General features: G+C 67.2%; 53 protein-coding genes and 2 tRNA genes (2 of these 55 only partly in view). 25 read left to right on the plus strand and 30 right to left on the minus strand.

Going from position 1 to position 54,377, the window contains the following annotated elements; all coding sequences use genetic code 11:
• From ACM14_RS12155 to ACM14_RS12175, 5 genes are all read left to right on the plus strand, one after another.
• On the plus strand, nucleotides 1-87 hold the end of the coding sequence (locus ACM14_RS12155) for a LysR family transcriptional regulator (RefSeq protein ID WP_012204721.1). The gene continues 798 nt to the left of window position 1, outside the view; the window shows 87 of its 885 coding nt (coding positions 799-885); its start codon lies off the left edge, out of view; its stop codon occupies nucleotides 85-87.
• Between the two features lie 5 nt (nucleotides 88-92).
• Nucleotides 93-1,226: an elongation factor P maturation arginine rhamnosyltransferase EarP gene (earP, locus tag ACM14_RS12160; protein ID WP_065346278.1), complete on the plus strand. Its 1,134-nt coding sequence runs from the start codon at nucleotides 93-95 to the stop codon at nucleotides 1,224-1,226.
• Nucleotides 1,227-1,388: 162 nt separating this feature from the next.
• Nucleotides 1,389-1,943 carry an elongation factor P gene (gene efp, locus ACM14_RS12165; RefSeq protein WP_012204719.1) on the plus strand — a complete coding sequence of 185 codons (555 nt, stop codon included), beginning with the start codon at nucleotides 1,389-1,391 and terminating at the stop codon, nucleotides 1,941-1,943.
• 137 nt (nucleotides 1,944-2,080) lie between these two features.
• A complete protein-coding gene (locus tag ACM14_RS12170; protein ID WP_065346279.1) occupies nucleotides 2,081-2,701 on the plus strand; it encodes a DUF2239 family protein in 621 nt (206 codons plus the stop codon).
• A 54-nt stretch (nucleotides 2,702-2,755) separates the two neighbouring features.
• The gene (locus ACM14_RS12175) at nucleotides 2,756-4,174 is read left to right on the plus strand and encodes an MATE family efflux transporter (RefSeq protein WP_063326577.1); all 1,419 of its coding nucleotides are present in this window, start codon (nucleotides 2,756-2,758) and stop codon (nucleotides 4,172-4,174) included.
• Nucleotides 4,175-4,238: 64 nt separating this feature from the next.
• Here the strand turns inward: ACM14_RS12175 and adhP are convergent, their stop codons facing one another.
• The 9 genes from adhP to ACM14_RS12220 form a co-directional block, all read right to left on the minus strand.
• Nucleotides 4,239-5,267, minus strand: a complete 1,029-nt coding sequence (gene adhP, locus ACM14_RS12180) for an alcohol dehydrogenase AdhP (protein ID WP_065346280.1) — start codon at nucleotides 5,265-5,267, stop codon at nucleotides 4,239-4,241.
• A gap of 150 nt (nucleotides 5,268-5,417) precedes the next feature.
• Complete coding sequence (rimO, locus tag ACM14_RS12185; protein ID WP_016453016.1) at nucleotides 5,418-6,806, minus strand: 30S ribosomal protein S12 methylthiotransferase RimO; 1,389 nt, start codon at nucleotides 6,804-6,806, stop codon at nucleotides 5,418-5,420.
• A gap of 92 nt (nucleotides 6,807-6,898) precedes the next feature.
• Nucleotides 6,899-7,438 (minus strand): polyhydroxyalkanoate synthesis repressor PhaR, encoded by a 540-nt coding sequence (gene phaR, locus ACM14_RS12190; protein WP_043819348.1) that lies wholly within the window; start codon nucleotides 7,436-7,438, stop codon nucleotides 6,899-6,901.
• A 213-nt stretch (nucleotides 7,439-7,651) separates the two neighbouring features.
• A tRNA-Val gene (locus ACM14_RS12195) sits at nucleotides 7,652-7,728 on the minus strand.
• A 70-nt stretch (nucleotides 7,729-7,798) separates the two neighbouring features.
• A complete protein-coding gene (locus ACM14_RS12200) occupies nucleotides 7,799-9,064 on the minus strand; it encodes a Zn-dependent hydrolase (RefSeq protein WP_012204713.1) in 1,266 nt (421 codons plus the stop codon).
• A gap of 24 nt (nucleotides 9,065-9,088) precedes the next feature.
• Complete coding sequence (gene hydA, locus ACM14_RS12205) at nucleotides 9,089-10,549, minus strand: dihydropyrimidinase (RefSeq protein ID WP_065346281.1); 1,461 nt, start codon at nucleotides 10,547-10,549, stop codon at nucleotides 9,089-9,091.
• A gap of 30 nt (nucleotides 10,550-10,579) precedes the next feature.
• Nucleotides 10,580-12,073: an NCS1 family nucleobase:cation symporter-1 gene (locus ACM14_RS12210; protein ID WP_013803149.1), complete on the minus strand. Its 1,494-nt coding sequence runs from the start codon at nucleotides 12,071-12,073 to the stop codon at nucleotides 10,580-10,582.
• Nucleotides 12,074-12,205: 132 nt separating this feature from the next.
• The gene (gene preA, locus ACM14_RS12215) at nucleotides 12,206-13,525 is read right to left on the minus strand and encodes an NAD-dependent dihydropyrimidine dehydrogenase subunit PreA (RefSeq protein WP_013803150.1); all 1,320 of its coding nucleotides are present in this window, start codon (nucleotides 13,523-13,525) and stop codon (nucleotides 12,206-12,208) included.
• A gap of 34 nt (nucleotides 13,526-13,559) precedes the next feature.
• The gene (locus ACM14_RS12220; RefSeq protein ID WP_065346282.1) at nucleotides 13,560-14,927 is read right to left on the minus strand and encodes an NAD(P)-dependent oxidoreductase; all 1,368 of its coding nucleotides are present in this window, start codon (nucleotides 14,925-14,927) and stop codon (nucleotides 13,560-13,562) included.
• A 324-nt stretch (nucleotides 14,928-15,251) separates the two neighbouring features.
• On the opposite strand from ACM14_RS12220, the gene ACM14_RS12225 reads away from it, so the two are divergent.
• Entirely contained in the window at nucleotides 15,252-15,932 is a 681-nt protein-coding gene (locus tag ACM14_RS12225; RefSeq protein WP_013803152.1) for a TetR/AcrR family transcriptional regulator, read from the plus strand.
• Nucleotides 15,933-15,936: 4 nt separating this feature from the next.
• The gene (gene speG / locus ACM14_RS12230) at nucleotides 15,937-16,467 is read left to right on the plus strand and encodes a spermidine N1-acetyltransferase (RefSeq protein ID WP_012204707.1); all 531 of its coding nucleotides are present in this window, start codon (nucleotides 15,937-15,939) and stop codon (nucleotides 16,465-16,467) included.
• Nucleotides 16,468-16,477: 10 nt separating this feature from the next.
• On the opposite strand, the gene ACM14_RS12235 is transcribed toward speG, so the two are convergent.
• The 4 genes from ACM14_RS12235 to ACM14_RS12250 all read right to left on the minus strand — a co-directional run bounded on the left by ACM14_RS12235 (nucleotide 16,478) and on the right by ACM14_RS12250 (nucleotide 20,311).
• Nucleotides 16,478-16,891, minus strand: a complete 414-nt coding sequence (locus ACM14_RS12235; RefSeq protein WP_065346283.1) for a DUF1801 domain-containing protein — start codon at nucleotides 16,889-16,891, stop codon at nucleotides 16,478-16,480.
• Between the two features lie 130 nt (nucleotides 16,892-17,021).
• Nucleotides 17,022-17,098: transfer RNA gene (locus tag ACM14_RS12240), tRNA-Val, on the minus strand.
• A gap of 67 nt (nucleotides 17,099-17,165) precedes the next feature.
• Entirely contained in the window at nucleotides 17,166-19,415 is a 2,250-nt protein-coding gene (locus ACM14_RS12245; protein ID WP_013803154.1) for a bifunctional (p)ppGpp synthetase/guanosine-3',5'-bis(diphosphate) 3'-pyrophosphohydrolase, read from the minus strand.
• On the minus strand, nucleotides 19,412-20,311 hold the full coding sequence (locus ACM14_RS12250) for an alpha/beta fold hydrolase (RefSeq protein ID WP_063326586.1): 900 nt from the start codon (nucleotides 20,309-20,311) through the stop codon (nucleotides 19,412-19,414). The genes ACM14_RS12245 and ACM14_RS12250 overlap by 4 nt, the downstream gene beginning before the upstream one ends.
• 177 nt (nucleotides 20,312-20,488) lie before the next feature.
• On the opposite strand from ACM14_RS12250, the gene ACM14_RS12255 reads away from it, so the two are divergent.
• Nucleotides 20,489-21,283, plus strand: coding sequence for a 3-hydroxybutyrate dehydrogenase (locus ACM14_RS12255; protein ID WP_012204702.1), 795 nt, complete (start codon nucleotides 20,489-20,491; stop codon nucleotides 21,281-21,283).
• 72 nt (nucleotides 21,284-21,355) lie between these two features.
• Here ACM14_RS12255 and ACM14_RS12260 read toward each other — a convergent pair whose 3' ends face one another.
• Complete coding sequence (locus ACM14_RS12260) at nucleotides 21,356-22,102, minus strand: SIMPL domain-containing protein (protein WP_043819357.1); 747 nt, start codon at nucleotides 22,100-22,102, stop codon at nucleotides 21,356-21,358.
• 305 nt (nucleotides 22,103-22,407) lie between these two features.
• Between ACM14_RS12260 and ompR the strand changes: the two genes are divergently transcribed.
• Both ompR and ACM14_RS12270 read left to right on the plus strand, forming a co-directional pair.
• Nucleotides 22,408-23,145, plus strand: coding sequence for a two-component system response regulator OmpR (ompR, locus tag ACM14_RS12265; protein WP_017404718.1), 738 nt, complete (start codon nucleotides 22,408-22,410; stop codon nucleotides 23,143-23,145).
• Between the two features lie 243 nt (nucleotides 23,146-23,388).
• On the plus strand, nucleotides 23,389-24,891 hold the full coding sequence (locus ACM14_RS12270; protein WP_012204699.1) for an ATP-binding protein: 1,503 nt from the start codon (nucleotides 23,389-23,391) through the stop codon (nucleotides 24,889-24,891).
• A 103-nt stretch (nucleotides 24,892-24,994) separates the two neighbouring features.
• Here ACM14_RS12270 and ispF read toward each other — a convergent pair whose 3' ends face one another.
• Together ispF and ispD are read right to left on the minus strand one after the other, a co-directional pair.
• Entirely contained in the window at nucleotides 24,995-25,474 is a 480-nt protein-coding gene (gene ispF, locus ACM14_RS12275; RefSeq protein WP_013803157.1) for a 2-C-methyl-D-erythritol 2,4-cyclodiphosphate synthase, read from the minus strand.
• Between the two features lie 16 nt (nucleotides 25,475-25,490).
• Entirely contained in the window at nucleotides 25,491-26,321 is an 831-nt protein-coding gene (gene ispD, locus ACM14_RS12280; RefSeq protein WP_013803158.1) for a 2-C-methyl-D-erythritol 4-phosphate cytidylyltransferase, read from the minus strand.
• A 161-nt stretch (nucleotides 26,322-26,482) separates the two neighbouring features.
• Between ispD and mfd the strand changes: the two genes are divergently transcribed.
• The 4 genes from mfd to ACM14_RS12300 all read left to right on the plus strand — a co-directional run bounded on the left by mfd (nucleotide 26,483) and on the right by ACM14_RS12300 (nucleotide 32,324).
• Nucleotides 26,483-29,977 carry a transcription-repair coupling factor gene (gene mfd, locus ACM14_RS12285; RefSeq protein ID WP_034391890.1) on the plus strand — a complete coding sequence of 1,165 codons (3,495 nt, stop codon included), beginning with the start codon at nucleotides 26,483-26,485 and terminating at the stop codon, nucleotides 29,975-29,977.
• A gap of 17 nt (nucleotides 29,978-29,994) precedes the next feature.
• Entirely contained in the window at nucleotides 29,995-30,660 is a 666-nt protein-coding gene (locus ACM14_RS12290) for a hypothetical protein (protein WP_065346284.1), read from the plus strand.
• A gap of 79 nt (nucleotides 30,661-30,739) precedes the next feature.
• Nucleotides 30,740-31,453 (plus strand): phosphoserine phosphatase SerB, encoded by a 714-nt coding sequence (serB, locus tag ACM14_RS12295; RefSeq protein WP_012204694.1) that lies wholly within the window; start codon nucleotides 30,740-30,742, stop codon nucleotides 31,451-31,453.
• A 307-nt stretch (nucleotides 31,454-31,760) separates the two neighbouring features.
• On the plus strand, nucleotides 31,761-32,324 hold the full coding sequence (locus ACM14_RS12300) for an ABC transporter substrate-binding protein (protein ID WP_065346285.1): 564 nt from the start codon (nucleotides 31,761-31,763) through the stop codon (nucleotides 32,322-32,324).
• 66 nt (nucleotides 32,325-32,390) lie between these two features.
• On the opposite strand, the gene ACM14_RS12305 is transcribed toward ACM14_RS12300, so the two are convergent.
• Entirely contained in the window at nucleotides 32,391-32,609 is a 219-nt protein-coding gene (locus ACM14_RS12305) for a DUF3820 family protein (RefSeq protein ID WP_063326593.1), read from the minus strand.
• Nucleotides 32,610-32,805: 196 nt separating this feature from the next.
• Here ACM14_RS12305 and ACM14_RS12310 point away from each other — a divergent pair, with 196 nt between their 5' ends.
• Nucleotides 32,806-33,591: a MetQ/NlpA family ABC transporter substrate-binding protein gene (locus ACM14_RS12310; RefSeq protein ID WP_012204689.1), complete on the plus strand. Its 786-nt coding sequence runs from the start codon at nucleotides 32,806-32,808 to the stop codon at nucleotides 33,589-33,591.
• 97 nt (nucleotides 33,592-33,688) lie between these two features.
• Here ACM14_RS12310 and ACM14_RS12315 read toward each other — a convergent pair whose 3' ends face one another.
• Nucleotides 33,689-34,591 (minus strand): EamA family transporter, encoded by a 903-nt coding sequence (locus tag ACM14_RS12315; RefSeq protein ID WP_034391880.1) that lies wholly within the window; start codon nucleotides 34,589-34,591, stop codon nucleotides 33,689-33,691.
• Between the two features lie 108 nt (nucleotides 34,592-34,699).
• Here ACM14_RS12315 and ACM14_RS12320 point away from each other — a divergent pair, with 108 nt between their 5' ends.
• Both ACM14_RS12320 and ACM14_RS12325 read left to right on the plus strand, forming a co-directional pair.
• The gene (locus ACM14_RS12320) at nucleotides 34,700-35,197 is read left to right on the plus strand and encodes an Lrp/AsnC family transcriptional regulator (RefSeq protein ID WP_013803176.1); all 498 of its coding nucleotides are present in this window, start codon (nucleotides 34,700-34,702) and stop codon (nucleotides 35,195-35,197) included.
• A gap of 30 nt (nucleotides 35,198-35,227) precedes the next feature.
• On the plus strand, nucleotides 35,228-35,539 hold the full coding sequence (locus ACM14_RS12325) for a hypothetical protein (RefSeq protein ID WP_047473683.1): 312 nt from the start codon (nucleotides 35,228-35,230) through the stop codon (nucleotides 35,537-35,539).
• 9 nt (nucleotides 35,540-35,548) lie between these two features.
• Here the strand turns inward: ACM14_RS12325 and ACM14_RS12330 are convergent, their stop codons facing one another.
• Nucleotides 35,549-36,199: a LysE/ArgO family amino acid transporter gene (locus ACM14_RS12330; protein ID WP_065346286.1), complete on the minus strand. Its 651-nt coding sequence runs from the start codon at nucleotides 36,197-36,199 to the stop codon at nucleotides 35,549-35,551.
• Between the two features lie 70 nt (nucleotides 36,200-36,269).
• On the opposite strand from ACM14_RS12330, the gene ACM14_RS12335 reads away from it, so the two are divergent.
• A complete protein-coding gene (locus ACM14_RS12335; RefSeq protein WP_012204684.1) occupies nucleotides 36,270-37,175 on the plus strand; it encodes an HTH-type transcriptional regulator ArgP in 906 nt (301 codons plus the stop codon).
• Between the two features lie 49 nt (nucleotides 37,176-37,224).
• On the opposite strand, the gene ACM14_RS12340 is transcribed toward ACM14_RS12335, so the two are convergent.
• Together ACM14_RS12340 and ACM14_RS12345 are read right to left on the minus strand one after the other, a co-directional pair.
• Nucleotides 37,225-37,773: a DUF2721 domain-containing protein gene (locus tag ACM14_RS12340; protein WP_065346287.1), complete on the minus strand. Its 549-nt coding sequence runs from the start codon at nucleotides 37,771-37,773 to the stop codon at nucleotides 37,225-37,227.
• A gap of 116 nt (nucleotides 37,774-37,889) precedes the next feature.
• Nucleotides 37,890-38,879 carry a LysR family transcriptional regulator gene (locus ACM14_RS12345; RefSeq protein ID WP_063326597.1) on the minus strand — a complete coding sequence of 330 codons (990 nt, stop codon included), beginning with the start codon at nucleotides 38,877-38,879 and terminating at the stop codon, nucleotides 37,890-37,892.
• Nucleotides 38,880-39,069: 190 nt separating this feature from the next.
• Here ACM14_RS12345 and ACM14_RS12350 point away from each other — a divergent pair, with 190 nt between their 5' ends.
• The 3 genes from ACM14_RS12350 to ACM14_RS30605 all read left to right on the plus strand — a co-directional run bounded on the left by ACM14_RS12350 (nucleotide 39,070) and on the right by ACM14_RS30605 (nucleotide 41,865).
• Nucleotides 39,070-40,098 (plus strand): tripartite tricarboxylate transporter substrate binding protein BugE, encoded by a 1,029-nt coding sequence (locus ACM14_RS12350; protein WP_043819370.1) that lies wholly within the window; start codon nucleotides 39,070-39,072, stop codon nucleotides 40,096-40,098.
• Nucleotides 40,095-41,522 carry a M20 family metallopeptidase gene (locus ACM14_RS12355; RefSeq protein ID WP_065346288.1) on the plus strand — a complete coding sequence of 476 codons (1,428 nt, stop codon included), beginning with the start codon at nucleotides 40,095-40,097 and terminating at the stop codon, nucleotides 41,520-41,522. Before ACM14_RS12350 ends, ACM14_RS12355 begins: the two co-directional genes overlap by 4 nt.
• A gap of 208 nt (nucleotides 41,523-41,730) precedes the next feature.
• Nucleotides 41,731-41,865: a DUF3149 domain-containing protein gene (locus ACM14_RS30605; protein WP_012204679.1), complete on the plus strand. Its 135-nt coding sequence runs from the start codon at nucleotides 41,731-41,733 to the stop codon at nucleotides 41,863-41,865.
• A 55-nt stretch (nucleotides 41,866-41,920) separates the two neighbouring features.
• Here the strand turns inward: ACM14_RS30605 and ACM14_RS12360 are convergent, their stop codons facing one another.
• The 4 genes from ACM14_RS12360 to ACM14_RS12375 all read right to left on the minus strand — a co-directional run bounded on the left by ACM14_RS12360 (nucleotide 41,921) and on the right by ACM14_RS12375 (nucleotide 46,043).
• Nucleotides 41,921-42,178: a SlyX family protein gene (locus ACM14_RS12360; protein WP_065346289.1), complete on the minus strand. Its 258-nt coding sequence runs from the start codon at nucleotides 42,176-42,178 to the stop codon at nucleotides 41,921-41,923.
• On the minus strand, nucleotides 42,175-43,371 hold the full coding sequence (locus tag ACM14_RS12365) for a PLP-dependent aminotransferase family protein (protein ID WP_065346290.1): 1,197 nt from the start codon (nucleotides 43,369-43,371) through the stop codon (nucleotides 42,175-42,177). The genes ACM14_RS12360 and ACM14_RS12365 overlap by 4 nt, the downstream gene beginning before the upstream one ends.
• 138 nt (nucleotides 43,372-43,509) lie before the next feature.
• Nucleotides 43,510-44,496, minus strand: coding sequence for a tripartite tricarboxylate transporter substrate binding protein (locus ACM14_RS12370; protein WP_065346291.1), 987 nt, complete (start codon nucleotides 44,494-44,496; stop codon nucleotides 43,510-43,512).
• Between the two features lie 59 nt (nucleotides 44,497-44,555).
• Nucleotides 44,556-46,043 carry an amidase gene (locus ACM14_RS12375; RefSeq protein WP_065346292.1) on the minus strand — a complete coding sequence of 496 codons (1,488 nt, stop codon included), beginning with the start codon at nucleotides 46,041-46,043 and terminating at the stop codon, nucleotides 44,556-44,558.
• A 115-nt stretch (nucleotides 46,044-46,158) separates the two neighbouring features.
• Here ACM14_RS12375 and ACM14_RS12380 point away from each other — a divergent pair, with 115 nt between their 5' ends.
• Nucleotides 46,159-47,067, plus strand: coding sequence for a LysR family transcriptional regulator (locus ACM14_RS12380; RefSeq protein WP_013803186.1), 909 nt, complete (start codon nucleotides 46,159-46,161; stop codon nucleotides 47,065-47,067).
• Nucleotides 47,068-47,128: 61 nt separating this feature from the next.
• Here the strand turns inward: ACM14_RS12380 and ACM14_RS12385 are convergent, their stop codons facing one another.
• The gene (locus ACM14_RS12385) at nucleotides 47,129-48,202 is read right to left on the minus strand and encodes a YhcG family protein (RefSeq protein ID WP_065346293.1); all 1,074 of its coding nucleotides are present in this window, start codon (nucleotides 48,200-48,202) and stop codon (nucleotides 47,129-47,131) included.
• Between the two features lie 223 nt (nucleotides 48,203-48,425).
• Here ACM14_RS12385 and nth point away from each other — a divergent pair, with 223 nt between their 5' ends.
• Nucleotides 48,426-49,079: an endonuclease III gene (gene nth / locus ACM14_RS12390; protein ID WP_065346294.1), complete on the plus strand. Its 654-nt coding sequence runs from the start codon at nucleotides 48,426-48,428 to the stop codon at nucleotides 49,077-49,079.
• Nucleotides 49,080-49,082: 3 nt separating this feature from the next.
• On the opposite strand, the gene ACM14_RS12395 is transcribed toward nth, so the two are convergent.
• Together ACM14_RS12395 and ACM14_RS12400 are read right to left on the minus strand one after the other, a co-directional pair.
• Nucleotides 49,083-50,090, minus strand: coding sequence for a tripartite tricarboxylate transporter substrate binding protein (locus tag ACM14_RS12395; protein WP_013803189.1), 1,008 nt, complete (start codon nucleotides 50,088-50,090; stop codon nucleotides 49,083-49,085).
• 47 nt (nucleotides 50,091-50,137) lie between these two features.
• The gene (locus ACM14_RS12400; protein ID WP_065346295.1) at nucleotides 50,138-50,626 is read right to left on the minus strand and encodes a DUF3237 domain-containing protein; all 489 of its coding nucleotides are present in this window, start codon (nucleotides 50,624-50,626) and stop codon (nucleotides 50,138-50,140) included.
• Nucleotides 50,627-50,837: 211 nt separating this feature from the next.
• Between ACM14_RS12400 and ACM14_RS12405 the strand changes: the two genes are divergently transcribed.
• Nucleotides 50,838-51,626, plus strand: coding sequence for a helix-turn-helix transcriptional regulator (locus tag ACM14_RS12405; RefSeq protein WP_065346298.1), 789 nt, complete (start codon nucleotides 50,838-50,840; stop codon nucleotides 51,624-51,626).
• Between the two features lie 9 nt (nucleotides 51,627-51,635).
• Here ACM14_RS12405 and ACM14_RS12410 read toward each other — a convergent pair whose 3' ends face one another.
• Entirely contained in the window at nucleotides 51,636-52,643 is a 1,008-nt protein-coding gene (locus ACM14_RS12410; protein WP_065346299.1) for a tripartite tricarboxylate transporter substrate binding protein, read from the minus strand.
• Nucleotides 52,644-52,786: 143 nt separating this feature from the next.
• Here ACM14_RS12410 and ACM14_RS12415 point away from each other — a divergent pair, with 143 nt between their 5' ends.
• Complete coding sequence (locus ACM14_RS12415) at nucleotides 52,787-53,692, plus strand: LysR family transcriptional regulator (RefSeq protein WP_026062687.1); 906 nt, start codon at nucleotides 52,787-52,789, stop codon at nucleotides 53,690-53,692.
• On the opposite strand, the gene ACM14_RS12420 is transcribed toward ACM14_RS12415, so the two are convergent.
• Nucleotides 53,668-54,377 carry the 3' portion of a GNAT family N-acetyltransferase gene (locus ACM14_RS12420; RefSeq protein WP_065346296.1) on the minus strand. It continues 37 nt past the right edge of the window, so 710 of the gene's 747 nt are visible here — the last part of the coding sequence; the start codon falls outside the window, past its right edge; its stop codon occupies nucleotides 53,668-53,670. The genes ACM14_RS12415 and ACM14_RS12420 overlap by 25 nt on opposite strands.

The raw sequence follows: 54,377 nt of genomic DNA on the forward strand, positions 1-54,377 counted from the left end.
GAGCGCCAGCTGATGCTGTGCGTGCGCTCGCAAGAGGCACTGCCGCCAGTGGCGCAGTTGCTGGTCGAACACCTGTGCGAACCCTGATCCCCATGCTTGCCTTCAAACCCATCCCCCCGGCCCCTCTGCCAGAGCAGGCCGCTGCGCTGACCTGGGACATCTTCTGCCAGGTCATAGACAACTTTGGCGACATCGGCGTGTGCTGGCGCGCGGCGGCCGACCTGGCTTCACGCGGCCAGCGCGTGCGGCTGTGGATGGACGACGCCAGCGCCCTGGCCTGGATGGCTCCGCGGCTCCACCCGGCCGGCCTCAGCGTGCACGGCTGGCCCACGCAGGCACAGGACGTCCCGCAGGCCGTGGGCGATGTGGTCATCGAGGCCTTCGGCTGCGAGATCCCGCCGCCCTTTCTGGCGGCCATCGCCCGCCGGGCACCGCTGTGGATCAACCTCGAGTACCTGTCGGCAGAGGACTATGTGGAGCGCTGCCACCGCCTGCCCTCGCCGCTGATGTCGGGGCCGGCTGCGGGGTTGACGCGCTGGTTCTTCTACCCGGGCTTCACGGCCGCCACGGGCGGCCTGCTGCGCGAGCCGGACCTGGCCGCGCGCCAGGCAGCTTTTGCTTCCGAGGGCCAGCAGGCCTGGCGCACACGCCACGGCATAGGCACCGGCGATTGCGCCATCTCTCTGTTCTGCTACGAGCCCCCTGCCCTGCCGCAATGGCTGGCCGAGCTGCATTCAGCCCCCCCGGTCCCGCAGGCCACGCATTTGCTGGTGACCCCGGGGCGCGCAGCAGCCGCCGCGCAACAGGCCATGGCCAGCGTGCTCGCCACGGAACAAGGCGCGGTGACCCGGCATGCGCTGCAGCCCTGCCCCCAACCTCAGTTCGATGAAATGCTCTGGGCCTGCGACCTGAACCTGGTGCGTGGCGAGGATTCGCTGGTACGCGCGCTGTGGGCGGGCCAGCCGCTGGTCTGGCACATCTATCCCCAGCACGACGACGCCCATCACGACAAGCTCGACGCCTTTCTTGACTGGCTGCAGGCACCAGCCAGCCTGCGCGCCTTCCACCATGCCTGGAACGGTCTGGCACCGGCAAGCACCCTGCCCGCAATCACGCCCGTGCTGCTGCAGCAATGGCAGGAATGCGTGCAGGCGGCACGCTTGCGGCTGCTGCAACAGACCCCATTGATTGAGCAGCTACAAGCTTTCGTGACCGAAAAAAGCTAGAATGCACGTTTTGCCTCCCTGGAGGCGCCGCTGCGGGCGACCGCCAGCCGGCCGCCATCGACCAACCAGGGTTGCACCCGCCGCGGAACTGCGGCAGGCGCACCGTCCCAGCGACTTCGCTTGCCTGCCCTGTTGAGCGGCTCAACCTCAGCCAAGCAAGCTATGAAAATCGCTCAAGAAATCCGCGCCGGCAACGTGATCATGCACGGCAAGGACCCGATGATCGTCCTGAAGACCGAATACGCTCGCGGTGGCCGCGGCGCCGCCACCGTCCGCATGAAGCTCAAGTCCCTGCTGGGCAACATGGGCACCGAAGTCGTCTTCAAAGCCGACGACAAGATCGACAACGTGATCCTGGACAAGAAGGAGTGCACCTACTCCTACTTCGCCGATCCGATGTACGTGTGGATGGATGCCGACTTCAACCAGTACGAAGTGGAAGCCACCAACATGGGTGACGCCATCAACTACCTGGAAGACGGCATGGAAGCCGAAGTCGTGTTCTACGACGGCAAGGCCATCTCCTGCGAACTGCCCACTTCCGTGGAACGCGAAATCACCTGGACCGAACCCGCCGTCAAGGGCGACACATCGGGCAAGGTGCTCAAGCCTGCCAAGATTGCCACCGGCTTCGAAGTGCCCGTGCCCCTGTTCGTGAGCCAGGGCGACAAGATCGAAATCGACACCCGCACGGGCGAGTACCGCAAGCGCGTCTAAACAACGCTTGCAGTTCCCTCTGCGAAGCCCCTGGCAGTCTCTGCCAGGGGCTTTTTCTTTGGCGGGATGCCGCACGATCAACAAATTTAACCCGGGTTTAATTGACTTGATATTTTTACCCGGCTAATATCTGCGCCATGACTACCAAATCCAGCGCAGCGGCCGCCGAGCCCGCCCCCAGCTACACCATCTTCCAGGGCCACAGCCGGCTGCTGCAGGCCGGCAGGCCGGCCATCCTGCAATTCCTGCAAAGCCATGAACAACAGGCGCAGGGCAGTGGATCGGCACCGCCGTTGTGGGTTTTCGACGACCACAGCGGCATGCGGCTGGACCTGGACTGGCGCAGCGAGCTGGCCTCAGCGCCTGCCCCTGCCGAAGCCGCCGCGCCCCGCAGCGTGGGCCGCCCCAAGCTGGGCGTGGTGGCGCGCGAGGTGACCTTGCTGCCGCGCCACTGGGAATGGCTGAACCGCCAGCCCGGCGGCGCCTCCGGCGCACTGCGCAGGCTGATCGAGGAGGCGCGCGGCAAGCACGCCGCACAGGATGCCGTGCGCGCCGCCACCGAAGCCGTCTACCGCTTCATGAGCGAGATGGCGGGCGACCTGCCCCATTTCGAGGACGCCAGCCGCGCCCTGTTTGCACGCCAGGCCGAAGCCTTTGCACAGCACACCGCCGCCTGGCCCGAGGATGTGCGAAGCTATCTGCAGCAACTGGGCGGCCCCGTGTGGGCGGGCTCACCTGCGGCGCCAGCCCAGGACTGAAGACCTGACCCGGCCCGACCTCACTGCTTTTCTCGTCGCATTACCAGACACAACATGACGAAACCAACCGAACCCCTGCCCCAGGCCGCCGCGCCTGCCGCATCCAGCCACGGCGGGCCGCCCATTGCCGGCAGCCAGCCGTTGTGGCGCACCTTTCTGGTGTTCCTGGGCCCCATGGTGCTGGCCAACATCCTGCAATCGCTGTCGGGCACCATCAACAGCGTCTTCATCGGCCAGATGCTGGGCGTGCAGGCGCTGGCCGCCGTCGCGGCCTTTTTTCCGGTGATGTTCCTCTTCATCGCCTTCGTGATCGGCCTGGGCGCGGGCTCCTCAGTGCTGATCGGCCAGGCCTACGGCGCGCGCATGCATGACAAGCTGCGCGCGATTGCGGGCACGGCCATGTGCATAGGACTGCTGTTCGGCGCCATCGTGGCCCTGTTCGGCGGGCTGTTCACCGAGCCGCTGATGCGGTTGCTGGGCACGCCGCCCGACATCATGGAGCAGGCCACGCTGTACTCGCGCATCGTGCTGCTGGGCATGCCGGGGCTGTTCGTGTTCCTGCTGGCCACCTCGCTGCTGCGCGGCGTGGGCGACACGGTCTCGCCCATGCTGGCCCTGCTGATCTCCACGGGCACGGGCCTGGCCTGCACCCCGGCGCTGATCGCGGGCTGGGCCGGCCTGCCGCGCCTGGGCGTGGCCAGCGCGGGCGTGTCCATGATCCTGGGCTTCACCCTGGCGCTGGCCTGGCTGGGCTGGCGGCTGCGCCGCATCGGCAGCCCGCTGGCGCCCAATGCCGCGCTGTGGAAGGCCATGCGCATTGACCGTACCCTGCTCAAGAGCATCCTGCGCGTGGGCATTCCCACGGGCGTGCAGATGATTGCCTCGTCCATGGCCGGGCTGGTCGTCGTGTCGCTGGTCAACGGCTTCGGCTCCAGCGCCACGGCCGCCTATGGCGCGGTCAACCAGATCAACTCGTTTGCGCAGTTTCCCGTGATCTCGGTCGCCATCACGGCCTCCATCCTCGGAGCCCAGGCCATCGGCGCGGGCCGCAGCGAGCGCCTGGGAGCCATCACGGCCACGGCCATCCGCATGAACCTGGCATTGGGCGCCGCCCTGGCCCTGATCGGCAGCCTGTTCGCACGGCCGCTGCTGGGCATGTTCATCACCGACGAGCAGGTGCTGGTGCTGGCCATCGAGCTGCTGTACATCGTGCTGTGGAGCGGCCTGCTGCTGGGCTGCTTCATTGCCCTGTCGTCCATCATGCGTGCCAGCGGCGATGTGGTCATTCCCACGGCCATCACCATCACGGTGCTCGCCGTGCTGGAGCTGCCCATGGCCTGGTGGCTGAGCCGCGGCTTCGGGCTGATGGGGATCTGGATGGCGCTTCCGCTGTCCTACACCCTGACGCTGTGCCTGCAGACCGCCTACTACAAGCTGGTCTGGAAGAAGCGCCCGATCCGCCGCATGGTGTAAGGCGTGCGCCATGCAAAACAGGCTTCCCGAGGGAAGCCTGTTTTTTTGGGGGGTGGGCAAAGCGTCAGGCGTTCAGGTCCAGCACCACGCGCCCTTCGATCTTGCCTTCATGCATGCGCGCGAAGATGTCGTTGATGTTCTCCAGCCGGTCGGTGGACACGGTGGCCTTGACCTTGCCCATGGCTGCGAAGTCCAGCGACTCCTGCAGGTCCAGCCGCGTGCCCACGATGGAGCCGCGCACCGTCACGCCGCTGAGCACCATGTTGAAGATGGGCAGCGGAAAGCTGCCGGGCGGCAGGCCGTTGAGCGATACCGTGCCGCCGCGCCGCACCATGCCCAGCGCCTGCTCGAAGGCCTTGGGCGATACCGCCGTCACCAGGGCGCCGTGTGCGCCGCCAATCTCCTTTTTCAGGTAGGCCACAGGGTCCGTGGTCATGGCGTTGACCGTGACCTGTGCGCCCAGGCGCCTGGCCAGCGCCAGCTTGTCGTCATCCACATCCACCGCCGCCACGTTCAGGCCCATGGCCTTGGCGTACTGCACGGCCATGTGGCCCAGGCCGCCGATGCCCGAGATCACCACCCAGTTGCCGGGCTTGGTGTCCGTGACCTTCAGGCCCTTGTAGACGGTGACGCCCGCGCACAGCACGGGTGCGATCTCGATCAGGTCCACGCTGCCGGGCAGCAGGCCCACGAAATTGGCATCGGCGAGCGCGTACTGCGCAAAGCCGCCGTTGACGGAGTAGCCGGTGTTCTTTTGCTGCTCGCACAGCGTCTCCCAGCCGCCCAGGCAATGCTCGCAATGGCCGCAGGCCGTGTACAGCCAGGGAATGCCCACGCGGTCGCCCTCCTTCACGTGGGTGACGCCCGCGCCCACGGCGGCCACGTAGCCCACGCCTTCGTGGCCGGGAATGAAGGGCGGATTGGGCTTGACGGGCCAGTCGCCCTGCGCCGCGTGCAGGTCGGTATGGCAGACGCCGCAGGCCTCGATCTTCACCAGCACATGGCCGGGATCGGGCCTGGGCACCGGGACTTCCTCGATGGTGAGCGGCTTGCCAAACTCCCGCACCACGGCGGCCTTCATGGTCCTGTTCATTCGCGCCATCCTTTCTTTGCGTCAAAGTAGGTACAGCATTTCAGCGAAGCGACCTGAACGCCTTGATCAAAATCAGGCCTTGGACCATCAAGGACAAAAAAAGCGGGCAAGGAAAACCTTGCCCGCTTTTCAGGGATGCGAATGCAGGCCTTACACGGGCTGGCCCACCAGATCATGGCCCTGCGTGCCCACGATGCGCGCCTTCACGAAGTCGCCCACCTTGTAGGTCTTGCTGGCCTTCTCGGGCGGCAGCAGGTGCACCAGGCCATCGATCTCGGGCGCATCGGCATAGCTGCGGCCCACGCCACCCTTCTTGCCCAGGCCCACGGACTTGTCCACCAGCACCTGCATGGTCTGGCCCACGCGCTTTTGCAGGCGCGCAGTGGAAACCTCTTCGGCCACGGCCATGAAGCGCGCGCGGCGCTCCTCACGCACTTCCAGGGGCAGCATGCCGGGAATCTCGTTGGCGGCAGCGCCTTCGACCGGGCTGTAGGCAAAGCAGCCCGCGCGGTCGATCTGCGCCTCGCGCAGGAACTGCAGCAGGTGCTCGAACTCCTGCTCGGTCTCGCCGGGGAAGCCCGCGATGAAGGTGGAGCGGATCACCAGATCCGGGCAGATTTCGCGCCAGCGCTGCAGGCGCTCCAGGTTCCTCTCGCCGTTGGCGGGGCGCTTCATGCGCTTCAAGACATCGGGATGGCTGTGCTGGAAGGGCACGTCCAGATAGGGCAGCACGCGGCCCGTGGCCATGAACGGAATGATCTCGTCCACGCTGGGGTACGGATAGACATAGTGCAGGCGCACCCAGGCGCCATAGGGCTCGGCGATCTCGGCCAGCGTCTGCACCAGTTCGAGCATGCGCGTCTTGACCGGCTTGCCGTCCCAGAAGCCCGTGCGGTACTTCACATCCACGCCATAGGCCGAGGTGTCCTGGCTGATCACCAGCAGCTCCTTGACGCCGCCCTCGAACAGCGCACGCGCCTCCTTGAGCACATCGCCCACCGGACGCGAGACCAGATCGCCGCGCATGGAAGGGATGATGCAGAAGGTGCAGCGGTGGTTGCAGCCCTCGGAAATCTTCAGGTAGGCGTAGTGCCTGGGCGTGAGCTTGATGCCCGCCTCGCCAAAGGCGCCCGGCACCAGGTCGATGAAGGGATCGTGCGGCTTGGGCAGATGGGTGTGGACGGCGTTCATCACCTCCTGCGTGGCGTGCGGCCCGGTCACGGCCAGCACGCTGGGGTGCACTTCCTGGATCAGGTTGCCGCCATCCTTGCCCGCCTTGGCACCCAGGCAGCCCGTGACGATGACCTTGCCGTTCTCGGCCAGCGCCTCGCCAATGGTGTCCAGGCTCTCGCGCACGGCGTCATCGATGAAACCGCAGGTGTTGACGATCACCAGATCAGCGCCCTCGAAGGTCTTGGAGGTCTGGTAACCCTCGGCGCTGAGCTGGGTAAGGATGAGTTCGGAGTCCGTGAGTGCCTTGGGGCACCCAAGAGACACGAAGCCCACGCGCGGAGCGGCCGCGCCGGCAGGGGTTGTCATGGTTGTTGCGTCGCTCGTGGGGGTCATAGGGGCGATATTGTCCCAGTTCTGCGAGAACTTGGTAAACCGCCCCTGAACTTATCCCTGCAAGCTCAGCTATTGCGCTTGATCCCGAGCGCACCCAGCATCTGCTCGGTCTGCTTTTGCATCTGGTCCTGCATCTGGGTGAACATGTTCTGCGACTGCTCCATGTAGCTGCTCATCATGTTCTGCATGGCGGGCGGCTGCATGCGCATGAACTGGCTCCAGGCCTCGGGCGAGGTGCCCTGGGCCTGCTCGGCCAGCTTGTTCTGGAAGTCGGTGAACATCTGCACGTTCTTTTCCAGATAGGAGCCCATGTAGCCCTGCATGGCATGACCGTAGAAACGGATGATGTTGGCCAGCACGGTCTCGGAGAACATGGGCGCGCCGCCAGCCTCTTCTTCCAGAATGATCTGCAGCAGGATGCTGCGCGTGAGGTCTTCCCCGCTCTTGGCGTCCTTGACCACCACGGGCTCGTTGCTCATTACCAGCTGCTTGACTTCCGTCAGCGTGATGTAGGAGGACGTGTTGGTGTCGTAGAGACGGCGGTTGGGGTATTTCTTGATCACGCGCTGGGCGCTGGGGGCGGCGGCTGTTGTCGTCTCTTGCATTGCAATGCTTCTCCTCTTGTACGTGCTTGTACGGGCAATTGATCTATTGCACTGCAACAGATTCTAGGCAGCGCACACAGCACCTGGCGCAGCAGTAACCCTGATGGTGATCAACGCATGCGACAGAGCGAATGGCTGCCTTGCCGCCGTCCGGGCAAAAAAAATCCCGCTTGAAGCGGGATTTTTTGCAGCCCCTGGTGAGACTGCTTTGTTTGGTAGGCGCGATTGGACTCGAACCAACGACCCCCACCATGTCAAGGTGGTGCTCTAACCAGCTGAGCTACGCGCCTGTCGTTTGTTGAAGCCGCAAGTATAGCAGTGCAAAACAGGGCTTCCGGGCAAGTTGCGCAGTTTTTCCGATCACAGCACCCTGGCGCGTTCCAGCATGGCGTGCATCAGCACATTGCAGCCTGCGGTGATGTCGGCCGGCGTGGCATCCTCGATCTCGTTGTGGCTGATGCCGTCCTTGCAGGGGATGAATACCATGCCGGCCGGTGCCAGCCGCGCCATGTAGACCGCATCATGCCCAGCGCCCGAGACGACGGGCATGTGCGAGTAGCCCAGGGCCTTGGCGGCGCGCGCCACCGCATCCACGCAGTCGGCATGGAAGGGTTGGGCGGGGTAGCTGGACACCAGGTTGATCGCTATGGGCAGGCCCGTCTCCCGGCTGATGCGGTCGGCCACGGCGCGGATGTCGGCGTCCATGGCTTCGCAGTCGGCATCGGTGGCGTTGCGCAGGTCGATGCTGAATTTGACCTGCCCCGGGATCACGTTGCGGCTGTTGGGATGGACCTGCACCATGCCCACGGTGCCGCGCCCGTGGGGCGGATGGCGGTGGGCGCAGGCCACCACTTCCTGCATGAGCTGCGCGGCGGCCTGCAGCGCGTCCTTGCGCAGGGCCATGGGCGTGGGGCCGGCATGGGCTTCCATGCCCGTGACCACGCAGTCGTACCAGCGGATGCCCAGCACGCCGGTGACCACGCCAATGGTCCTGGCGTTGTCCTCCAGCACCGGGCCCTGCTCGATGTGGGATTCGAAGTAGGCGCCGATCGGGTGGTCGCCAGGCTCCTGGCTGCCCACATAGCCGATGCGCTCGAGCTCGCCCTTGACGGTCTTGCCTTCGGAGTCGGTGGCTGCATAGGCATGCTCCAGCGTGAAGGCCTTGGCGAACACGCCCGAGCCCATCATCACCGGCACGAAGCGCGAGCCTTCCTCGTTCGTCCAGAAGGCCACCTCGATGGGCGCTTCGGTCTCGATGCCGTGGTCGTTGAGCGTGCGCACCACCTCCAGCCCCGCCAGCACGCCGTAGTTGCCGTCGAACTTGCCGCCCGTGGGCTGGGTGTCGATGTGGCTGCCCGTCATGATGGGCGGCAGGCTGTTGTCGCGCCCGGGCCGGCGCATGAAGCCGTTGCCGATCTTGTCGATGGTCACCGTCATGCCCGCTTCGCGCGCCCAGCGGGTCACCAGATCACGGCCCTGGCGGTCCAGGTCGGTCAGCGTCAGGCGGCAGACGCCGCCCTTGGGTGTGGCGCCGATCTGCGCCAGCTCCATGAGTGAATCCCACAGCCGGCTTCCGTTGACGCGCAGCTGCGCGATGTCCTGCTTCACTTGGGTATCTGTATCCATTGCGGTCTCCTTGTCATGCGGGCTTCAGCGCGCCACGGCCGTGGGCTGCAGCGTGGCGGCGCGGCGCTGCACCGCGTCGAAGTTGGGGCCGAAGGCCGGGCGCTTGATGTAGCGCCCCTTGCCCATCTCGGCGCGCAGATCGCCCTTCGCATAGGCCACCACGCCCTGGCTGATGGTGTGGCTGGGCATGCCCTGCACGGTGCGGCCCTCGAAGATGTTGTAGTCGCCCTTGGAATGCTGGGTCTTGACCGACAGGGTGTGGGTGGCGGCAGGGTCCCATACGACCAGATCGGCATCGGCGCCCACGCCGACCAGGCCCTTGCGCGGATAGATGTTGAACAGCCGGGCGGTGTTGGCCGAGGTGATGGCCACGAATTCGCTGGGCGTCAGCCGGCCGGTGTTCACGCCCGCATCCCAGATCACGGCCAGGCGCTCTTCCACGCCGCCGGTGCCGTTGGGGATCTTGGCGAAGTTGTCCCGGCCCATGGCTTTCTGCGCGGCGCAGAAGGTGCAATGGTCGGTGGCCGTGGTGTGCAGCTGGCCCGATTGCAGGCCCTGCCACAAGGACTCCTGGTGGCCCTTGGCGCGGAAGGGCGGGCTCATCACGTGGGCTGCAGCCTTGGCGAAGTCGGGGTCGCGGTACACGCTTTCGTCGATCACCAGATGGCCGGCCAGCACCTCGCCATACACACGCTGGCCGCGCGCACGGGCAGCGGCAATGGCCTGCGCCGCCTCGGTGCAGCTGACGTGCACCACGTAGATGGGCACGCCCAGCACGCCGGCGATGGCGATGGCGCGGTTGGCCGCCTCGGCCTCCACCATGGGCGGGCGGGCCAGAGGGTGGCCTTCGGGCCCGGTGATGCCCATCTTGGCCACTTCCTGCTGCAGCAGGTAGACCAGCTCGCCGTTTTCGGCATGCACCGTGGGCATGGCGCCCAGCTCCAGCGCGCGCTTGAAGCTGTTCACCAGCGTTTCGTCGTCGCACATGATGGCGTTCTTGTAGGCCATGAAGTGCTTGAAGCTGTTGATGCCCTCCTCGAGCACCAGCGTGCCCATATCGGCATGGACGCTGTCGCTCCACCAGGTGACGGCCACGTGGAAGGAGTAGTCGGCCGCAGCCTTCTCGGCCCAGCCGCGCCATTTGCGGTAGGCGTCCAGCAGCGGCTCCTGCGGATCGGGAATGACGAAGTCGATGATGCTGGTGGTGCCACCGGCCAGCGCCGCCGCCGTGCCGGTGTAGAAGTCATCGGCCGTGACCGTGCCCATGAAGGGCAGTTGCATGTGGGTGTGCGGATCGATGCCGCCAGGCATGACGAACTGCCCCGAGGCATCGATCACCTGCGCCCCGGCCGGCACCAGGGCCGCCACATCCGGCCCCACGGCCGCGATCGCCCCATCGACACACAGCACATCGGCCTTCTCCTGCCGGTCTGCATTCACCACCGTGCCGCCACGCACCCATACCGAACCCTGTGATTGACCCATAGCGTCATGCCTCCTGTTGGTTGGTCCGGCCTATGCCTTGCTCAGCGCGGGTGCGCCCTTGGTCACCTGGCCTGCCATGCCGATGCGGTAGACCACGCCAGCAATGAACAGGCCGATGAACCATGCGTAGTCATAGGCATGCTTGAAGAAATCACCCACGTTCGGGAATGCAGCGGGGAACGCTGCGTGCAGGAAGCCGGGCAGGTTGGGCGCCACGCCCAGGGCGAAGGCCGCCACGGCCACCCAGTTCCAGCCGTTGGAGTAGCGGTAGACGCCCTCTTCCCTGTACAGGTCTTCCACCACCAGCTGCTTTTTGCGCACCAGGAAGTAGTCCACCATCAGAATGCCCGCGATCGGCCCCAGCAGGGCCGAGTAGCCGATCAGCCAGGTGAAGATGTAGCCCTCGGTCGATTCCAGGATCTTCCAGGGCATCATCACGATGGCAATGGCCACCGTCATGTAACCACCCACGCGGTAGCTGATCTTCTTGGGCGCCAGGGCGGAGAAGTCATAGGCCGGCCCGACCAGGTTAGCCGCCAGGTTCACGCTCACGGTGTCGATCAGCAGCACGATCAGCGCGATCAGCACGGCCGCCCCCGTCATGCGGCTGGCGACATCCACGGGGTCCCACAGGGCCTTGCCGTAGATCACCACGGTGCCCGAGGTCACCACCACCGCCAGCATGGCCAGCAGCCCCATGGGCACCGGCAGGCCGATGGCCTGGCCCACGACCTGGTCCTTCTGCGACTTGGCAAAGCGCGTGAAGTCCGGAATGTTCAGCGCCAGCGTGGCCCAGAAGCCCACCATGGCCGTCAGCGACGGCCAGAACACCGACATGAACTGGCCCGCCTTGGGGCCGCCCGGCGCGTACTGCGAAGGCTGCTCCATGATGGGGCCGAAGCCGCCGGCCTTCTGGTAGACCCAGCCCAGCAGCACGAAGCAGATCAGGATCTTGAGCGGCGCAGTCCAGGTCTCCAGCTTGCGGATGGACTCTATGCCATGCACCACGAAGTAGAACTGGATCGCCCAGAACACCAGAAAGCACACCAGCTGCCCCACATTGATGCCCAGGCCCGCGATCTTCTCGCCTTCCAGCGGATGGCCCAGCAGCACGCCCAGCAGGGTGTAGATCATCATGCCGCCGAACCAGGTCTGGATGCCGTACCAGCCACAGGCCACCAGGGCGCGCAGCAGGGCGGGCAGCTTGGCCCCGTGGGTGCCGAACGAGGCTCGGGCCAGCACAGCGAAAGGAATGCCGTACCTGGCCCCGGCATGGCCGATGAGCAGCATGGGAATCAGCACGATGAGATTGCCCAGGAACACCGTCATCACCGCCTGCGACCACGACATGCCGTTCGTGATCATGCTGGCGGCCAAGGTGTACGCCGGAATGCACATCACCATGCCTATCCACAGGGCGGCGAAGTGGTACCAGGTCCAGGTTCGCTGACTCGGCAGCGTGGGTGCGAGGTCGTGGTTCCACAGGCTGCCTGTGGACTCACCGGAATGCGGGGCATGCGACATTGCGAAGCTCCTTCTCGAAGAGAGAAATCACCAATCCATTGCTGATCCAGGGTCTGACCTTTTCCATCAAGCGCATTTCGTGCCAGGTCGGCCCGGATGCGGGCCGTGCGCCGACCTGCCGCAATGCCCCCTCTAGCCCTGAGCCGTCACGGCCTGGCGCATGGGGTTGTTCGGATGCGTGGTCCAGTTCGCATACTCCCCGGTGACCGTCTGGCCGGTGCGGGGGTCCACCTCGCCCGGCTGCAGGCTGCGCATGGTGATGCACTCGGGCACGGGGCAGATGGACACGCACAGGTTGCAGCCCACGCATTCGGTGTCATCCACCTCGAACCGGCGCACACCGCCCTCCTTGCTGAAGGTGATGGCCTGGTGGGAGGTGTCCTCGCAGGCCACGTGGCAGCGCCCGCACTGGATGCAGCTGTCCTGGTTGATGACGGCCTTGTCGATGTGGTTGAGGTTGAGGTCCTTCCAGTCCCTGACCGTGGGCACGGCCCGGCCCTGAAAATCCTCGATGCGCGCAAAGCCGTGCGCGTCCATGTAGTTGGACAGCCCGTCGCACATGTCCTGCACGATGCGAAAGCCGTAGACCATGGCCGCCGTGCACACCTGGACATTGCCGCATCCCAGCGCAATGTATTCGGCCGCGTCCTTCCAGGTGGTGATGCCGCCAATCCCCGAGATGGGCAGGCCCGCCGTCTGCGGGTCGCGCGCGATCTCGGCCACCATGTTCTGGGCGATGGGTTTCACGGCCGGGCCGCAGTAGCCGCCGTGCGAGCCCTGGCCGTCGGTGCTGGGGTGCATGACCAGGGTGTCCAGGTTCACGCCCATCAGCGAGTTGATGGTGTTGATCAGGGACACCGCATCCGCGCCGCCGGCCTTGGCCGCCCGCGCCGGAAAGCGCACGTCGGTGATGTTGGGCGTGAGCTTCACGATCACCGGCAGCCGGCTGTACTGCTTGCACCACTGCGTGACCATCTGGATGTACTCGGGCACCTGGCCCACGGCCGCCCCCATGCCGCGCTCGCTCATGCCGTGCGGGCAGCCGAAGTTCAGCTCCAGCCCGTCGGCGCCGGTGTCCTCCACCATGGGCAGGATGCGCTTCCAGCTTTCCTCCACGCAGGGCACCATCAGCGAGGCGATCAGCGCGCGGTCAGGCCAGGCCTTTTTCACGCGGGTCATCTCCTCCAGGTTGGTGCGCAGCGGCCGGTCGGTGATCAGCTCGATGTTGTTCAGGCCCATCACGCGCCGGTCCTGCGCCATGAGGGTGGAGTAGCGCGGCCCGTTCACGTTGACCACATGCGGGTCCTCGCCCAGCGTCTTCCACACCACGCCGCCCCAGCCGGCCTCGAATGCGCGGGTGACGTTGATCTCCTTGTCCGTGGGCGGTGCCGAGGCCAGCCAGAACGGATTGGGGCTGGAAATGCCCAGAAAGCGGCTGCTGATGTCTGCCATGTCAATGCTCCTTGAAAAGCGCGGGCACAGCCGCTCAAACCCCGGCCGCCACGGCGCTGGTCAGCGCCTGGTGCATGGCTCGCGCGGCGACCTTGCCGTGCTCCACCGCCTGCACGGTCAGGTCCTGGCCACCGGCGCGGCAGTCGCCGCCGGCCCACACGCGCGGCACGCTGGTGCGGCCTTCGTCGTCGGTGTCGATGCGGCCGTCACGCAGGGCAATGGCCGCGCCCGCCGGCGTGCCGACATAGGTCTGGCCAATGGCCTTGAGCACCATGTCGGCCGGCACGTCGAACACCTCCTGCGTCACCTGCAGCCTGTCGCCCTCCATGCGGGTGCAGGCCATGCGCACGCCGCAGACCTTGCCGTCCTGCACCAGGATCTCCTGGGGCGCAGCCCACAGCCGCAGGTTGACGCCATGGGTCTGCGCCCATTCCTGCTCCACCCAGGAGGCGGACAGCGCATCCTTGCCCCGGCGGTAGAACATGGTGACCTCGTCGGCGCCCAGCAGCCGGGCCTGCACGGATGCATCCACCGCCGTCATGCCACCGCCGATCACCACCACGCGCCGGCCCACCGGCACCGTGGATTTGTCGGCCGCCTGGCGGATGTCGGCAATGAAGTCCACCGCATTGCGCAAGCCCTCGGCTTGCGGCTCGGCCGCGCCCAGCGCATTGACGCCCGCCAGGCCCAGGCCGAGAAATACGGCGTCATGCGCCGCCAGCAGCGAATCCAGCGTGAAATCTCGCCCCAGCCGCTGGTTGTTGCGCGGCGTGATCCCGCCCACGGACAGCAGCCAGTCGATCTCCTTCTGCGCAAAATCGCCCGGGGTCTTGTAGCTGGCCAGGCCGTATTCATTGAGCCCGCCCAGCTTGGGCCGGGCATCGAACAGCACCACCTCGTGGCCCTGCAGCGCCAGCTGATGGGCGCAGGTCAGGCCGGCAGGCCCTGCCCCGACCACGGCCACCTTCCTGCCCGTGGCGGCGGCACGCTGGAACAGCGGTGCACCATCGGAGGCCATGAAGGCATCGGTCGCATAGCGTTGCAGTGCACCAATTTCGACCGGCTTGTCTTCCTGGGTGTTGCGCACGCAGGCCTGCTCGCACAGCTGCTCCGTGGGACAGACGCGGGAGCACATGCCGCCCAGCGGATTGGCAGTGAGGATTTCGCGCGCCGCGCCACGGACGTTGTCCTGGGCAATGCGGGCGATGAAGGCCGGCACATCGATGCTGGTGGGGCAGGCCGTGGTGCACGGCGCGTCATAGCAGTAGTAGCAGCGCTCGGCCTCGATCAAGGCCTGGGAACGGTTCAGCGCGGGATGGGCGTCGGAGAAATTGGCCGCGTAGTCGGCCAGGTTCAGGCGGCCGGCGGCAATGCCGCAGGCGCGTTGCGCGGGGCTATCCATGGTGCATCCTCCAGAGTCAGGATTGAGGGCGTGAAAGGGGCCGCGGCATGCAGGTGCACGCCGGGCCATCTCGGACAACGCAAGGCGGGCCGCAGGAAGAACTCCTGAACGGCCCCGGATCCAACAACACAGTCTTCGGAGGTTTCATCGTGGTCCTCGCATGTGTAAGTGACGCCTCTTGTCGGGCGCACTGGGGGTGGAACGGAATTTACGCGGGTGAAAAAATTTACCAATCAGTAAAATCACCCAGAAAGTCGTCAGCAAGAAAGATGCCAGACAATCGCACCAAAATGGCGCCACTTATCCCGACTTACCATCTGCGCAATGGCAACCCTTTCTGACAATGCGCCCCCTTCCCTGGCGCGATCGGCCACGCGCAAACCCACGGCTGCACGGCTGCGCAAGGAACTGAACATCCTGCAGACGGCCGAACTGCACTTTGCGCAATACGGCTTCGAAGGCGCATCGCTGGAACTGATCGCGCACGACGCCGGCCTGAGCCGCCACAACCTGCTGTACTACTTCGCCAGCAAGGAGGAGCTGTACCTGCGCGTACTGGGCGACGTGCTGACGCAGTGGCTGGCCGGCATGTCCGACCTGCTGCGCGGCGACGATCCTGCGGAGGCCCTGCGCATCTACATCCGGGCCAAGCTGCAGTCCTCGCGCGAGCGGCCCCATGGCTCCCGTGTCTTCACGCGCGAGGTGATGGCCGGCGCGCCCCGCTTCGGACAGGCCATAGCGAGCCAGGTGGGCCCGGCGCTGGCGGCAGACGTGCAGGCCTTCGAGCGCTGGGTGGCGCAGGGCAAGATTGCCCGCGTGGATTTCACCCACCTGATGTTCATCCTCTGGTCCGTGACCCAGGCCTATGCCGATCAGCAGGCCCAGTTCGCGCTGCTGCTGGGCCGGCCGGAACTGACCGCCGACGACTACGACACGGCGGCCGACCTGATCTACCGGCTGGTAATCCGTGGCCTGCAGCCGGATACCGCGGCTCTCGCACAATGAGCGCATGAATCACAGCATCCGCCTGAGACCCCTGGAGCGCGAAGATCTGCGCTCCGTGCATCTGCTCAACAACAATGCCGCCATCATGCGCTACTGGTTCGAGGAGCCTTACGAGACCTTCGACGAGCTTTCCGCGCTCTACGACGCCCACGTGCACGACCAGACCGAGCGCCGCTTCATCGTCGAGCACCAGGGCGATCGCGCCGGTCTCGTCGAGCTGGTGGAGATCGACCTGATCCACCGGCGCGCCGAATTCCAGATCATCATCGCCCCCGAGCAGCAAGGCCAGGGCATCGCAGCCCAGGCAACGCGGCTGGCGCTGGACTATGGCTTCAAGACGCTCAACCTGCACAAGATCTTTCTCCATGTGGACCAGGAGAACGAGAAGGCCATCCACATCTACGCGCGCATAGGCTTCGTGCAGGAAGGCGTGCTGATCGACGAGTTCTTCGCCAACGGCCAGTACCGCAACGCCATCCGCATGTACCTGCTGCAAAACGACTACCTGCAGGCACAGGCCGGCATCGGCACCTGAGCGCGGACCTTCATCCTTTCAGCGACCTCTTCCTGGCAGCCGCCTCGTTGAGGGCGGCTGCCTCGCGCACCAAGTCCTTGAACGCTTGCGCATCGATCTCCTCGCCCTCGCGGATATCGATGGCACGGCGCACCTTGCCTTCAAGGCTGGCGTTGAACAGGTGCTGCGGGTCGGCCAGCGATGCGCCTTTGGGAAAGGTGAGCTTCACGGCCGATTGGTAGGCCTCGCCCGTGCACAGAATGCCGCTGCACGACCAGACCGGCACCGACCATTTCCACTCTTCCATCGCGTCCGGAAGCGCTTGCACGATGAGCCGGCGCACATGCGCCAGCACCTCGCCGCGCCAGTCGCCCAGCTCGGCAATGCGCTGGTTGATCAATACGCTGGCCGACGCGGCCGCCTCGGGCGAAACTGTCTTGATCATCCATGTCTCCCAAAGTGATGCATGTTCGATCACAAGACAGGCCAAGGCAAGACCACAGGGAGAACGCACAAACAAAAAAGCCTTCTGAGTGATCAGAAGGCTTTTTGCATTCCATCTGGCAATGGAAAATTGGTAGGCGCGATTGGACTCGAACCAACGACCCCCACCATGTCAAGGTGGTGCTCTAACCAGCTGAGCTACGCGCCTGTGTTTGTTCGAGAAAGCGATTCTAGCACGGCTTTTTCAGCGTCCAGGCAAAAATGCCTGAACATGCTCAACGCCGCCGCGCCGAACGCACGCCCGCCACGGCGGCCACGATGCCCAGCACCTTGCTCAGGCGGCCCGAATCGGCCACCTCCACGGTGAAGGTCATCCAGGCCGTTCCCTTGACGGACTGGGTCTGCACGCCAATGACATTGGTCTTTTCGCGCGCAAATACTTCCGAGATATCGCGCAGCAGGCCCTGCCGGTCGGCGGCCTCCACGGACACATCGACCGGGTAGACGGCCGAGGCCACGGTGGCCGCCTTGGGCTGGCCCCAGGCCACGTCGATCACGCGCTCGGAATTGCGCGCCGCCATCTCGCGGAAGTTGGAGCAGTCGGAGCGGTGCACGCTCACGCCCTTGCCGCGTGTGACGAAGCCCCGGATGTCGTCCGGCGGCGCAGGCTTGCAGCACTTTGCCAGCTGGGTCATCAGCGAGTCAACGCCAACGACCAGCACGCCGCCCTTGGGCGAGTCCGTGCCGCGCGCCTTGCGCACGAGGGTGAATTCCTCGGGTTCCTCCTCCACCTCGGCCGGCCGCAGCACGGTCTCGATATTGCGCAGCGAGTACTCATCCTTGCCGACGACCTCGAACAGCGCATCTGCCGACTTGAAGCCCAGCTGCACCGCCAGCTCCTCCAGCTTGACGGCGGTCTTGCCCTCGCGCTGCAGCAGCTTCTCGACGGCCTCCCGGCCGCGCGCGACGGTCTCGTGCGTGGCCTGGGCATTGAACCAGGCGCGCACCTTGGCCTTGGCACGGTTGCTGGTCAGGTAGCCGAGGTCGGCGTTGAGCCAGTCGCGCGAGGGGCGCCCCTCCTTGACCGTGGTGATTTCCACGGTCTGGCCGTTTTGCAGCGGCGTGTTCAGCGGCACCATGGCGCCGTCCACGCGCGCGCCGCGGCAGCGGTGGCCCAGGCTGGTGTGCACCGAGTAGGCAAAGTCCACGGGCGTTGCGCCCTGCGGCAGCTCGATGACGGCCGCGTCGGGCGTGAGCACGTAGATGCGGTCCTCGAACAGGCCGCGATGGTGCGCGCCCGCCAGATCGCTGCCCCAGGCCAGCAGCTGGCGCAGCACGGCGATCTTGGCGTCGTACTCGCTGCTGGCGGTGACGCCCGCATAGCCCTTGGTGCCCGCCTCTTTGTAGGCCCAGTGGGCCGCCACGCCGTGCTCGGCATGGTCGTGCATGGCCTGGGTGCGGATCTGGATCTCGATGGCACGGCCCGTTTCGTCGCGCACCACGGTGTGCAGCGACTGGTAGCCGTTGGGCTTGGGCTTGGCGATGTAGTCGTCGAATTCCGCCTCGATGGGCGTGAACTGCTCATGCACCCAGGACAGGGTGGCGTAGCAGTCCTTGATCGTGGGCACGACGACACGCATGGCGCGGATGTCGAAGACCTGGTCGAAGTTCAGCGACTTGCCGCGCATCTTCTTGACGATGCTGTAGATGTGCTTGGGCCGGCCCTGCACCGTGGCGCTGATGCTGTGCGCACGCAGATCGGCCTCCAGCCGCGCCCGCATCTGCTCCATGTAGGCCTCGCGCTCCACGCGCTTTTCGTCGAGCAGGCGGGCCACTTCGCGGTAGGTCTCGGGCTCCAGGAAGCGCAGGGACAGATCTTCCAGTTCCCACTTGATCTGCCAGATGCCCAGGCGGTTGGCCAGCGGCGCGAACACCGTCAGCGCCTCGCGCGCAATACCGGGAGAGACCGGGCGCTTGCTGGCCGCGTAGTAGCGCAGCGTCTGCAGGCGCGAGGCCAGCCGCAGCAGCACGACACGCAGATCGCGCGAGAAGCCCAGCAGCATCTTGCGCACGTTCTCGGTCTGCGTGGCCTCATCGTCCAGATACTGGCCGCCCAGCTCGGCGCCGCGCGCCTGCTGCTGCACGCGCATGAGCTTGTTGGTTTCCACGGCCAGGGTGGCGAAGTTCTCGCCAAAGGCCTTGGCGATCACTTCCTGCGGGCGATTCAGGTGCACGCTGGCATGCACCAGATAGATCGCCGCCTGCATCGTTTCGGAGCCACCGATGGTCTTGAGGATGGCGGCCACCGCATCGGCATGGGCCATCGTGTTCTCGCCGGACTCCATGGTCTCGGTGGCGATCAGCGGCTCGGCAAAGCTGCGCGCGCGGGCCAGCGCGTTGACCTGTTCGGGCAGGGTCTGCGACGTGGCCGTGATCAGGTGCGGCAGAACCGCCGGCACCTGGCCCGGCGCGGCTGCGGCGGGCGAAGGCGCCTGCACGGCGGCCTCGCTGCTGGCGGTCTTCATTCGTCACTCTCCCTGGCCTGCTCGGCAAGATTCATGGTGCTTGGCAAGCGCTCTTCTCCCCATAAGAACCGGCACAGCAAGGCCACCTGCCCTGCTGCGACGAAGGTGGGCGCATGCCCCACCCCTTCAAATTCCACGCAATGCGCCTTCGGGCCGCGCTGCGCCATGGCCTGCGCCGTGGCCGCAGTCAGCAGATCGGACTGCGCACCACGAACTAGCAAGACGCGTGCCTTGATCTGGTCATACAGCTGCCACAGCAGCGCTTCGCCGGCCTGGGCCATCTCGGGCGTCATCTGCTGCAGGGACACTGCAATCTGAGGGTCATAGTGCAAGACAAGGCCGCCATCGGCGGCCGGCCGCATCATAGGTCGCGTCAATCGCAACCATTGCCCTTCGCTATGTGGGCCGAAGCCTTCGGAAATCAAGAGCAGCGCATGGGCTGCCTGTTCAAGATTTTCAAAATGCAGGCCCTTGCCCAGATACTGACCTATGCGCTCCAGGGCAGACCACTCGATGACAGGCCCCACATCGTTGAGCACCAGCCTGCGGATGGGCGCCGGCAGCGGCAGCCCCGGCTGGCCTGCAAGCGCCATGCCGATCAGCCCGCCCATGCTGGTGCCCACCCAATCCAATTGTTCGACGGGCGCCTGCGCATGCACCTGGGCCAGCAAGGCCAGCATGTCGGCTGCGTAAAGAGGCACCTGGTAGGCGGCCGGATCCTGCAGCCAGTCGCTTTCACCACGCCCGACCACGTCGGGGCAGATCACGCGGGCGCGTTCGCTGAGCCGCTCGGCCAGCACGTCGAAGTCACGCCCCTGGCGCGACAGGCCGTGCACGCAGACCACGACATGGGGATGGTTCGGATCGCCGGTGCGATTCCATTCCCAATAGGCCATGCGGTGCGACGCATTCTCTTGAGCAGCCGGGCTGGCAGTACGGCTCCAGGGTGAGGCACGCCCGGCAACTGCCGGGCAGGATACGTAGTTCAGCGTAGGATGATTCATGGAAACGCATTCGCGGAGCCGGCGCCGATAATGGCTGTGTTGCATCGTACATTCATTCGGAGACTCTCTATGTTGAAAGGCAAGACCGCCCTCGTGACCGGTTCGACCAGCGGAATCGGCCTCGGGATCGCGAAGGCGCTGGCCCGCCAGGGCGCCAATATCGTGCTCAATGGTTTCGGCGATGTGGACGGCCCCCGTGCCGAAGTGCTGGCCGCAGGCCAGGCCGCCGGCGCCCAGGTCGCCTACCACGGTGCCGACATGAGCCGCGTGGCAGACATCGAGGACATGGTCCAGTACAGCGTGCGCAACTTCGGCCAGATCGACATCCTCGTGAACAATGCCGGCATCCAGCACGTGGCACGGGTGGAAGACTTCCCGCCCGAGCGCTGGGATTCCATCATCGCCATCAACCTGTCCAGCGCCTTCCACACCTCGCGCCTGGTCCTGCCCATGATGCAGGCGGCCGATGGCGGCAAGGGCTGGGGCCGCATCATCAACGTGGCTTCGGTGCACGGCCTCGTGGGCTCGGCGCAGAAGTCCGCGTATGTGGCGGCCAAGCACGGCATTGTCGGGCTGACCAAGGTCACGGCCCTGGAGAACGCCACCTCCGGCATCACCTGCAACGCCATCTGCCCCGGCTGGGTGCTGACGCCGCTGGTGCAAAAGCAGGTGGACGCCAAGGCCGAGCAGCACGGCATCAGCAATGAAGAAGCCAAGAAGCTGCTGCTGGGCGAAAAGGAACCCTCGATGCAGTTCACTACGCCCGAGGAGCTTGGCGAGCTGGCCGTGTTCTTCTGCTCGCCCGCTGCCGCCAACGTGCGCGGCGTGGCCTGGAACATGGATGGCGGCTGGGCTGCGCAGTAATCGCGGCCAGACAGGACCACTGCCAAAAAAGGAGCGCCACGGCGCTCCTTTTTTCATGGATGGGTCACCCGGTCAGTACATCTGCACCGAACCCGACACGTGGACCATCACCTGCGCCTTGCCCGCTTCCACGGACACGGCATCCATTTCCGCGCCGGCGGCCTTGGCGGACATGGCCATCATGCGCGGACGCGGCATGGGCACCGAGGTATCGCTGCTGCTCACGTTGACCTCGCGCAGGCTGTAGTTGGCAAAGCCGAAGCTCTTGGACAGCGTGGTGGCACGCTGCTTGAACTGTTCGATGGCCTTGGCCTGGGCCTCGCCCTCGACCTTTTCACGGGCCTCGCGCGACAGGCCGAAGCCCACTTGCGACAGCGTCATGTCCTGCACCTGGGCCGCCGTCTGCGTGATGCGCGCGAAGTCGCGGCCCTGCAGAAGAATCTCGGCGCGGCCCTGCCAGCCTTCCACCTTGTTGTCCTTGCCATAGCGCGGATAGATGCCGAAGCTGCCGGTGCTCACATCCATCTGGCCCGACTGGGCGCTGCGCTTGGTCACTGCCATGGCGGCCTCGACCACTTTCTGCAGCTGGGACTGGACCGTGGCCGCATCGCGCCCTTCGCGCGTGGCCGACAAGGTGGCGGTCAGCAGGTCCTGCACCACATCCACCGAGCCTTCTGCAGACAACTGCACCACATTGGCCGGCTGTGCCTGCGCCGAGGCGGCGTTCTGCGCCCAGGCACCGCTGGCACAGGCCAGCGCAGTGGCCGCGACCACGGACTTGACCCAGGGGCGGGACAGCTGTTTGGAAAGCTTGCTCATGCGTTCACCCTTTGAAATGAAAGGTAGTTCAGGGATACAACTGCATGCCGCCCTTTCGCTACGGCATGCCGCCAGATGGTGACAGGTGTGGAGCCGTTCAGGCCTATTCGCCCCGTCATTCACAACATTATTGCAACGATAAATGCATCAACGCGGAAAACCCATAGTTAAATATTCTAAAGACACATTTTTCGTTCTAAATTTAAACGCAACATCTGTAACACACGGCAAAAGTTCGGGGTTTTGACCAGACTTTTCAGCGCAAGCTGGTAACAATGGCGGCTGTTACAAATGACCGACCGAGGATGAACATGGCCACTACGACCAACCGCACCGACAAGATCCTGGTGGTGGATGACGATGCGCGCATCCGCGACCTGCTGCGCCGCTACCTGACGCAGGAAGGCTTCGAGATCATGATTGCCGAAGATGGCAAGGCGCTGAACCGCATCCTGCTGCGCGAAACAGTGGACCTGATCGTGCTTGACCTGATGATGCCCGGCGAGGATGGCCTGTCCATCTGCCGCCGCCTGCGCTCGGCCAATGACCGCACGCCCATCATCATGCTGACCGCCAAGGGCGAGGACGTGGACCGCATCGTGGGCCTGGAAGTGGGCGCCGACGACTACCTGGGCAAGCCCTTCAACCCCCGCGAACTGCTGGCCCGCATCCATGCCGTGCTGCGCCGCCGCCCGCCGCAGGAAGCGCCGGGCGCGCCCTCCGGCGACAACGAGGTGGTGAGCTTCGGCCCCTTCACCTTCGACCTGGGCACGCGCGTGCTGCAAAAGAACGGCGAGGAACTGCCGCTGACCACGGGCGAATTCGCCATGCTCAAGGCCCTGGTGCGCCACCCGCGCCAGCCGCTGTCGCGCGAGAAGCTGGCCCTGCTGGCGCGCGGCCGCGAGTTCGAGCCCTTCGACCGCAGCCTGGACGTGCAGGTCTCGCGCCTGCGCAAGCTGATCGAGGAAGATGCCGCCGCACCGCGCTATATCCAGACGGTCTGGGGTGTCGGCTATGTGTTCGTACCCGATGGCGCGAACTGAAATGCATCACCCCCTGAGGCGCTGCGCGCCTTCCCCCTCTCTCGCTCCGCGGGAGGGGGACGACGCCCTCGCCGCGAGGCGGCTCTTGCTCGGCGTCGCTGGGTTGGGGCCGTAACGTTTTATGTGCCGTTGACAATGCGCAGCGCCAAAACCTCACCCTGTCGACCGAGACAACCGGTAACGCAGGCTGGCCGGCACAGGCGTAATCTCGCAGCCGGCCCCTAGAATGACGAACCGCATTCCATGAGTTCCTTCACCGTCCCGCCCCACGACGCCACCAGCCCTGCGCCGCTCGACTACGAGCGGCGCATGACTGCGCGCTCTCCGCTGGGACTCAATCTTTTCTGGCGCACCTTCTGCCTGCTGGCCCTGCTGCTGGTGGGCAGCATCCTGGCGTGGCTGCAGACGCTGCGCGCCTTCGAGTTCGAGCCACGCACGCTGCACACCGCCCAGCAGATCGCCTCGCTGGTCAACCTCAGCCGCGCGGCCCTGGTGCATTCGGATGCCATCAACCGTGTCTCGCTGATCAAGACCATGGCCGACCAGGAAGGCGTGCGCATTCTGCCGCGCGAGCCTGGCGACAGCTTCGAGCTGCTGGACCAGAGCACGCTGGGCAAGCGCCTGACCGAAGAACTCACGCGCCGCCTGGGCTACGGCACCATCGTGGCGCGCAGCGTCAATGGCGAACCGGGGCTATGGGTGGGCTTCACCATCAATGGCGACCGCACCTGGCTGCTGATGGACCGCTCGCGCTTCACGCCGGCCAGCGGGCGCACCTGGCTGATCTGGCTGATCACGGCCGGCCTGCTGTCCCTGGCGGGGGCGGCAGCCATCGCGCGCCTGATCAACCGGCCGCTCAAGCAGTTGAGCTATGCGGCCAACCGCGTGCGAGATGGCGACTTCGACGCCAGCCAGCTCGATGAGGAAGCCGTCACCAGCGAGATCCGCGAGGTCAACATCGGCTTCAACCGCATGGCGCAGAAACTGGCCCAGCTGGAGCAGGACCGCGCGGTGATGCTGGCTGGCATCTCCCACGACCTGCGCACGCCGCTTGCCCGCCTGCGGCTGGAGACCGAGATGAGCGTGGTGGACGACGTGGCGCGCGAGCACATGGTGGCCGACATCGTGCAGCTCGACGCCACCATCGACAAATTCCTGGACTACGCCCGCCCTGACCATGTGACCCTCAATCCGGTGAACCTGCATGCCGTGGTCTCTTCCTGCGTCTATGCGGTGCAGGACCACCGCGAGCTGCAGATCAGCATGGCCGTGCCCGAAGGCGTCTATGTACTGGCCGACGAGGTGGAACTGGCGCGCGTGATCTCCAACCTGTTCGAGAACGCTCGCCGCTACGGCAAGACGCCCGAGACCGAAACCACCCACGTGGACGTGACGGCATCGGAGCGCGAAAGCTGGGTCGTGATCCGCATCCGCGACCATGGCCGTGGCGTGCCGCCCGAGCAGCTGGCCAGCCTGACCCAGCCCTTCTTCCGCGGCGACTCCGCGCGCACGGCCGCGGCGGGCGCGGGCCTGGGCCTGTCCATCGTGGACAAGACGGTGCAGCGCATGGGCGGCGTGTTTGCGCTGTCCAACTCCTCCACGGGCGGGCTGGTTGCCCATGTGCAGTTGCAGCGTGCCTCGGGCGTGGCCAAGGGTGCCGAGCCCGAGCAGCGTCTGCAGCGCCCGCAGATCAAGCGCCAGCTGCCTCCGCGTGCGCAGGACGGCGCGCTGGACGGAGAGGACTGAGCCCGCAGCGCGCGTTCGTCAGATACGTTCGGCAGATACAAAGGCCCCGGCGATCATTGACCGATCGCCGGGGCCTTTTGCCATGGGGACGGTACCCCGCTGGTCAGGCGCGGAACAGCAAGGCGGCGGCGCGCGCCTCCATGGCCTGCTGCTGGCCCACGGGCCCGAGCTTCTCGGCCGTCTTGGCCTTGACGTTGACCTGGTCCAGCGCCAGCCCCAGCGCCGTGGCGATGCGCTCGCGCATGGCAGGAATGTGCGGCGCCAGCTTGGGGGCCTGGGCAATGATGGTGCTGTCGATGTTGCCAATCTCCAGGCCCGTGGCGCGCACGCGGCGCGCCGCCTCCACCAGCAGCACCAGCGAATCGGCGCCACGGAATTCGGGGTCGGTGTCGGGGAAATGGCGGCCGATGTCGCCCAGCGCCGCGCCGCCCAGCAGCGCGTCGGTGATGGCGTGCAGCAGCACGTCGGCATCGGAATGGCCCAGTAGGCCCAGTTCATGCGGCACCTCGATGCCGCCCAGGATCAGCTTGCGCCCGGGCACCAGGGCATGCACGTCCCAGCCCTCGCCAATACGAAAATTCATGTGAAACATTCCAGGTTCAGAAAAACGGATTGCCCGACGCCTGCGGCTGGTCGCGCTTGCCCCGGTAGCGTTCCAGCGTCGCGCCATGCGCGCGCTGCGACAGCACGGCGGCAGCCAGCGCAAAGTCGTCGGGATAGGTGACCTTGAAGTTCTGCGCGCCGCCGGGCACCAGGCGCGGGCGCTGGCCCACGGCCTCCATGGCGCTGGCCTCGTCGGTCACGGCCGATCCCGCGTGCTCCAGGGCGTCGAGCAGCGGCGCGATGCGAAACATCTGCGGCGTCTGCGCCAGCCATTTGTCGCTGCGGTCCACCGTGCCCGCCACGCGCACGCCGCCAGGCCCGGTCACGGCCGTCTTGAGCGTGTCGGGCAGCTTGTGCGCCAGCAGGCCGCCCACGGCATCGTGCTCGCAGGCGTCGATCAGGGCATCGATCAGTTCGGGCGTCACCAGGCAGCGCGCGGCGTCGTGCACCAGCACCCAGTCGTGCGCACTCGCACCGCGCGCCAGCAGCTCCTTCAGGCCGTTGGTCACGGATTCGGCCCGCGTGGCGCCGCCGCAGGCCGCCGTGGAGTAGCGCGTGGGCGACGGGCCCGGCAGGCCCTGGCGCCAGAAATCATCGCCAGGCGCGATCACCACCAGGGTGTGGTGCACGCGCGCTGCACCGGCAAAGGCGGCCAGCGTGTGCGCCACCATGGGCGCACCGGCCACCAGGTGGTATTGCTTGGGCAGTTCAGGCGCAGGCGCATCGGGTGCGATGGCGCGCGAGCCCGTGCCCGCGCAGGGGATCAAGGCCCACAGGCGGGCCGGCTCCAGGGATGCGGGCGCAGCCGCCGCAAGCAGATCTGTCATGGTGGCGCATTGTAGTGACGGCCATGCGCCACCATGGACATGCGGGCATGCCTGCATGGCCGCCATGCGTGCTGGCTAAAATGGTTCGATACCCCTCTGCGCGTGCCGAGGGGTTTTGTCGTTACTTCGCCCAGGCGCTGCGGCGCCCACGTCCAAGCACCATGGAACTGCCCAAGCTCACTCCCGGAAAACGCTTCACCCTGCCCCGCCCCGTGGGCAGCGCCGACGCCCTGCTGCTGGCCCGCCTGGGCGAGCGCGAGAAGGCTGCTGGCCGGGTGACCGCCATCGTCACGGCCGACGCCTCGGATGCCCAGCGGCTGATCGACGAGATGGCCTTCTTCGCCCCGGGCCTGCGCTGCGCGCTGTTCCCCGACTGGGAGACCCTGCCCTACGACAGCTTCTCCCCCCACCAGGACCTGATCAGCGAGCGCCTGGCCACGCTGTGGCGCATCAACCAGCGCGACAAGGAGCATGGTGCCGACGTGGTGCTGGTGCCCGCCACCACGGCGCTGTACCGGCTGGCGCCGCCCTCCTTCCTGGCCGGCTACACCTTCGAGTTCAAGAGCGGCCAGAAGCTGGACGAGGCCAAACTCAAGGCCCAGCTGACCCTGGCCGGCTACCAGCATGTCTCCCAGGTGGTCAGCCACGGCGAGTACGCGGTGCGCGGCGGCCTGATCGACCTGTTTCCCATGGGCTCGCTGCAGCCCTACCGCGTGGATCTGTTCGACGACGAGATCGACTCCATCCGCACCTTCGATCCCGACACCCAGCGCAGCCTCTACCCGGTGCCCGAGGTGCGCCTGCTGCCCGGCCGCGAGTTCCCCATGGACGAGGACGCGCGCGCCAAGTTCCGCCAACGCTGGCGCGAGCTGCTGGAGGGCGATCCCACGCGCAGCCGCATCTACAAGGACATGGGCCAAGGCATTGCCACGGCCGGCATCGAGTACTACCTGCCGCTGTTCTTCGACGAAACGGCCACCGTGTTCGACTACCTGGGCGCCGATGCCACCGTGGTGATGCATGGTGACCTGGAGCCGGCCTTCCAGCGCTTTTGGCAGGACACCAAGGAGCGCTTCCGCCTGGTGCAGGGCGACCCCGAGCGCCCGGCCCTGCCGCCCGAGGTGCTGTTCCTGTCCGCCGACCAGTTCTACACGCGCGCCAAGGAGCACGCCCAGCTCGCGCTGCGCCCCGGCACCGAGGACGTGGCAGACAGCGCCATCTTCCAGAAGCTGGAGGACCTGTCCGTGGTGCGCGGCGCGGAAGACCCGCTGGCGCGCCTGCAAAGGCACATTGCCAGCAGCGCCCACCGCATCCTGCTGCTGGCCGAGTCCGATGGCCGCCGAGAAAGCCTGCTGGACTTCTTCCGCGCCTCGGGCGTGAACCCGCCGGTCTTCGACTCGCTGGCCGAGTTCCAGGGCGATGCGGGCGAGAAGGTGGGCATTGCCACGGCCGGCCTGATGAACGGCTTTGCCTGGGTGGAGGAAGGCCTGGACTTCGTCACCGAGACGGAGCTGTTCGCCACCAGCCCCACGGGCCGCAGGCGCCGCCGCCAGGAGCAGGTCAGCGATGTGGAGGCGCTGATCAAGGACCTGTCCGAACTCAAGGTGGGCGACCCCGTGGTGCATTCGGACCATGGCATCGGCCGCTACCAGGGCCTGGTCAACATGGACATGGGCCAGAAGAACCCTGACGGCACGCCGGCCGTGCAGGAGTTCCTGCACCTGGAGTACGCGGGCAACGCCGTGCTCTACGTGCCCGTCAGCCAGTTGCAGCTGATCAGCCGCTACACGGGCGTCTCGCCCGAGGACGCGCCGCTGCACAAGCTCGGCGGCACGCAGTGGGAAAAGGCCAAGCGCAAGGCGGCCGAGCAGGTGCGCGACTCGGCAGCCGAGCTGCTGAACATCTATGCGCGCCGCGCCGCACGCCAGGGCCATGCCTTCCGCTACTCGCCCCAGGACTACGAGCAGTTCGCCAACGACTTCGGCTTCGAGGAAACGGCGGACCAGCGCGCTGCCATCCACGCCGTGATCCAGGACATGATCAGCCCCCAGCCCATGGACCGCCTGGTCTGCGGCGACGTGGGCTTCGGCAAGACCGAGGTGGCGCTGCGCGCGGCCTTCGTGGCCATCACGGGCGGCAAGCAGGTGGCCTTCCTCGCGCCCACCACGCTGCTGGCCGAGCAGCATTACCAGACCCTGGTGGACCGCTTCTCCAAGTGGCCGATCAAGGTGGCCGAAGTCTCGCGCTTTCGCTCGGGCAAGGAGATCACGGCGGCCGTCAAGGGCATTGCCGACGGCTCGGTGGACATCGTCGTGGGCACGCACAAGCTGCTGTCCGAGTCCACGCAGTTCAAGAACCTGGGCCTGCTGATCATCGACGAGGAGCACCGCTTCGGCGTGCGCCACAAGGAAGCCATGAAGGCCATGCGCGCCGAGGTGGACGTGCTCACGCTGACGGCCACGCCCATCCCGCGCACCATGGGCATGGCGCTGGAAGGCCTGCGCGACCTGTCCGTCATCGCCACCGCGCCCCAGCGGCGCCTGGCCATCAAGACCTTTGTGCGCAACGAGGGCACGGGCGTGATCCGCGAGGCCGTGCTGCGCGAGCTCAAGCGCGGCGGCCAGTGCTACTTCCTGCACAACGAGGTCGAGACCATCGAGAACCGCAAGCAAAAGCTCGAGGAAATCCTGCCCGAGGCACGCATTGCCGTGGCCCACGGCCAGATGCCCGAGCGCGAGCTCGAACGCGTGATGCGCGACTTCGTGGCCCAGCGCTACAACATATTGCTGTGCTCGACCATCATCGAGACCGGCATCGACGTGCCCAGCTCCAACACCATCCTCATCAGCCGCGCCGACAAGTTCGGCCTGGCCCAGCTGCACCAGCTGCGCGGCCGCGTGGGCCGCAGCCACCACCAGGCCTATGCCTACCTGATGGTGCCCGACCTGGACAGCCTGACCAAGCAGGCGCAGCAGCGGCTGGAGGCCATCCAGCAGATGGAGGAACTGGGCTCGGGCTTCTACCTGGCCATGCACGACCTGGAGATCCGCGGCGCCGGCGAGGTGCTGGGCGAGAACCAGAGCGGCAACATGATGGAGGTGGGCTTCCAGCTCTACAACGAGATGCTGTCCGAGGCCGTGCGCAGCCTCAAGGCCGGCAAGGAACCCGACCTGCTCAGCCCGCTGTCGGCCTCCACCGACATCAACCTGCACGCGCCGGCCCTGCTGCCCAACGACTACTGCGGCGACGTGCACCTGCGCCTGTCCTTCTACAAGAAACTGGCCACGGCCCGCACCAGCGACCAGATCGACACCCTGCTCGAAGAAATCGTGGACCGCTTCGGCAAGCTGCCGCCCCAGGCGCAGACGCTGATCGACGTGCACCGCCTGCGCGTGCTGTCCCAGCCCTACGGCGTGGTCAAGGTGGATGCGGCGCCCGGCGTGATCAACATCACCTTCAAGCCCCAGCCGCCCGTGGACCCGATGGCCATCATCCACCTCATCCAGAAGAACAAGCACATCAAGCTGGCCGGCAACGAGAAGCTGCGCATCGAGCGTGCCCTGGACAACCCCAAGGACCGCGCCCAGATGGTGCGCGACGTGCTGCGCAGCCTGGGCCAGCCGCTGGTGGAGGCGAAGGCGGCCCAGCCCGCATAGAACGCGTCGTTCCAGCCATGTTCCTCGAAGCGAGCATCGCCCTGCTGGCCCTGGCCACCGCGCTGTGGCTGCGCCCCTGGCGCATGCTGGCCGGCCGCACTGGTCCGGGCGGCCCGCAGGACCGCGTTGCCTCGCCCCTGGTCACGCCGCTGCTGGGCGTGCTCGTGCTGCTGCCCTGGATCTGGGCCCTGCCCACGCTGCACCGCATGCCGCTGCAACTGCAGTGGTCCTCGGCGCCGCTGGTGGTGCTCATGCTGGGCTGGCCGCTGTCCGTGCCGCTGCTGCTCATCGTGGGCGGGCTGGCCGCCCTGCTGTCGCCGGCCCTGGGCTGGGGCGACGCGCTGGGCATCGCGGTCTGGCAGGGTATCGTGCCTGCCACGCTGGCCATGCTCTGGGGTGCGGCGCTGCGGCGCTGGCTGCCGCATCAGATCTTTGTCTACATCCTCGCGCGCGGCTTTGCGGGCACGGTGCTGTGCGTCTTCATCGCCGCGCTGCTGGCCCAGGCGGCGGGCCACGCCCTGCCCGGCGTCAACGAGGATCTGTCACGCATCGCGCGCTGGCTCATGGCCTGGGGCGATGCCGTGGTCACCGGCATGGTCACCGCCATCTTCGTGGTGTTTCGCCCCCAATGGCTGGCCACCTGGTCGGACGCCATCTACCTGCGCCAGCCGCCCGCAGCCTGACGGCAGGCCCGCCACTGGATATGATCTGCGCCTGTTTCCCGCCAGCCCGGCGGCCCGTCCCCTTTTTGCTGCCCCACCCATGACCGATGTCACCGAATTCGCGCCCGGACTGCTGATCCGCGGCATCCAGCCTCCGCTGAAGCTGGCCGACTACAAGCTCATCGCGTTCGACATGGACTCGACGCTGATCACCATCGAGTGCATCGACGAGATCGCCGACGCCACCGGCAAGAAGGCCGAGGTCTCGGCCATCACCGAAGCCACCATGCGCGGCGAGATCACCGACTTCAAGGACAGCCTGCGCCAGCGCGTGGGCAAGCTCGTCGGCGTGACCGAGGCCGACATGGCCCGCGTGCTGGCCGAGCGCCTGAAGCTCTCCCCGGGCGCCGAAACCCTGGTGCGCGCAGCCCAGGCTGCGGGCCTGAAGGTGCTGCTGGTCTCGGGCGGCTTCACCTACTTTGCCGAACATGTGCGCGGCATGCTGGGCATCGACTTCGTGCGTGCCAACGTGCTGGAGATGCGTGACGGCGCGCTGACCGGCGGCCTGATCGAGCAGCCCTGGGGCGACATCTGCGACGGCGCCGAAAAGCGCCGCACCCTGCTGGAAGTCGCCTCGCTGCTGGGCATTCGCCCCGACCAGTGCATCGCCGTGGGCGACGGCAGCAACGACATTCCCATGATGCAGGTCGCAGGCCTGTCCGTGGCCTACCACGCCAAGCCGCGCGTGCGCAACGAAGCCAAGGTCTCCATCACCGAAGGCGGCCTGGACCGCCTGCTGGAAGTCCTGCGCTGAAAACGGGCGGCAGCGGCGGGCGCAGGCCGCTGCGCCGCTCCGCAATCAATAGCTGAGAATGTTCTGTGGGCTTGCTTTTCCGGCAAGCCCCAGTCTTTTCTACAATGCTTCACGCAGCCCCATAGGCCACCGCCCCAGCGCCGGGTGGCCCACCTACAACAGCAGGCTGCACGCCGGCGCATCCGCGCGCCGGTGCTTGGAATCTCCTCCCCCATCCCCATGTGACACACAAGGCCGCAGGCCTGCCCGCATACGGGCAGCCTGTGGCGCGCCGACCGGCGCGGGCCCGCCTGCGCCGACCGTGTACATGACCACCATGATTGGAAAAAACTCCGTGAAGACTTCGTTCCGCGCCACTGCCTCCGTGATCGCCCTGGCCATTGCATCGCTGACCGTGCCCACGCTGGCCCAGGCCAAGCGCATGGGCAGCGGCGGCAAGTCCGTGCGCCCGGCGTCGATCGGCAAGGCCCCCGCTCAGCCCGCAGCGCCTGCGGCACCCACCGCCAGCAAGGCAGCGACTCCGTCCACCCCCACCGCACCGGCCGCGCCTGCAGCCCCGACCGCTGGGGCAGCCCCCGCTGCGGCACCTGCGGCTGGGGCCGCCCCCGCTGCTGCTGCACCTGGCGCGGCTGCCGCTCCCGCAGCACGCGGCTCCGGCATGATGGGCACGCTGGGCGCCGCTGCCGTGGGCGCCGTTGCAGGCTCCATGGCCGGCAATGCGCTGGCTGGCGCCATGACCCCTGAAAAGGATGCGGCCGCCAAGGAAGCCGAAGCCAAGGCCAAGGCCGCTGAAACCGAGGCAGCCGAGCTGCAGCGCAAGGCCGACGAAGCCAAGGCCAAGGCGGAAGCCGCACGCGCTGCCGCCAAGTAAACCGCCTGCGTTTTCCCCCGAAAAGGCCGCGCCCGTCGCGGCCTTTTGCTTTTTAGGGCAGTTGCTTCAGCGCGGCCCGGCGCGCAGCGGCTGCAGCAGGTGCGACAGGCCGTTGTGGTCCAGTTCCTGCATCAGCGCCAGCAACTGGCCCAGCTCTCCCTTGGGGAAGCCTTCGCGTGCAAACCAGTTCAGATAGTTGCCGGGCAGGTCGGCGATCAGCCGGCCCTTGTACTTGCCATAGGGCATGTGCACCTGCACCAGCTTTTGCAGCATTTCGGAGTCCATGGCGGCGATGGTACGCGCTGCGGCATCGCAAGAATCTGCATAAAAAGCCACAGCCTTATAACCAAATAGCAAAATTGTTCATTGCGGCTGCTGGCGCCGCACTAGACTATGCGCCTGCCTGCCGTACCGCCCGATACAGAACCACTCCACCGGGCCTGCGGCGTTTTTGCAACCCGTTGAAGAAAGTCCTCCGGTCATGTTGAAGAAAGCCCTCTCCGCAATCGCGATTGCCACGCTGGCCCTGACGGCCCAGGCCGCCGACGTGCTCAAGGTCGGCGCCACCGCCGTGCCCCATGCAGAAATCCTCAACCATGTGAAGCCGGCCCTCAAGGCCCAGGGCATCGACCTGCAGATCAAGGAATTCAGCGACTACGTGCAGCCCAATGCGGCCGTCGAGGACAAGCAGCTGGACGTGAACTTCTTCCAGCACCAGCCCTATCTGGACAGCTACAACAAGGACCGCAAGACCTCGCTGGTGGCAGTGCCCAATGGCAAGGTCCACGTGGAGCCCTTCGGCGGTTACTCGCAGAAGATCAAGAACGTGAAGGATCTGAAGGACGGCGCCACCATCGCCATCCCCAACGACCCCTCCAACGGCGGCCGTGCCCTGATCCTGCTGGCCAAGCAGGGCCTGATCGAGCTCAAGGACCCCAAGAGCCTGACCCCCACGCCGCTGGACGTGGCCAAGAACCCCAAGAAGCTCAAGTTCAAGGAACTCGAAGCCCCGCTGCTGCCACGCGCGCTGGCTGACGTGGACCTGGCCCTGATCAACACCAACTACGCCATCGAGGCCAAGCTCAATCCCACCAAGGATGCGCTGTTCATCGAAGGCGCCGATTCGCCCTACACCAACATCGTGGTCTCGCGCCAGGACCGTGCCAACGATCCCAACATCGCCAAGCTGATGAACGCGCTGCACACGCCCGACGTGAAGAAGTTCATCCTCGAGAAGTACAAGGGCGCTGTCGTTCCTGCGTTCTGAGGCGCAGGGAATGCAGCCGGTCGGCTGCGTCCTGTCCCCGCAAAAAAAGCGCTGCCTCGGCAGCGCTTTTTTCATTCCCGTTCCCTGGTATCGCCACTCAACCCGCAGGCGTCACCTCGGCCGGCGCCTTGGCCGCCGCAGCGGGCCGCGTGATGGCGCTGCCCATGGCCGCGCCCATGATGCAGGCGATGGCCAGCCACTGGGTCCCCACCAGGTGCTCATGCAGCAGCAGCATGCCCATGAGGGCGGCAATCGCAGGCTCCGTGGCCAGGGCGATGCCGAAGGTGGCCGGTGGCAGGCGGCGCAGGGCCATCATCTCCAGCGTATAGGGCAAGGCGCTGGAGATGGCCGCCACCACCAGGCCGAAGGCCAGGATGGACGGCTGCAGCAGCTTGGCCCCCGCCTCGGCCACGCCGAAGGGCACCACCACCATGGCGGCGAACACCAGGCCCAGCGACACGGCCTGGCCGCTGGGAATGCTGCCCAGGCGCTGACCCAGCAGGATGTACAGCGCCCAGCAGATGGCAGCGCCCACGGCGCAGGCAATGCCCACGGGCTCCAGCACCAATCCGCCCGCGCCGGCGCCCCCTATCGGCAAAATCAGGGCCAGCCCCGCCACGGCCAGCGCCAGCCAGACAAAGTCCACTGGCCGGCGCGAGTGGTAGATGGCCACGGCCAGCGGACCGGAGAATTCGATGGCCACGGCCAGTCCAAAGGGAATGGTGCGCAGCGCCATGTAGAACAGCAGGTTCATGGCGCCCAGCGCCACGCCGAAACGCAGCAGCGCCCAGGCCTGGGGGCGGGCCAGCGTCCAGCGCCAGGGCCGCCAGATGGCCACCAGGATCAGCGCGGCAAAGCCCACGCGCAATGCCGAAGTGCCCTGGGCGCCCAGCACCGGAAAAAGCTGCTTGGCCAGTGAAGTGCCCACGCCCAATGCCGTGACCGAGCCCAGCACGGCCAGCAGGGGCCAGGCGCGGTTCCATGTGGTGTTTGTTGTCATGGCACGTACGATATTGCAGGCCAGCGATGCAAAAGGCTCGTTTTGCGGCCTCTTCGCGCAATATTCGCTCTTTCCGACCGCCTCGCCCCCGTTTTCCGCCCCTCCCCCATGCCCGCCATCGCACTCGATACTTTTGACCGCGCCATCCTCGACGTGCTCCAGCGCGACAACCTCACGCCACAGCGCCTCATTGCCGAGCAGGTCCACCTTTCGGCACCGGCCGTGCAGCGGCGCATACGGCGCCTGCAGGAGCTGGGCGTGATCACGGCCAACGTGGCCGTGGTCGATCCCGTGCGCACGGGGCGCCCGCTCACCGTGCTCATCAACGTGCAGCTGGCCAACGAGCGCCCGGACCTGTCCCTGGCCTTTCGCGCGCGCGTGGCGCGCGAGCCCGCCGTGCAGCAGTGCTACTACGTGACCGGGGAAGCCGACTATTCATTGATCGTCACGGCTGCCGATATGCAGGAGTACCAGGCGCTGGCGGCGCGGCTGTTCTCCGGAGACGACAACATCCGGCGCTACACCACCTCGATCGCTCTGGAACGCATCAAGACCGGGCTGCAGTTGCCGATGGCAGAACACAAGCCCGACAATGAAACAAGTTGACACAACCTACACATACACCAGGAGACTGCTTTGAGCGCACCTTCACCGGACAGCATGGCCCGCCTCGTCGCCACACGCACCCTCGACAAGTACGAGCGTGACTACTATCCCAAGCGCGAGCGCATCACCATTTCCTTCCGGGGCGACCTGGCCGAACAATACAACTACGACAAGATCCAGCCCTTGTCCGAGGCCCAGCGCCATGGCCACAAGGTCGTCATCGAGGCGACCAGCCAGAAGACCGGCGCCACGGGCCACTACTGCATCGAATGCAACAGCTGGAACCTCATCGAGGCCGTGGGCACCTGGGCGCCCGGCGAACAAGCCCCGGCCGCAGACTGATCTGCGCCGTCAGCCGCCTGCCGGTGCCAACGCGCTGCCAGCCACCCACCAGGCCAGCGCCAGCATCATCACGCCCGTGAGGCCATCGAGAACGCGCCAGGCCTGCGGCTTCTCGAACAGGCGCTTCATGCGGCGGCCCGCAAAGGCCAGCGCCACGAACCACGACAGGCTGGCCGATGCGGCGCCCACCACATAGACCCACTTGAGCACGCCTTCCTGGCGCGCGCCGATGGAGCCCATGAGCAGCACCGTGTCCAGATAGACATGGGGGTTGAACAGGGTGATCACGGCCAGCGTGGAGACCACGCCCAGCAGGCCACGCGGGGCCAGTTGCCCGCCCGATGCCGCCAGTTGCGCATCGGGCGCCATGGCCATGCGCCACAGCGCGATCAGTCCATAGGCCAGCAGGAACAGGGCGCCGCCCAGCGTCAGGTAGCGGGCCAGGTCGGGGTTGTCGCCCAGCAGCCGGGCCATGCCCGCCACGCCCAGGCCGATGAGCACCACGTCGCTCACCACGCACCAGGCCACGCAGGCGCGCACATGCTGACCGTGCACGGCCTGGCGCAGCACATAGAGGTTCTGGGCGCCGATGGAGACGATGAGAGACAGGCAGACCGTGAAGCCCGCCAGCCAGGAAGAAGAAACATTTGCAGTCCACATGGCCGGGATTGTCTGGCCGGCAAATGGTTAAGTAAAATTACATTTACTCAACCAAATGAAGAATATCTAAATGCTCGACTACGCCGGACTCGAAGCCCTGGCGGCCGTGGTGCGCGAAGGCAGCTTCGAGCGCGCGGCGCGCAAGCTGCATGTCACGCCCTCGGCCGTTTCCCAGCGCATCAAGCTGCTGGAGGAGCGTGTGGGCCAGGTGCTGGTACTGCGCGGCCAGCCCTGCTCGGGCACCGATGCGGGCCGCAGGCTGTGCCTGCACCTGGAGCAGGTGGCCCTGCTCGAAAACGATCTGCGCCGCAAGAACCCGGAGCTGGTCCCCGAGGGCCAGACCGCCCTGCCCACGCTCAAGCTGGCCGTCAATGCCGACTCGCTGTCCACCTGGTTCATGGATGCCATGTCCGCCTTCACGCGCGACGGCAACGAGCTGCTGGACATCAGCATCGACGACCAGGACCACACGGCCAAGCGCATCCGCGAGGGCGAGGTGCTGGCCGCCGTCACGGCCACTTCCTCGGCCATTCCCGGCTGCAATACCTGGCCGCTGGGCCGCATGCGCTACGTGGCGGCGGCCAGCCCCGACTTCATCCGCCGCTACCTGAAGGACGGCATCACGCCCGAGGCCATGGCGCGCACGCCCATGATGAGCTACGGCCGCAAGGACAGCCTGCAGGACCAGTGGCTGCAGCGCCTGGGCGCGGAGGGGCGGCGCAACACGCCGCGCCACTTTCTGCCCTCCAACCAGGGCTATACGCGGGCGTGCGAGCTGGGGATGGGCTGGGGCATGCACCCGCCGCTGATGATCGGCGCGCAACTGGCCGAAGGCAGCCTGGTGGAGCTGCTGCCCGGCAACGACCTGGACATTCCCATGTACTGGGCCCATGCGCGCAATGCGCAGGCCAGCCTGCAGCGGCTGACGGACTGCGTGATCCAGGCCGCGGCGGCCTGCCTGGACCCGATGGAGTGAATGGGCTGCGGCGATGGCGACAGCGACGGCGGCGCCGTCCGCGCCCGGCTCAGGACTGGCGGCCGGTGTCGTCTGCCGGGGTGGACGGCTCAGCCTGGGCCTGGTCGTTGCGTTCCGGCCGCTGTATGGTGCGCACGGCCGCGCGCACGCGGGTCAGGGTGTGGAAGTCCAGCAGGCTGGTGGCCATGATGGTTTCCCAGAGAAAGCAGGCCAGGGCCGAGAGAAACATCAGCACGCCGAACAGAAAGCCCAGCACCGCATAGCCATGGCCGTTGATGCCGTAGGCCTCGCCCAGGAACAGCAGGGCAATGGTCAGGCCGATGCAAAAGCCGCAGACGGTCAGCAGCCCTATGCAGACATTGGCCAGCCGGCCGCGCTTGCGCAGAAAGTGCAGTTCCGTGAGGCTGCGCGCGATGAAGTCCTCTTCCTGCGGGTTGCGCAGCAGTTCTTCCAGCTTGCGCGCGCGGTCGATGATGCGGGCCAGCCGCCCGGCCACGGCGCCGATCATGCCGGCCACGGCCGTCAGGAAGAACACCGGCGCCAGCGCCAGCTGGATACTGTGGGTGACGGTATCGGCGTCTAGCGACCAATTGATCATGCGGTCCTCTGCGTGCTTTCTGTTGTCTGGTGCGGCCATGCTGCCGTGTTTTCGCGCGGACAGTATTGTGGCCGCAAGCGGGGCCGGCAAGAGGCCATGTCGCCAGCTTTTGGCATTCAGCGGGCCGGTGGCGCTGGCAGCATCTGCCGGCACAGCGACAGCATCTCGGTCAGCAGGGCGGGCGCCTGGTCGCGCCGGCAGACCACGCCCAGGGGCGCCAACCTGCCCGTCAGCCGCACATCGAGCCGGCACACGCGCGCATGGGTCTGCAGGCCCGGCGCAATGCTCAGCGGCACCAGGGCCACGGCGCCGGGCTGGCTCAACAGGCCTTCCAGTATCGGCAGGGAAACGGTGGAGACGGGAAACCAGGGCGCATCGGGCAGCGCCTGGAGCACCTCGGCCTCGAAAATCCCGCGCACGGCGATGTTGGCCGTGGGCAGCACCCAGCGCGCGCCGGTCAAGGCCTGCAGCGGCACGTCACGGCGCCCGGCCAGTGCATGCGAGCGTGCGGCCACCACCACGGCCGTGTCGGCCAGCAGCGGCTCGAAGACGAAGGGGCCGGGCAGCAGCGCCGGCTCGCGGCAGAACACCGCGTCCAGCCCGCCGCCCAGCAGCTGGGACAGCAGCCGGGTGCTGGCGTCTTCGTGCACATCGACATGCACCTCGGGATGCTCGGCATAGAACCGCGCCAGCAGGGGCGAAAGAATGGCCAGGGCTGCCGCCGGAATGGCGCCCAGGCGCAGCGCGGCCGCGGCGCCCCGGCGAATGGCGGCCAGCGATTCCGCCACCTCCTCCAGCGCGGCCAGCACGCCGCGCACCGTGTCCACGAGGGTCTGGCCGGCCAGCGTGGGACGTATGCCGCGCGCATGGCGCTCGAACAGTCGGATGTCGAGCACGCGCTCCATCTCGGCCAGCGCCTGGGTGGCGGCCGACTGGCTCATGTGCAGCGTGGCGGCGGCCTGCACCACCGAGCCGCATTGCTGCAGCGCCACCAGCAGCTGCAGCTGGCGCAGGCGCACATGCTTGGTCAGGCGCGAATACAGCAGCCGCCCCTGGGGCGTGGCCGCATCGTCCAGGCCGTCGCGGTCATCGAAGTCATTGCTCATGGGAGTCTCAGTGTTTTCCCCAGGCAGGCCCTGGCGCGCCACAGGCGGCGCGGGGCAAGCTATCGGAATGGCTTATAGCTTGGCACAAATACCGTGGCCCACGCGGGCGGCAGGATTTCTATAGTCGCCTGCATCGGGAGCCGGCGCGGCCCAGGCCTGCGGCTCCTTCACCGTTGATGGAACCCATGCCATGCAAGCCAAACCCCTCTTTCAACTGCCGCGGCGCACCGTGCTTTCGCTGGGCACGTCCGGTCTTGCCGCCGTGTTGTGCGGCCTCACTCTGGCCCACACGGCCTCCACGGCCCATGCGGCCGACGCCTATCCGAACAAGCCGGTCAAGCTCATCGTGCCCTTTGCAGCAGGCGGCTCCACCGACATCGTTGCGCGCGTGATCGCAGAGGGCCTGCGCAGCACGCTGGGCCAGCCCGTGGTGGTGGACAACAAGGCCGGCGCTGGCGGCCTGATCGGCACCGAAAGCATTGCCCAGGCCGCGCCTGACGGCTACACCATCGGCATGGCCACGGTGAGCACGGCCACCATCAATCCCTCGCTGTACACGCGCGCCGCCAAGCTGGAAGGCAGGCTTTTGCCCGTGGCCAATCTGGTGACCATGCCGTCGGTCTACATGGTCCACCCCAAGATGGGCGTCAAGGATTTCCCGGGCTTTCTGGCCAAGCTGCGCGCCCAGCCCGGCGCCTACAGCGCGGGCGTTCCGGGCCTGGGCACGCTGGGCCATCTGATGGTGGCGTCCTTCAACGAGACCATGAAGACCCAGGTGCAGATCGTGCCCTACCGCGGCAACGGGCCGGCGCTCAACGATGCGCTGGCCGGCATGGTGCAGGTGATGACCGACCAGCTGCCTTCGGCCATGCCCCAGATCAAGGGCGGCAAGCTCATCCCCGTGGCGCTGTCGGGCGACAGCCGCTCGCCCGACCTGCCCGATGTGCCCACCTTCAAGGAGCTGGGCTACGCGCAGCTCAACGAACTGGGCATCAGCTGGTTCGGGCTGGTCGTGCCGGCCGGCACGCCACCGGCCATCGTCCGGCAGTTGCAGGATGCGTCGGTGAAGGCCGTGCGCCTGCCCGAGGTGCAAAAGCACCTGAAGCTGCTGGGCGCCTCGGTCACCGAGATGGACCAGAGCCGCTTCCCGGCCCAGATCGCCAGCGAACTGCAGCGCAACAAGGCGCTGCTGGACAAGGCAGGAGTGAAGCCGGAATGAGCGCAGTCGAGCATCTCCAGGACTTCTTCCAGCAGCAGTCCCCGCGCATGGCGGCCCTGGCCGACAGCATCTGGTCCCTGGCCGAGCTGCGCTATGCCGAAACGGCTTCGGCCCGGCTGCACATCGATGCGCTGGAGCAGGCGGGCTTTCGCATCACGCGCGGCGTGGCCGGCATTCCCACGGCCTTCCTGGCCGAATGGGGCGACGAGGGCCCGGTGCTGGCCTTCCTGGGCGAGTACGACGCGCTGTCGGGCCTGAACCAGCAAAGCGGCGCCCTGGTCTGCACGCCTTCCACCGACAGCCCGGGCCTGGCAGGCCACGGCTGCGGCCACCATCTGCTGGGCACCTCGGCGCATTTCGCGGCCGTTGCGCTGCAGGAGCACCTGCGCCGCAGCGGTGCCAAGGCACGCGTGCGCTACTACGGCTGCCCGGCCGAGGAAGGCGGATCGGGCAAGACCTTCATGGCGCGCGCCGGGGTGTTCGACGATGTGGACGCGGCGCTGACCTGGCACCCGGCCAGCTTCACCGGCGTGTTCAGCCAGAGCACGCTGGCCAACATCCAGGCGAAATTCATCTTCCACGGCAAGGCCGCGCATGCCGCGCATTCCCCGCACCTGGGCCGCAGCGCGCTCGACGCCGTGGAGCTGATGAACGTGGGCGTGAACTACCTGCGCGAGCACATGCCCACCGATGCGCGGGTGCACTACGCCATCACCGACTCGGGCGGCCTGTCGCCCAACGTGGTGCAGGCGCGCGCCGAGGTGCTGTACCTGGTGCGGGCCGCACGCAACCACGAGGCAGCAGCGCTGTATGAGCGCGTGCAGAACGTGGCACGCGGCGCCGCGCTAATGACGGACTGCCGGCTGGAGATCGTCTTTGACAAGGCCTGCTCCAACCTGCTGCAGAACCGCACGCTGAACCAGGTGATGTATGCGCAGATGCAGGCCCTGGGCCCGCTGCACGTGGACCCCGGCCTGCATCGCCTGGCCGGAGACTTCCAGGCCACGCTGGACAGCAACGACGTGGACCAGGTCAGCCGCCCGCTGGCCAGCGTGCTGCGCGGCAAGGTGCCGGCCGTGTTCGAAGGCCTGGCGCCCTACGATCCTGCCGTGGAGGACACCCTGTTCGGTTCCACCGATGTGGCCGATGTGAGCTGGATCACGCCCACCGTCCAGGCCTGGGTGGCCTGCTACGCCTTCGGCACGCCGCTGCACTCCTGGCAGATGGTCTCGCAAGGCCAGTCCGGCCTGGCCCACGCAGGCATGGTGCGCGCCGCCCAGGTGCTGGCGGCCACGGCCATCGCCTTGCTGGAGCAGCCCGAACGCATTGCCCAGGCCAAGGCGGAGCTGCTTGAGCGCCGCGGCGGCCGACCCTATGCGTGCCCGATTCCTGCGGAGGTGCCCTTGCCGTTCATGCGGGGGTGATGGGCTTGGCTCGCCCTGGATGATCGACTCCTACCCCATGCCCAGTTCCCGGGCTTGTCCGGGCTTGCCGGGGCTTGCCCCTTTGCGTTGCCGCAAACCCACCCCGCCGCCGCGTTGACCCATCACAAGCCCTCCGCGCCAGGCCACGGCGATAGTTGGATCGGGACCCCACCGATACCAACAAACCACAGGAGGACTTGTGAAGCTGATGATTGATCTTTTTTCCACCGACTACGGCCTGATGAGCCTGGGCGCCATCGTCTTCATGCTGATCATGGCGGGCTTTTTCCTGCGCCTGTTCCTGGGCAAGATGAAGCACGTGGCCAACAAGCCGCTTGAATGAAGAAATGCCCAGGCAGGGGCTGGCCTGGGCATTCGCACGCAGCAGCCCTGCGCACTCAATAGTGCGGGGGCAGCTCGTCGCGCAGATGGGTCGCGCCGCCGGCGGGTCCGCCTTCGGGCACCCGGCGGCGCAGGTCGCGCAGCTCGTCAAGCAACCGGTCGATCTGCTGCTGCTGGCGGTAGATGGTCAGGTTCAGCTGCTCCAGCAGGTCATCGGTGTAGCTGGCCTTGATCTCCAGCTCCATCACGCGCGCCTGCAGGGCATCGGCGTCTGCGTGCCCGCCGCCATGTTCTGCGTCGTCAGCCACGCTCATGCCTTGAGCGCCTGGGCCAGGCGGGCGATGCCTTCGCGGATCTTGTCCTCGTCAGCCGTGGCGAACGAGAGGCGGAAGCTGGTGGCATCGGGGTTTTGCGCAAAGAACGGCGCACCCGGCACAAAGGCCACGCCCTGGGCAATGGCCCGCTTGGCCAGCTCACCGGCATCGGCCAGCGCGCCGCCCTTGCCGGTCAGGCGCACCCACAGGAACAGGCCGCCCTGGGGCTGCAGGAATTCCACGGCATCGCCGAGGTGCTCGCGCAGCGCATCGCCCATGGCCTTGGCGCGGCGCGCGTAGACCTCGCGCACATGGGCCAGCGTGGCGGGCATCGCGCCGGACTTCAGGTACTGCGCGGCCGTGGCCTGGGCAAAGGTGCTGGTGTGGGCATCGCTGAACTGCTTGCACATCACGGCGCGGCCCAGCAGCTCGGCCGGGGCCACCAGCCAGCCAATGCGCAGGCCGGGGCTGAGCACCTTGCTCAGCGAGCCGCAGTGCGCCAGCCAGTCGCGGCTGCCGGGCACCTCGCTGGACAGCGCCAGCAGGCTGGGCGGAGGCGCTTCGCCAAAATACAGGTCGCCGTAGGGATCGTCTTCCACCACCAGAGTCTGGTACTTGACGGCCAGCTCCAGCACCTTCTTGCGGCGCTCCAGGCTCAGCATGGCGCCGCTGGGGTTGCCGAAGGTGGGGATCAGGTAGACCAGCTTGGGGCGGTGCTCGGCAATGAGTTGCTCCAGCGCATCGACCTGGGCGCCTTCGGCATCGATGGGCGCGCTGATGACTTCGGCGCCGTACAGGCGGAAGCACTGGATGGTGGCCAGGAAGGTCGGGCCTTCCACGATGACCTTGTCGCCGGGGTTGATCATGGTCTTGCCCAGCAGGTCCAGCGCCTGCTGGCTGCCCGTGGTCACCACCAGTTGCTCGGGAGCCAGCTCGCGCACGCCCTTGCCGGCCATGAAGGCGGCGATCTGCTCGCGCAGCGGCTGGTAGCCTTCGGTCGCACCGTACTGCAGCGCGGCGCCCGGCTCCTGCTGCAGCGCAGCCTGGGAGGCGGCGCTGATGCCGGCCACGTCGAACATGGCGCTGTCCGGGAAACCACCCGCAAAGCTGATGATGCCGGGCTTGCCCAGCAGCTTGAACAGCTCGCGGATGGCGGAGGTTTCTACGTTGTTCAGACGGTCGGCGAATTGCATGGGCAGGAGTCTCTTTGTCGGTGCAATGAAAAGGCGAAGCCTGCATTGTCGCCAATCCTGCCGCAGCTTTCCTGCACGATTAGAAGCCCCCTGAGTCGATTCGCGCCCTGCCCCCTCTCTCCCGGAAGGCAGCTGCGTTCAATCCACCTTGATGTCGGCTCTGGCGGCCACGGCGCGCATTTGCGGCAGTTCGCGCTCTATGCGCTCCTGCAGCGCGCTGGCCGGACCCCATGCGGGCGACAGGCCGATGTCCACCAGCTTCTTCTTCATGGCCGGCTCGGCCATGGCGTCGGCCAGCGCCTTTTCCAGCTTCTTCTGGATGGGTGCGGGCAGGCCGGCCGGGGCGAGAAAGGCAAACCAAGTGTCCATGGCAAAGCCCGGGTAGCCGCTTTCGGCCACGGTGGGCACCTGGGGCAGCAGGGCCAGGCGCTGCGGGCCCAGCGCTGCGATGGGACGGATCTTGCCGGCCTTGATCAGCGGCGTGGTGGCCACCACCGTGTCCACGGCCACCTGCACCTGGCCGCCCATCAGCGCGGTGAGGCTGGGCGAGCTGCCATTGAAGGGCACATGCACCATGCGCATGCCCGTGGCGGTCTTGAGCATTTCGCCGCCAAAGTGCACCGAGGACCCCGTGCCGAAGGAGCCGTAGGACAACTTGTCGGGATCGGCCTTGGCCAGGGCCACGAGTTCGGGCAGCGTGCGTGCAGGCGTTTCGTTATGGGCCACCAGCACCAGGCCCATGTCGGCCACCAGCCCCAGCGGCGTGAAGCTGCGCAGCGGGTCATAGGGCAGCGGGTTGCGGATGGCGGGGTTGAGCGTCAGCGTGGTGCTGGCGCCCAGCAGCAGCGTGTAGCCGTCGGGCGGCGCCTTGGCCACCAGCGCGCCCGCCACCACCGTGCCTGCACCGGGGCGGTTTTCCACGACCACGGGCTGGCCCAGCCGCTCACCCAGCGAAGTGGCCAGCAGCCGGCCCAGGATGTCGGTGGCGCCGCCCGGCGCAAACGGCACGACCAGCTTGATCGGACGATCCGGGTAGGACTGGGGCTGGGCTTTGGCTGCGGGCAGCGCAAGTGCCGTGGCACCGGCCATCAGACACGACAGAAAACGGGAACGGGACAAGGCCATGGCGCGGATCTCCTGGGGGACGAGGGAACGGGAACCTGGGAAAACTCGATGCAGCGGTTTCAGTCGAGCAGCGGGCTGCGCACGCGCGAGAAGCCGCCGGCCTGGTCATAGGCATGGCCGATCTGCAGCACGGCCAGATCGGCCTGCGCCGGGCCGATGATCTGCAGCCCGGCAGGCAGCCCCTGCGGCCCGAAGCCTGCGGGCGCGGCCAGGGCCGGCAGGCCGGCCATGGTGGCGGGCACCACGGTCTGCATCCAGCGGTGGTAGGTGTCCATCTCGCGGCCGCCCACGGCATGCGGCCAGTCCAGCGCCGCATCGAACGGGAAGACCTGGGCGGAGGGCAGCACCAGAAAGTCGTAGCTGTCGAACAGGCGGCGCAGGGTTTCGTACCAGGCCGAGCGCACACGCGCCGCGTCATAGACAGCCATGGCCGGCAGCGCCAGGCCGCGCTCGATTTCCCAGAGGGCCTCGGGCTTGAGCAGGGCATGCGTGACCGGGTCGCGGTACAGGGCGGCGTTGGCCCCGGCCACGCTGAAGCTGCGCAGGTCGATCCAGGCGCGCCACAGGCGCTCGAAGTCGAAGGCCGGCACGGCCTCTTCCACCGTGCAGCCGATGGTCTTGAAATGCCGCAGCGCCGCGCGGCAGGTCTCCAGCAGGCCGGGCTCGGTGGGCAGGTGCCCGCCCAGGTCCCCCAGCCAGCCGATGCGCAGGCCCTTGCAGTCGCGCTGCAGCTGCGCGGTCCAGTCCTTGGGCAGCTCGCTGCGGCGGGTCAGCGGCAGGCGTGCATCAAAGCCTGCCTGCACGGACAGCAGCAGGGCCAGGTCGGGAATGTCCCGCGCCATGGGACCGGCCACGCTGAACTGCTGGAAGAACACCTCTTCCGAAGGGCCATGCGGCACGCAGCCCACCGAGGTGCGCAGTCCGTAGACATGGTTGAAGGCGGCCGGCGTGCGCAGCGAGCCCATCATGTCCGAGCCATCGGCCACGGGCAGCATGCGCAGCGCCACGGCCACGCCGGCTCCGCCGCTGCTGCCGCCAGCCGAGCGCGAAGGATCGAAGGCATTGCGCGTGGTCCCGTAGACCGGGTTGTAGGTATGGCCGCCCAGGCCGAACTCGGGCGAATTGCTGCGCGCCACAAACAGCGCACCGCCTGCGCGCATGCGCTCGAACACCACGCAATCGGTCTGCGAGACCTGGCCCGCGAAGATGGGCGATCCCTTGGTCGTCACCATGCCGGCCGCCGGCATGATGTCCTTGGGTGCCTGGGGAAAGCCGTGCAGCGGCCCCAGGCTCTGGCCGCGCGCCAGCAGCGTGTCCAGCTCGCGGGAGCGGCCGCGCAGCCAGTCGCGGTCCAGCGGAGATACCAGCGCGTTGACCACGGGGTTGAGGCGGTCGATCTGTGCGCAATAGGCATCCAGCACCTCCACGCAGGACAGATCGCGGCCCTGGATGGCCTTTGACAGCTCGACCGCCGACATTTCCACGACGCCACCACCCCCGGTGGCCAGATCCGGCTGCTGCGTTGCGGTGCTTGCGTTTGACTCCATGGATTTCCTCGTTTTTGTGACGGAACGAAGTCAGCATAAGCAGGCGAAATTATTTCGACAATCGCCTTTTTCTTGGCTTATCGTTGCGTTTTTCGCAAACCACGAGCAGGCCACCATGCTTTCCAACCGCCTACAGGACACGGCCCTGCGCTACTTTCTCGAAGTGGTGCGCAGCGGCTCGGTCAGCGAAGCCGCCACGCGGCTCAATGTCTCGCCCTCGGCCGTGAGCCGCCAGGTCGCCGGACTGGAAGAGATGCTGGGCGTGCCGCTGTTCGAGCGCCGCCCGCGCGGCATGGCGCCCAGCCCGGCAGGCGAGCTGCTGGCCGCCCATGCCCGCCGCGGTGCGCTGGAGGCCGACCGTGTGGTCTCCGACATCGAGGCCCTGCAGGGCCTGCGCCGGGGCGTGGTGCGCGTGTGCAGCTCGGGCGGCTTTGCCATCGAGTTCCTGCCACGCGCCATGGCGCTGTTCCGCGAGCAGTACCCGGGCATGCAGTTCCACCTGCGTGTGGAGGCGCCTGCCGCCGTGACCCAGGCCGTGCTGGGCGGCGAGGCCGATGTGGGCCTGACCTACAGCCGCGCGGCGGCACGTGACATCGAGGTCTGGCACCGCCAGGTCTCGCCCGTGGTCGCCATCATGCGGCCCGACCATGCGCTGGCCCGGCATGCCAGCATCACCCTGGCCCAGATGCATCCCCATGCCATTGCCCTGCCCGAGGACGCCAACACCGCGCGCCAGCTGTTCGACATCGCCTGCAGCCACCGCCGCCTGGTGTTCGAGCCCGCCCTGGTCAGCGGCCAGTTCGAGACCCTGGTGCACTTCGTGCTGCACGGCGGCGGCCTGTCGCTGGGCGGTGAGGTCACCATGCGCGAGCGCGTGCGCCGAGGCGAGCTGCATGCGGCGCCCATCCGCGAGCGCGGCATGAATGCGCGCGCCATCGAGCTGCAGACGCTGTCCGGCCGCACCCTGTCCAAGGGCGTGCGGGCCTTTGTGGAGCACCTGCGGGAACTGCTGCCGCCTGGGTAGGAGGAAGAGGGGGAACGAAGGAAGAAGAGGGGGAACGGGTCTCAAGCGCAGCGGCAGGCGCTCAGGCCGGCCCGCCTTCCAGCTGGCGCTGCGCCCAATGCCACTGCGCCCGGCGTGTGGCCTGCCGCAGCCGCTGTGCCAGCGTCTGGCGCTCAGGCAGGCCGGGCAGGTACTCGGCCATCTGCACGCCGCGCAGCCCCAGTTCCAGCAGCTCGATCTGCTCGGAGCTGTTGCCCGTGCACAGCACCATGCCCATCGGCGTGTTCTCGCCCTGCTCATGCTCATGCCGGTCCAGCCAGCGCAGGTATTGCTCCATCTGCTCCTTGTCCTCGGCCGTGAATTCGCCCACCTTCAGCTCCACCGCCACCAGCCGCCGCAGCTTGCGGTTGTAGAACAGCAGATCAAGGTGGAAGTCCTGCTCATCCACATGCATGTGCATTTGCCGCGCCACCAGGGTGAAGCCCGTGCCCGACCGCAGCAGGAAGGCCTCCATCTCGCGGATGATGGCGGCCTGCAGGTCGCCCTCCTGCCAGGCATCGTGCAGCCCCAGAAAGTCGAAGATGTAGGGATCGCGCATGAACAGCGCTGGCGACATGCGCTCGGTGCTGCGCGGCGTGACCGGCTCCTGCGCGATCAGCGCCTCGGCATCGCAGGGCAGCGCCAGGCGTTCATAGAGCTGGGAGTCGATACGGCTGCGCAGCGTGCGTGCGCTCCAGCGCTCGAGGCTCGCCATGCTGGCGTAGTACTCGCGCTGCACTGGGTCCTTGATCGCAATCAGCACGATGAAATGCGCCCAGCTCAATTTCCGGGTCGGCGAGATGACCAGGGGCTGGTCGGGAAACGCGGTGGAGAACTGCGTCATGCGCCACAGGTTCTTCTCCGAGAAGCTGCTGCCATAGTCCTGGACCAGATGACCGGCCAGCACCGGCAGGACCTCATCGCTGCAGCCTGCCTGCCGCACCTCGGATTCATGGCCATGGATGTGCTGGCCGATGTGCCAGTACAGCAGGGTGAGTTCACTGTTGACGTTGGCTGCCACGCGAAGCCGCGCGGCCTCGATCAGGTCCCGCACATTGCCCAGCAGGGCCTGTGACGATGCGAGCGCGGGAGAAACGGATATCTTGCGAGTGGCCATGTGGTCGCCCCCCTCCTGGTGGCGTGATGTCTGGTGTCGGCGGAATCGATCCGGCCGACTATTGCGATGCGGCCTTGGCCAGTCAACGCCGCATCTGCATAACCAGACGATCTGACCCTGGCAGACATGAAAAATCAGAACATTCCTAGAGCCTGTTACGCACTTTCAAATACCCGCGCTTGCATGACAATGCACGCCACATCGATGGATACGCGCCCCCACAATGAAAACCACCAGCATCGAACCCTTCTTCGCCACGCTCAAGGCCGCCAATCCCTCGCCCCAGACCGAGCTGGAATACACCAACGTCTTCGAGCTGCTGTCTGCCGTGCTGCTCTCGGCCCAGGCCACGGACGTGGGCGTGAACAAGGCCACGCGCAAGCTGTTTCCCGTGGCCAATACGCCCCAGGCCATCCTGGACCTGGGACTTGAAGGGCTGGAGGGCTACATCAAGACCATCGGCCTGTACCGCAGCAAGGCCAAACACCTGATGCAGACCTGCCAGATCCTGGTCGAGCGCCACGGCGGCCAGGTGCCGCGCACGCGCGAGGAACTGGAAGCCCTGCCCGGCGTGGGCCGCAAGACCGCCAACGTGGTGCTCAACGTGGCCTTTGGCGAGCCCACCATGGCCGTGGACACGCACATCTTCCGCGTGGGCAACCGCACGGGCCTGGCGCCGGGCAAGACGCCGCTGGCGGTGGAGATGCAGTTGATGAAGCGCGTGCCGCCGGCCTATGCCGTGGACTCGCACCACTGGCTCATCCTGCTGGGCCGCTACGTCTGCCAGGCCCGCAAGCCACGCTGCTGGGAGTGCGTGGTGGCGCCGTACTGCGACTACTCGCCCAAGACGCGTGCACCGGCTGCGGGCAAGCGCTGAGCCTCAATCGGCCTTGAACCCCGTGGCCGCCACGGCCTTGCCCCAGGTGACCGTGTCGGCGCGCATGATGCGGGCGAGTTCGTCGCCCGTGGTGCCCGTCACGCGGAAACCCGCCTCCTCCAGCCGGCTGCGGCTGTCGGGCTGCTGCAGGGCGCGCACGATGTCGGCCTGCAGCCTGGCCACGATCTCGGGCGGTGTCTTGGCGGGCGCGACCACGCCGAACCAGGAATTGAACTCCAGCGACGGATAGCCCTGCTCCCGGATGGTGGGCAGCTCGGGCATGGACTGGGTGCGCGTGGCGCCCGTGCTGCCCAGGGCCGTGAGCTTGCCGGCCTTGACCTGGGGCGCGGCCAGGGCCGCCGTGGCGAAGACGGCCTGCACGTCGCCGCTGAACAGGCCGCCCAGGGCATCGTTGGTGTTCTTGTAGTGCACGGGCTCGGGCTTGAGCTGCACGGCATTGCCGAACATGAAGGCGCCGAAATGGCCGGGCGTGCCGGCGCCGAAGGTGGCGATGAACAGCTCCTTGCGCTGGCGCGCCCAGGCCACGAAATCGGGCACATTGCGGGCCGGCACTTTCTGCGGATTGACCAGCAGCACGAAGTCGGAGGTGACGACCTGGCTGACGGGCACGAAGTCCTTTTGCGGGTCGTAGGGCAGGCGCTGGTAGGTGTTGGGGGCAATGCTGAGCTGGCCGGTCTCGCCCAGCATCAGCGTGTAGCCGTCAGGCACGGCGCGTGCCGCCTCGCTGGCGGCGATGAGGCCGCCAGCGCCCGGCTTGTTGTCCACGACCACGCCCAGGTTGCCCCATTGCTCGGAGAGTTTCTGCGCGAGCAGGCGCGCCACGATGTCCGGCCCCGTTCCCGCAGGAAAGCCGACGAGCAGGCGCACAGGCTTGCTCGGGAAGGCCGGCTGGGCGCCGACCACGGTCCAGGGAGCCAGCCCGGTGGCCAGCACGGCGGCAAGTGCGCAGGCCACGGCGGTGCGGCGCGACTTCGATGCCTGGTTTTTCATGTGTCTTGTCTCCTGCATTGTGGGTATCGAGAGGGGAAAGGCGCGGCTCAGAGCAGTTCGTGAAAGCGCATCTGCACGCGGTCGGGATGGCGCGCGCCGTTGCCGAAGAACAGGCGCTCGTTGATCCAGGCCAGCGCACGGCTGGCCGTCTCCATGCGGGGTGCGCAGCGGAAATAGATGTGCGCGGGGTCCACGGGCTCACCGCGCGCCAGCTTTGCCATGTGCGCCGGGTCGCCGCTGCGCAGCGCCTGGTTGCAGACATAGATCAGGTCGCCGGCATCGGTCTCCAGCACATAGCGCGCATCGAGCTCGGCCAGCCCGCCGTGCACGATGCGCTGGAAGTCCGCGCCTCCGGGCAGCACGCGCGCGCTCCAGCCGTCGCCCCGGGCCGTGCCGCCCAGGATGGGGATCAGTCGGCGCCCGCCGTGCGCCGTGGCACCGACCTCCTGCGGCGGGCCCACCTGCACGCTCAGGTCGGCGAAGAAGCGAAAGCACGGATCGGGCAAGGCCGCAAGCTGCGGCACGTCATCTGGCATGGTTCTGGGGCTCCGGTGGATGGAATCGGGACCTAGCATAAGCACCATTGCCCGGGCCGGCCGTCATCCCGGAAGATGACAACGCCCTGCCCGCCCCTGCCATCCCTTGAGACACTGGACCGCCCCCTCCGACACCCCTGACGCCAGCGCCCTGGGCGCCCATGCGTCCGGCCATGCGTCCGGCCACGTGCCCAGCCACGCCATCGGCCACATGGTCGCCAGCCTGGGCGAGCCCGGCTTCGCCCGGCAGGTGCTGGAGGCCATGAACCCGCTGCTGCCCGCCGCCTCCTGGTCGGTCTACCGCACGGGCCCGCGCAGCCGGCCGCAGCTGTTCCTGTCGGCCAGCAGCGAGGCGCGCGACACCACGCGCGACTGCTGGTGGGCCTATCTCTCGGGTCCTTATCTGCGCGACAGCACCTGGAACCACGGCGACGCCGGCCCGGCACGCAGCACGGCGCTGTGCCACATCACGGCCCAGGAGGTGGAGGGCGAGCACCGCGCCCTGGTCTACGACGCGCACGGCATGGCCGAGCGCGTGTCCATCGTCGAGCACCAGGACGACGGCGGTGTGTTTGCCGTCAACTTCTACCGCCACCAGCACCAGAGGGCACTGGGCGATGCGCAGATTGACCGCTTCGGCAGCATGGCGCCCGTGCTGCTGGCCCTGGCGCACAAGCACATCGCGCTGACGCAGGCGCAGCCCGCCGTGGTAACGGCCTTGGCATCGGCCCCGGCCCCGGCCACCCCACCCACCCAGCCCCGGCAGCGGCAGACACTGCCGGCCCTGCGCATGCGCCTGCTGCAGGCACAGCCCGACCTGACGCCGCGCGAACTCGATGTCTGCGCCCGGCTGCTGCAGGGCATGACGCATGAGGGCATTGCCTGCGACCTGTGCCTGAGCCTGCCCACCGTCAAGACCTACCGCAACCGCGCCTTTGCGCGGCTGGGCATCCACTTTCGCAGCGAGCTGTTCGCGCTGGCCATGGAGCCGCAGAGCTGAGGCCTTGCGTCAATCCAGCGATGCGCCGGACGCCTTGACGATGCGCGCCCACTTGGCGATGTCCTCGCGCAGCAGGGCCGCCATCTGGGCGGGCGGCACGGGCCTGTCCGCCGGCCCGGCCAGCTCCACGCCCGAGGCTTCGAGCTTGCCCCGCAGATCGCCGGCCGCCAGCGCACGCGCCATGCCGTCCTGCAACTGCGCCAGCACCGGCGCGGGCACGCCTTCAGGCGCAAACAGGCCCACCCACAGCGTGCCGTTGTAGCCGGGCACGGTCTCGCCAATGGTGGGCACATCGGGCAGCAGCGGCGATCGCGCCGCGCCGCTCACAGCCAGTGCGCGCAGCCGGCCGGCCTGGATATGGGGCAGCGTTGATGGCAGGCTGCCGAACAGCAGCGGCACCTGCCCGCCCAGCACATCGTTGAGCGCGGGCGCCACGCCCTTGTAGGGCACATGCTGCAGCTGGATGCCCGCCATGCTGTTGAGCATCTCGCCCAGCAGATGGTTGAGCGTGCCGTTGCCGGCCGAGGCATAGCGGAACTCGTCGGGCCGGCCCCGGGCCATGGCGATCAGCTCGGGCACGGATTTGGCTGCAAAGCCGGGATGGGCCAGCAGCACATTGGGCACGGAGCCGATCAGGCCGATGGGCCGGAAGTCCTTCACCGGATCGAAGCCCGGCTTGCGGTACAGCGCGGGGTTGATGGCCTGGCTGCTGCTGATGGTCATCAGCAGCGTATGCCCGTCGCGCGGCGCCTTGGCCACGGCCTGGGTGCCGATGTTGCCGCCCGCGCCGGGCCGGTTCTCGACCACCACGCTGGCGCCCAGCACCTCGGCCAGCTTCTGGCTCACCAGCCGGCCCACGATGTCATTGGTGCCGCCGGGCGCCTGCGGGACGATCATCACGATGGGCCGCGCGGGCCAGGCCTGGGCACGGCCCAGCAGGGGCAAGGCGAGTGCGGCGGCCAGCAGGCTTCGGCGGCGCAAAAGGCTCGACGGCAGGGGAAAGGAAGAATCCGGCATGGTCATGTCTCCATTTGTTCTTGTCGCAAGCCCGCATGGTTGCCCGTGCCGGGCCAGCGCACAATCGCGCATTTCCTGACCCGGCCTTCGGAATTGACAAAGCCTTGACCCAGCCCATGCCCTCTTCGCCTTTCATGCCCCTCATGCACTTCGACCTGACGGACCTGCGCCTGTTCGTGCATGCCGCCGAACTGGGCAGCCTCACGCGCGCCTCGCAAAGGCAGCACCTGTCCCTGGCCGCAGCCAGCCTGCGCATCAAGGCGCTGGAGGAGCAGGCGGGCATGCCCCTGCTGTACCGGGAGGCGCGCGGCGTGCGGCCCACGCCGGCCGGCGAAGCCTTCCTGCACCACGCGCGCGGCATGCTGCTGCAGTCCGAGCAGCTGCGCCACGACCTGCAGGAGTACGGCGCCGGCCTGCGCGGCCATGTGCGGGTGTTTGCCAACACCACGGCCGTGACCGACTTTCTTCCCGAGATCCTGCCCGCCTTTCTTGCCGACCACCCGCGCGTGAATGTGGACCTGCAGGAGCGGCCCAACGCCGAGATCGCGCGCGGCGTGCTCGACGGCCGGGCTGACCTGGGCATCGTGGCCGGCCAGGTGGATACGCTGGGCCTGCAGACCATCCACTTCAGCACCGACCGGCTGGTGCTGGCCACGCCGCGCGGCCACCGCTTTGCGCGGCGCAAGCGCATTGCGTTTGCCGAGACGCTGGACGAGGACGCCATCGGCATGCAGCAGGGCAGCACACTGCAGACATTTCTGGCAGGTGTGACCGAGCGCCTGGGCAAGCCCATGAAGCTGCGCATACAGCTGTCCAGCTTCGACGCCATGTGCCGCATGATCGGCGCCGGCGTGGGCATAGGCATCGTTCCCGAGAGCGCCGCGCGGCGCAACCGCGAAAGCATGGGGCTGGCGCTGATCGATCTGACCGACGCATGGAGCGTGCGCGAGCGCCGCATCCTCGTGCGCGACCAGGGCCGGCTGCCGCGCCATGCGCAGGCCCTGATCGAGGTGCTGCAGGCCTACTACGCCGCGCCTGCCGTCTCCTGAGCCTGCGGCGCACCCTGCTCCATCAGGCTGGACAGCGAAAGGACCTGCCCGCCGCCCGCATCGAAGTTGCCCGGCTCCAGCCAGCGCTGGTAGGCCGCGCGCAGCGCCGGCCATTCGCTGTCGATGATGGAGAACCAGGCCGTGTCGCGGCTGCGGCCCTTGTAGACCACGGCCTGGCGGAACACCCCCTCGAACTGGAAGCCCAGGCGCGCCGCTGCGGCACGCGACGGCGCATTCAGGCTGTCGCACTTCCACTCGTAGCGGCGGTAGCCCAGCTCGTCGAAGGCGCGCTGCATCAGCAGGAACTGCGCCTCGGTGGCCGCACGCGTGCGCTTGAGCTGGCGCGAGTAGCAGACAAAGCCCACCTCCACCACGCCGCTGGCCGTGTCCACGCGCATCAGCGCCAGCGAGCCGATGGCACGGCCCGTGGCCAGGTCGATGACGGCGTGGTGCAGCGGGTCATCGCTGGCCTGGGCGGCCTCGGCAAAGCGCAGATAGGCCTGGGCATCCGCGAAGGGGCCCACCGACATGTAGGTCCAGTCGCTGGCGTCCGGCGCCTGGCTGAAGGCATCGAACAGATCGGCTGCATGGCGCGCGGCGGACAGCGGCTCCAGCCGGCAGTAGCGGCCTTGCATGGGCGTGCGCGGCGGGCGCTGGCGCGGGGTCCAGCCGGGAAGGTCGTGGC

Source organism: Delftia sp. JD2, from assembly GCF_001682645.1.
In the GTDB taxonomy this organism is placed as follows: domain Bacteria; phylum Pseudomonadota; class Gammaproteobacteria; order Burkholderiales; family Burkholderiaceae_C; genus Comamonas; species Comamonas acidovorans.

Bases quoted from the DNA above. Each gene is read 5' to 3' on its own strand.
- earP (WP_065346278.1), top strand. From the start codon at position 93: ATGCTTGCCTTCAAACCCATCCCCCCGGCCCCTCTGCCAGAGCAGGCC.
- efp (WP_012204719.1), top strand. From the start codon at position 1,389: ATGAAAATCGCTCAAGAAATCCGCGCCGGCAACGTGATCATGCACGGC.
- ACM14_RS12170 (WP_065346279.1), top strand. From the start codon at position 2,081: ATGACTACCAAATCCAGCGCAGCGGCCGCCGAGCCCGCCCCCAGCTAC.
- ACM14_RS12175 (WP_063326577.1), top strand. From the start codon at position 2,756: ATGACGAAACCAACCGAACCCCTGCCCCAGGCCGCCGCGCCTGCCGCA.
- adhP (WP_065346280.1), bottom strand. From the start codon at position 5,267: ATGAACAGGACCATGAAGGCCGCCGTGGTGCGGGAGTTTGGCAAGCCG.
- rimO (WP_016453016.1), bottom strand. From the start codon at position 6,806: ATGACAACCCCTGCCGGCGCGGCCGCTCCGCGCGTGGGCTTCGTGTCT.
- phaR (WP_043819348.1), bottom strand. From the start codon at position 7,438: ATGCAAGAGACGACAACAGCCGCCGCCCCCAGCGCCCAGCGCGTGATC.
- ACM14_RS12200 (WP_012204713.1), bottom strand. From the start codon at position 9,064: ATGGATACAGATACCCAAGTGAAGCAGGACATCGCGCAGCTGCGCGTC.
- hydA (WP_065346281.1), bottom strand. From the start codon at position 10,549: ATGGGTCAATCACAGGGTTCGGTATGGGTGCGTGGCGGCACGGTGGTG.
- ACM14_RS12210 (WP_013803149.1), bottom strand. From the start codon at position 12,073: ATGTCGCATGCCCCGCATTCCGGTGAGTCCACAGGCAGCCTGTGGAAC.
- preA (WP_013803150.1), bottom strand. From the start codon at position 13,525: ATGGCAGACATCAGCAGCCGCTTTCTGGGCATTTCCAGCCCCAATCCG.
- ACM14_RS12220 (WP_065346282.1), bottom strand. From the start codon at position 14,927: ATGGATAGCCCCGCGCAACGCGCCTGCGGCATTGCCGCCGGCCGCCTG.
- ACM14_RS12225 (WP_013803152.1), top strand. From the start codon at position 15,252: ATGGCAACCCTTTCTGACAATGCGCCCCCTTCCCTGGCGCGATCGGCC.
- speG (WP_012204707.1), top strand. From the start codon at position 15,937: ATGAATCACAGCATCCGCCTGAGACCCCTGGAGCGCGAAGATCTGCGC.
- ACM14_RS12235 (WP_065346283.1), bottom strand. From the start codon at position 16,891: ATGATCAAGACAGTTTCGCCCGAGGCGGCCGCGTCGGCCAGCGTATTG.
- ACM14_RS12245 (WP_013803154.1), bottom strand. From the start codon at position 19,415: ATGAAGACCGCCAGCAGCGAGGCCGCCGTGCAGGCGCCTTCGCCCGCC.
- ACM14_RS12250 (WP_063326586.1), bottom strand. From the start codon at position 20,311: ATGGCCTATTGGGAATGGAATCGCACCGGCGATCCGAACCATCCCCAT.
- ACM14_RS12255 (WP_012204702.1), top strand. From the start codon at position 20,489: ATGTTGAAAGGCAAGACCGCCCTCGTGACCGGTTCGACCAGCGGAATC.
- ACM14_RS12260 (WP_043819357.1), bottom strand. From the start codon at position 22,102: ATGAGCAAGCTTTCCAAACAGCTGTCCCGCCCCTGGGTCAAGTCCGTG.
- ompR (WP_017404718.1), top strand. From the start codon at position 22,408: ATGAACATGGCCACTACGACCAACCGCACCGACAAGATCCTGGTGGTG.
- ACM14_RS12270 (WP_012204699.1), top strand. From the start codon at position 23,389: ATGAGTTCCTTCACCGTCCCGCCCCACGACGCCACCAGCCCTGCGCCG.
- ispF (WP_013803157.1), bottom strand. From the start codon at position 25,474: ATGAATTTTCGTATTGGCGAGGGCTGGGACGTGCATGCCCTGGTGCCC.
- ispD (WP_013803158.1), bottom strand. From the start codon at position 26,321: ATGACAGATCTGCTTGCGGCGGCTGCGCCCGCATCCCTGGAGCCGGCC.
- mfd (WP_034391890.1), top strand. From the start codon at position 26,483: ATGGAACTGCCCAAGCTCACTCCCGGAAAACGCTTCACCCTGCCCCGC.
- ACM14_RS12290 (WP_065346284.1), top strand. From the start codon at position 29,995: ATGTTCCTCGAAGCGAGCATCGCCCTGCTGGCCCTGGCCACCGCGCTG.
- serB (WP_012204694.1), top strand. From the start codon at position 30,740: ATGACCGATGTCACCGAATTCGCGCCCGGACTGCTGATCCGCGGCATC.
- ACM14_RS12300 (WP_065346285.1), top strand. From the start codon at position 31,761: ATGACCACCATGATTGGAAAAAACTCCGTGAAGACTTCGTTCCGCGCC.
- ACM14_RS12305 (WP_063326593.1), bottom strand. From the start codon at position 32,609: ATGGACTCCGAAATGCTGCAAAAGCTGGTGCAGGTGCACATGCCCTAT.
- ACM14_RS12310 (WP_012204689.1), top strand. From the start codon at position 32,806: ATGTTGAAGAAAGCCCTCTCCGCAATCGCGATTGCCACGCTGGCCCTG.
- ACM14_RS12315 (WP_034391880.1), bottom strand. From the start codon at position 34,591: ATGACAACAAACACCACATGGAACCGCGCCTGGCCCCTGCTGGCCGTG.
- ACM14_RS12320 (WP_013803176.1), top strand. From the start codon at position 34,700: ATGCCCGCCATCGCACTCGATACTTTTGACCGCGCCATCCTCGACGTG.
- ACM14_RS12330 (WP_065346286.1), bottom strand. From the start codon at position 36,199: ATGTGGACTGCAAATGTTTCTTCTTCCTGGCTGGCGGGCTTCACGGTC.
- ACM14_RS12335 (WP_012204684.1), top strand. From the start codon at position 36,270: ATGCTCGACTACGCCGGACTCGAAGCCCTGGCGGCCGTGGTGCGCGAA.
- ACM14_RS12340 (WP_065346287.1), bottom strand. From the start codon at position 37,773: ATGATCAATTGGTCGCTAGACGCCGATACCGTCACCCACAGTATCCAG.
- ACM14_RS12345 (WP_063326597.1), bottom strand. From the start codon at position 38,879: ATGAGCAATGACTTCGATGACCGCGACGGCCTGGACGATGCGGCCACG.
- ACM14_RS12350 (WP_043819370.1), top strand. From the start codon at position 39,070: ATGCAAGCCAAACCCCTCTTTCAACTGCCGCGGCGCACCGTGCTTTCG.
- ACM14_RS12355 (WP_065346288.1), top strand. From the start codon at position 40,095: ATGAGCGCAGTCGAGCATCTCCAGGACTTCTTCCAGCAGCAGTCCCCG.
- ACM14_RS30605 (WP_012204679.1), top strand. From the start codon at position 41,731: ATGATTGATCTTTTTTCCACCGACTACGGCCTGATGAGCCTGGGCGCC.
- ACM14_RS12360 (WP_065346289.1), bottom strand. From the start codon at position 42,178: ATGAGCGTGGCTGACGACGCAGAACATGGCGGCGGGCACGCAGACGCC.
- ACM14_RS12365 (WP_065346290.1), bottom strand. From the start codon at position 43,371: ATGCAATTCGCCGACCGTCTGAACAACGTAGAAACCTCCGCCATCCGC.
- ACM14_RS12370 (WP_065346291.1), bottom strand. From the start codon at position 44,496: ATGGCCTTGTCCCGTTCCCGTTTTCTGTCGTGTCTGATGGCCGGTGCC.
- ACM14_RS12375 (WP_065346292.1), bottom strand. From the start codon at position 46,043: ATGGAGTCAAACGCAAGCACCGCAACGCAGCAGCCGGATCTGGCCACC.
- ACM14_RS12380 (WP_013803186.1), top strand. From the start codon at position 46,159: ATGCTTTCCAACCGCCTACAGGACACGGCCCTGCGCTACTTTCTCGAA.
- ACM14_RS12385 (WP_065346293.1), bottom strand. From the start codon at position 48,202: ATGGCCACTCGCAAGATATCCGTTTCTCCCGCGCTCGCATCGTCACAG.
- nth (WP_065346294.1), top strand. From the start codon at position 48,426: ATGAAAACCACCAGCATCGAACCCTTCTTCGCCACGCTCAAGGCCGCC.
- ACM14_RS12395 (WP_013803189.1), bottom strand. From the start codon at position 50,090: ATGAAAAACCAGGCATCGAAGTCGCGCCGCACCGCCGTGGCCTGCGCA.
- ACM14_RS12400 (WP_065346295.1), bottom strand. From the start codon at position 50,626: ATGCCAGATGACGTGCCGCAGCTTGCGGCCTTGCCCGATCCGTGCTTT.
- ACM14_RS12405 (WP_065346298.1), top strand. From the start codon at position 50,838: ATGGTCGCCAGCCTGGGCGAGCCCGGCTTCGCCCGGCAGGTGCTGGAG.
- ACM14_RS12410 (WP_065346299.1), bottom strand. From the start codon at position 52,643: ATGCCGGATTCTTCCTTTCCCCTGCCGTCGAGCCTTTTGCGCCGCCGA.
- ACM14_RS12415 (WP_026062687.1), top strand. From the start codon at position 52,787: ATGCACTTCGACCTGACGGACCTGCGCCTGTTCGTGCATGCCGCCGAA.